Here is a 43,034-nt window from a genome sequence, read left to right as displayed (position 1 = left end):
AGCGCCGGGTGGTCGAACAACTCCTGCGGAGCAAACAAGGCGGGCTGGGTCGAAAAACTCTGTCTCATGACAAAACATACCCCACCAAACCATCTCAGGGAATCCCAAGAGTTTCGCTGTGGTCTCTCAAAAGATTTCGGCGCGCTTTCTTTCAAAGAAAGCGGGCGTAATGGCCGGGGCTACGTAGTAATCCGTAAATCGCCGCGATGCAGCGCGCCCCGCGTTGACACCGCCCCCCGCCCCGCCGCATACCAAGGTCGACGGATTTCAGGAGGAGATGCGCGATGTCCAAGGTATACGGCTCGGCGGCCGAGGCGCTTGACGGGCTCTTGCAGGATGACATGACCATCGCCGCGGGCGGCTTTGGCCTCTGCGGCATTCCCGAGTTGCTGCTCGCCGCGATCCGCGATTCGGGCGCCAAGAACCTTACCTTCGCGTCCAACAACGCAGGCGTTGACGATTTCGGCATCGGCATCCTGCTGCAGACCCGGCAGGTCAGAAAGATGATGTCGTCCTACGTGGGCGAGAACGCCGAATTCATGCGCCAGTATCTCAGCGGTGAGCTCGAGCTCGAATTCAACCCCCAGGGCACGCTCGCCGAGCGGATGCGCGCGGGCGGCGCCGGCATTCCGGGCTTCTATACCAAGACCGGCGTCGGCACCCAGATCGCCGAGGGCAAGGAACACAAGGAGTTCCCCACAGGCCCCGGCGGCCAGCCCGAGACCTACATCCTCGAGCGCGGCATCTTCGCCGATCTCTCGATCGTCAAGGCATGGAAGGCCGACACCACCGGCAACTGCATCTTCCGCAAGACCGCGCGCAACTTCAACCCGCCCGCGGCCATGTGCGGCCGCACCTGCGTGATGGAGGTCGAGGAGATCGTCGAGCCCGGTACGCTCGACCCCGACTGCATCCACCTGCCCGGCATCTACGTGCACCGCCTGATCCAGGGCGACCACGAGAAACGCATCGAACAACGCACCGTGCGCAAGAGGGAGGAAGCCTGATGCCCTGGACCCGCGACCAGATGGCGGCACGCGCCGCGCAGGAGCTCGAGGACGGCACCTATGTCAATCTCGGCATCGGCATCCCGACCCTGGTGTCGAACTACATCCCCGAGGGCGTTCAGGTGACGCTGCAATCGGAAAACGGGATGCTCGGCATGGGCCCCTTCCCGCTCGAGGGCGACGAAGACCCCGATCTCATCAACGCCGGCAAGCAGACCATCACCGAGCTGCCCCACACCGCCTATTTCGACAGCGCCACCTCCTTCGGCATGATCCGGGGCGGCAAGATCGCGATGGCGATTCTCGGCGCGATGGAGGTGGCCGAGAACGGCGATCTGGCCAACTGGATGATCCCGGGCAAGCTGATCAAGGGCATGGGCGGCGCGATGGACCTCGTCGCCGGCGTGCGCCGGGTGGTGGTGGTAATGGACCACACCAACAAGGCAGGTGAATCAAAGCTGCTCAAGAAATGCACCCTGCCGCTCACCGGCACCGGCGTGGTGAATCGCATTGTCACCAACCTCGGCGTGCTCGACGTGGTCGAGGGGGGCCTGCGCATCGTGGAATGCGCCGATGGCGTGACCGAGGACGAGATCCGCGCCGCCACCGAGGCCGCGATCGTCAACTGAAACCGTCGACCGACCGGGGCCAGGCCGCCGCGCCCGGCCCCGGTCTAGTTCAACGCCAGGTCGAAGGCACAGGCGTCGGTGACGAGCTCGGGCCGCGTCTTGCACAGCCCCCGCGCCACCTCGAAGGCCGCGAGCACGCGCGGCACGTAATCGCGCGTCTCCGCAAAGGGGGGCACACCGCCATGGTCGCGCAGCGCCCCCTCGCCCGCGTTGTAGCCCGCCAGCGCAAGGATGACGTCGCCGCCGAATTCGCCGATCAGCCAGTCGAGATAGGCCGCGCCGCCGCGGATGTTCTCGGTCGGGGCCAGCGGGTCGGCCACGCCGAACCGCGCGGCGGTGTCGGGCATGAGCTGCATCAGCCCCTGCGCCCCCTTCTCGGACACCACCTCCGCGCGCCCGCCCGATTCTACCGCGATCACCGACAGCACCAGCGCGGGCGATACCCGCGTGCCGACGGTGGCGCGCAGGATGTCGGCGCCCCGCGCGCGCAGGATGTCACGCAGGGTTTGCAGCCGCGGCACTGCCGGTGCCGCCCCATCGGGCGGATTGGCGAGACGTGTCATCGCGGCGCTCAGGCGCAAAGCCCCGTCAGCGTCGAGCGCGGCGGGCACCTCCTCCCAGAACCAGCCAAGGCGCGGCTCCGCCCGCGCACCTGCCTCGCTCCCGCCGTCGGCAAGCGGGGCCTCGCGTGGCGTGATCTGCACCAGCGGGCCGCGCGGCGCACCGGGTTTCGGGGCTTCCTCGAACTTGGGCGAGAAGTCGGGAAAGGGCGGCGGGCCATCGCCCCGCGCGCCGCCACCCGATGCCAGCGCGGCAAAAAAGCACAAAACCCTGAATATTCCGTTGATCGGCACTGCTCTGCCCCGGATCGTTTCCCTCCATCATGTCAACAATCCGCTCTCATGGCCAGAATCGTTGCGTGAAACACGGATCGTTTTGCGCGATTTTCGTCAAATTCTGCACGCAAAAGATGTATATCGAGAGACATTTTCAGTTTATTTCTTTTGTTTTCAGTATTTTGAAAACTTTCTCGGTGAAATTCATCAAAACACGAAAATCGCTGCATTGCCGCCCAAATCACGCCCGGATTCGGCGGCCATATAGGATCACACCACGACGGCAACGGGCCATAAAACTGGAGGGTCTGAAACCGGGGTGGATGTGAAAACTGAGCAACTGATCCTTTGGAGGGACCAAACCATGATGAACTTTTTCAAGAACTTCTCGAAAGACGAAGACGGCGCAGTGACGGTTGACTGGGTCGTGCTGACCGCAGCGGTCGTGGGCCTCGGCGTCGCCGCAGTCTCCACGATTGAGGGTGGCGTGAGCGGCCTTGGTGATAAAATCGCCACCGGCGTCAACAGCGACAGTAACGTCGGCGCGGGTATCACCACAACCGAGTAATATCTGGATGCCTCTTGCCCTGGTGGCGACACGGGGCGAGGACGAGACAGCAGGGCCGTGTCCGGTGCGGACACGGCCCTGCGTATACGTTGTAACGAGTATTTGAGCCGGGTCGCGCCCCCGGCACCCGGGGCCATGTGCAGCACCGGGACAGCATCACGAGGTATGCAGATGCGCAGAACGATCACCACATTCCTGCTCCAGGAAGACAGCGGCGCCGTCACCGTGGGTTGGGTTGGGTCGTGATGACTGCGATCGTTACCGCGCTCGGCGCCCTGGTGATGGTCCTGTTCGTCGAGGGCGACAATGCCGCCACCAAGGCCATCGCAGACAGGCTGTCACGCGTATCAAACGAGTGACCGTACGCACGCCGCGCAACCTCCTATGTTTTGCCACATTCAACCTGTATTTCGCGGGGATGATCCTCGGCTGAAAGTCGTGAATCGGCCGTGTGCCATACGAATTGGAAAGGAAGACGCAATGCGCTTGATCTTCGGACTGGTCCTGCTGGTCGGTATCGGCCTTGCAGGCTTTGCCACCTACATGGCGAAGAATTACATCGAGCAATACCAGCAACAGCTCGCCCAGGAGCGCAAGCAGCGCGCCCCGGAGATCGAGACCGTTGATGTCCTGGTGGCCGCGCGCGACCTGAAATACGGTGAAAAGTTGGAAAAGGACGCGGTGAAAAGCGTGAAGTACCCCAAGTCGTCGCTGCCCGAGGGTATCTTTACCGAAGCCACAGCCCTCTTTCCCGAGGAGGCGCGCGATCCGCGCGAGGTGCTGCGCAGCATGGTCGAGGGCGAGGTGATCCTCGCCGGCAAGGTGACCGACCCGGGTGAGCCCGCGGGCATCGGATCGCGGCTCGCGTCCGGGATGCGCGCCTTCGCCATCGAGGTGGACGCCAAGAGCGGCGTTTCGGGCTTCCTGCGTCCCGGCGACCGGGTCGATGTCTACTGGACCGGCTCTGTCGGCAAGGGCAACATGCGCACCGAAGGCAATTCCACCGGTAGCGTGACCAAGCTCATCGAGTCCCGGATGCCGCTTGTCGCCGTCGACCAGAGCGCCGACATGGACCGTGACGAGGCCCGCATCGCGCGCACCGTGACGGTCGAGGCAACCCCGCAGCAGGTCGCTTCGCTCGCGCAGGCACAATCCACCGGGCGGCTGTCACTGTCGCTCGTCGGCGCGCTCGACCAGACCACGTCGGAGGTGATCGAGGTCGATCAGTATCGCCTGCTCGGCATCGAGGCCGCCGAAGCCCCCAAACCGCCGCAAATGGAAGAAGAGCGCTGCACCATTCGCACGCGCCGCGGCTCCGAAGTCGTGATGACTCCCATCCCCTGCACCAACTGAGGCGGCGCACCCGCCCACCATCGGGGCCGCCTTCGGGCGGCCCCGGGTATTCCGGGCGGGCAGAAACGGCACAGCGAGGATCAAAGACGGCGCGAATCTCATTGATTCCTTGCAAAATTCGCAATTCTCGCGCAGAGTGACGCCAAACGCGGGCGCAAGACCCGGACAAGAGGCGTGATCGGAGAGGCAGGTCACATGAGCATCAGGACCATTCTACACTCGGCCCTCGCGGTCGCGCTAATCGGCGCAGGTGTGAGCGCGCTGCCTGCCCATGCCGATAGCGTGCGCGTCGTGCGCGGCGATGCGACCAGCAATATCAACGTCGCGATGAACCGCGCGGTCGTGGTGGAAAGCGACGTCTCTTTCGCCGAGTTGAGCATCGCCAACCCCGCCATCGCCGATTTCTCGACCCTGTCGGACCGCACCATTTACGTTCTCGGCAAGGCGCCGGGGCGCACCACGCTGACGCTGTTTGACGGCACCGGGCGGCTCATCACCAATATCGACGTTCACGTCAGCACCGATATCGCCGAGTTCAAGGAACGCCTCCGCCAGATCCTGCCGGGCGAAAAGATCGAGGTGCGCACCGCCAATGACGGCATCGTGCTGTCGGGCACGGTGTCGAGCCCGACGCGGCTGCAACGCGCGCTCGATCTCGCCGAGCGCTACGCGCCCGAGCGCGTGTCGAACCTCATGTCGGTCTCGGGCAAGCAGCAGGTCATGCTCAAGGTCCGCTTCGCCGAAATGCAACGCACGGTGTCCAAGGCGCTGTCGACCTCGCTTTCCGTCGATGGCCTGTCGTCACTCACCGGCGAGGGGGTGGGGGTCGCGGGCGCGCGACTCGGCACCAACCAGATCGGCGGCGGCGATACCGTCGTGCCCGGAACCATCAACAACCAGACCGCCGCCGGCACTGCCTTCATCGGCTTCGATATCGGTTCGGTCGAGCTTGGCATCCTGCTCGAGGCGCTAGAGACCAAGGGCGTCGTGCGCACCCTGGCAGAGCCCAATCTCACCGCCCTCTCGGGCCAGGAGGCAAGCTTTCTCGCCGGGGGCGAATTCCCCATCCCCGTGGCGCAGGAAGAGGGCACGATTACCGTCGACTACAAGAAATTCGGGGTCGAGCTGAAATTCATCCCGCGCGTGCTCGACGATGGCGTGATCAACCTCGAGATGGCGGCGGCGGTGTCGTCGATCGATGACAGCCAGCAGGTCAATGCCGGCACGATCACGCTGCCCGCCTTCCGTCGGCGCGACACCTCGACCACGGTCTCCATCCGCGACGGCGAGAGCTTTGCCATCGCCGGGCTTCTGCAGGACGATTTCCGCGACAACAATGCCCAGGTGCCCTGGCTCGGCGACGTGCCGGTGCTGGGCGCGCTGTTTCGCAGCGCCGATTACCTGCGTGCACAGAGCGAACTCGTCATCATCATCTCGGCACATCTCGTCTCGCCCACGCGCGGCGAGGCGCTGGCGCTGCCCACCGACCGGGTGCGCCTGCCGTCCGAGGGCGATCTGTTTCTGGGCGGGCGCGTGATGCGTGACGCACCAAAATCCGGTGCCGCGGGCGAGGTCGCCCGGCAGGATTTCACCGGGTCCTACGGCTACGTGATGGAATGACAGGGGGCAGGGCGATGAAACGGTATCTGGCGATCTCCGGTCTTTTCGTCACGGTGGCCTGCGCGTCACCTGATGGCGATGTCGTCCGCTCCTATTTCGGCGAAGCGGGATCGCTCGTCGATAATGGTGCCTTCGGCGACGCGTCGATGAACAACCACCTCGTGATGACCGGCGAGCGGAGCTATGTCTTCGACCTTGCCAACCGCTTCGCCAGCGAGGTCGACAGCACGGTGAACTTCTCCTTCGATTCGGACGTGCTCGACGCCGGCGCGCGCGACACCCTGCGCGAACAGGCGCACTGGATCCGCCAGTTCCCCGAGGTGCGCTTCCGCGTCTACGGCCATACCGACGCTGTCGGCCCGGAGGCTTATAACAAGTCGCTCGGGCTGCGCCGCGCACAGGCGGTGGTACGCTACCTCGCCAGCCAGGGGGTCGGCCGCGACCGGCTCGAGGCGGTCGCCTCCTTCGGCGAAACCCAGCCCCTGATCGTCACTCAAGGCCGCGAGAGGCGCAACCGCCGCACCGTGACCGAGGTCTCTGGCTTCGTCGGCTCGCACCCGATCGTGATGGACGGCAAGTATGCCGAAGTGGTCTATCGCGAATATGTCGAGAGTGCGACCTGGGAATCCACCGTCACGCTCGATGCCGAGACAGCAGGCGGTGGCAGCGGCGAGCAATAGCCCCACCCCATCAGATCGGCCCTGCCCGAGACCCGCCGCACCAGGCAGGTCTTTTTGTCTTCGGGCTTCCTACAATTACGATCTTTTGGCCAAAATGTCGCCCACATTAACGGCCATGTTTCCATTATCGAGCAATGCCCCGCGCCGTCTGACGCGACCGATCCGCGCCCCGCCCCCTTTGCGGTGTGCGATCCGACGTGCCGGACGGAGAGGGCCCCGACCGACAATAGTGGTGAGTTTCAACATGACCCAGACCGACACAACGCCGATCCGCGCCTGCACCATCAGCAGGGATGTGCAGAACTTCGACCTGCTCATCGAGGACATGGAGGCCACCCTCGGCGAGGCCTGGGGCGATCTGGGCTTTTCCGAGGCGCTGGCCTTCCTCAACCAGCCCGAGGCCGAGACCCTCGAATTCGTCGCGCTGGCGATGGACGAACACGACGAAGACGACCTGCCGCTGATGAACCAGATCATCCTCGTTGCCGCCCAGCGCGGAATCAAGAGCATCCTCATCGCCGAGGATGTCAGCCCCGCCGCGCTCCACCAGCTTCTGCGCAACGGGGCGGACGAATTCGTGCCCTATCCCCTGCCAGAACGCGAGTTGCAGGCCGCCATCGAGCGGCTGCGCACGCCCCCCGCCCCTTCCGCTGCAACCAGCACCAAGGCCGAGCGTCTGCCCGAGGCCAGCGCCGAAGGCGGCGTGATTCTCGCCGTGCAGGGGCTCGCCGGGGGCACCGGGGCAACCACGCTCGCGGTCAACCTCGCCTGGGAACTGGCCAATATCAACAAGGCAAAGCCGCCGCAGGTCTGCATTCTGGACTTAAGCCTGCAATTCGGCTCGGTCGCCACCTTCCTCGACCTGCCGCGCCGCGACGTGGTGTTCGAGATGTGGTCTGATACCGAGCGACTCGACGAGGACGTGTTCCGCCAGGCGCTCGTCACCTTCGAGGACAAGCTGCGCGTGCTGACCGCGCCCACAGATATCCTGCCGCTCGACATAATCGGCTCCGACGACGTGACCCGCGTGCTCGACCTCGCGCGCCGCCATTTCGACTACGTCATCGTCGACATGCCCACCACGCTGGTGCAATGGACCGAGACGGTGCTCAACCAATGCCAGATCTATTTCGCCACGCTCGAGCTCGACATGCGCTCGGCGCAGAACACCCTGCGCATCAAGCGCGCGCTCCAGGCCGAGGACCTGCCGCTCGAGAAGCTGCGCTACTGCCTCAACCGGGCGCCGAAATTCACCGATATCGGGGCGCGGTCCCGCGTCAGGCGGTTGGCCGAAAGTCTCGAGATCGGGCTCGAGCTTCAGCTTCCCGATGGTGGGCGCGCGGTGTCGCAAAGCGCCGATCACGGGCTGCCGCTCGCCTCGACCGCCGCCAAGAACCCGCTGCGCCGCGAGATCGCCAAGCTCGCCCAATCGCTGCACGAGCTCGGCCGCGACGAGGCCGAGGCCGCCTGAGGAAAGGACGCCACAGATGTTTTCGCGCTACAAGAAGTCAGGCGGCGCCGCCCCTGCGCCAAAGGCGCCCGCCGCGACGGCCACCAAGCCCGAGCCCGCCCCCAAGGTCACCAGCCTGCGCAGGCCGCCGCAGAAATCGGCGGCGGCGCCTGCGCCCGAGGACAAGGAACGCAAGCGCAAGGAGCGGCTTGGCGAGATCAAGATCGAGCTTCACCGCGCGCTGCTCGACAATCTCAACCTCTCCGCGCTAGACACCGCGACCGAGGCCGACCTGCGCGCCGAGATCACCGCCATTTCCTCGGAAATCCTCCAGGAAAAGGGAATCGTGCTCAATCGCGAGGACCGCGCGCGCCTGACGCAAGAGCTCTACGACGAGGTCAAGGGCCTCGGCCCCCTCGAGACGCTGCTCAAGGACGACACGATCAGCGACATCCTCGTGAACGGCCCGCACCAGATCTTCATCGAGCGCGAGGGTCGGCTCGTGGTGAGTGACGTCACCTTCAAGGACGAAAAGCACCTCCTGCGCATCATCGACAAGATCGTGAGCGCAGTCGGCCGCCGGGTGGACGAATCGAACCCCTACGTCGACGCCCGCCTCGCCGACGGCTCGCGATTCAACGCGATGGTGCCGCCCATCGCGGTGGATGGCAGCCTCGTGTCGATCCGCAAATTCAAGAAGGACAAGCTCGGCATCGACGATCTCGTGCGCTTCGGCGCCTTTTCCGAGGAAATGGCCGCCTATCTCCAGGCCGCCGTCGCCTGCCGGCTCAACATCGTCGTCTCGGGCGGCACCGGTTCGGGCAAGACCACCACCCTCAACGCGCTCAGCTCGTTCATCGACAATGCCGAGCGCATCCTCACCGTCGAGGACACCGCCGAATTGCAGCTTCAGCAGGCCCATGTCGGCCGCATGGAGACGCGCCCCCCCAACGTCGAGGGCAAGGGCGAGGTGACCGCGCGCGACTGTATCAAGAACGCGCTCCGGATGCGCCCCGACCGGATCATCGTCGGCGAGACGCGCGGCGAAGAGGTGATCGACATGCTTCAGGCCATGAATACCGGCCATGACGGCTCGATGACCACGATCCACGCCAACAACGCGCGCGACGCGTTCAGCCGTCTGGAAAACATGGTCGCGATGGCCGGGATCGAGATGCCGCTCAAGGCGGTGCGCAACCAGATCGCCAGCGCCGTCAACGTCATCGTGCAGGCCAACCGCCTGCAGGACGGCTCGCGCCGGATGACCTCGATCACCGAGGTGACCGGGATGGAGGGCGAGGTGATCTCGATGCAGGAGGTGTTCCGCTTCCAGCGGGTCGGAATCTCGTCCGAAAACAAGATCCTGGGCCATTTCACCGGCACCGGCGTGCGCTCGCACTTCACCGAGCGCTTCCGCCTGTGGGGCTACGACCTGCCGCCCTCCATCTACGAACCCATCGCGGCGGAGTGAGACAATGAGCATAGGTTCCGAACCGATCATCTACGGCCTCATCTTCGTCGGCGTTCTGGTGCTTGTCGAGGGGCTCTACCTCACCGTGTTCGGCCGCTCCATCAGCCTCGACAAGCGGGTGAACCGGCGGCTCGAACTGCTCGAGAAGCACGGCAACCGCGAGCAGGTGATGGAAACCCTCCGCAAGGAGATGGAGCAACACCTCAAGGCGCGGCGCGTACCGCTCTACGCGATCCTGTCGGTCAAGGCGCAAAAGGCGGCCATCGCCTTCACGCCCAAGCAGATCGTGATGATCATGGCCGCCACCGGCGTCCTTGCCTTTCTCGGGCTGACCATCGGCACCGCCACGCCGCTGCCGGTGCGGATTCTGGTCTCGGCGGCCATGGGCGTTGGCGGCGTCTACATGTGGATTTCCCTGAAGGCATCCAAGCGCATGGGCATGCTCGAGGAACAGCTCCCCGACGCGATCGAGCTGATGGTGCGCAGCCTGCGGGTGGGCCACCCGTTTTCCTCGGCCATCGGGATTGTCGCCAACGAGGTGTCCGACCCGCTCGCCACCGAATTCGGCGTGATCGCGGACGAGGCCACCTATGGCCGCGACATCGGCGAGGCGCTCAAGGACATGGCAGAGCGACTCGACATGCAGGACCTGCGCTTTCTCGCGGTGGCGGTGACCATCCAGCAGCAGGCCGGCGGTAACCTGGCCGAAATCCTCTCGGGGCTGGCCAAGGTCATCCGCGCGCGCTTTCGCCTGTTCCGCCGCGTCAAGGCGATCACCGCCGAGGCGCAATGGTCGGGCAAGTTCCTGTCGGGCTTTCCGCTATTCGCCATCTTCGGCATCCAGATGATCAAGCCCGACTATTACGACGAGGCGATGGACCACCCCTGGTTCATCCCGGCGGTGCTGATCGTCGGCGTATTCCTCGTGCTCAACGTCATCGTCATGCGCGCCCTCGTGAACATCAAGGTCTGAAAGGTCTTTCATGCCCCTGCCCCCCGCCATCATCCCGCTGCTGATCGACAGCCTCGGCCCGTTCGGTCCGGTGATCGCGCTGGGCGGCTTCGGTGTCCTTCTGATGCTGGTCACGCTGGGGTTCATGCTCCAGCAAAAGCCCGACCCGCTCGACAAGCTCAAGCAGTATCAGCCCGGCGCCCAGGCCGCCGCGGGCCCACGCAAGGACACGCTGCGCGCCAAGCGCAAAAACAAGAAGCTCGACAAATACGCCACCTTCCTCGAGCCACAGGACTCGAAGCAACTGAGCGAGATGCGTCTCAAGCTGATGCAGGCGGGTTACCGGCATCGCGACGCGGTGCGCTATTTCCACGCCGCGCAACTGGGGCTGGCGCTGGGGTTTCTGGCACTGGGGATCCTCTACTTCCTGCTGTTCAAGGCCGGCGGCGAGACCGATATCAAGACCTCCATCGCCTATATCCTCGGCCCCGGCCTGGTGGGCTACATGATGCCGAAATACTGGGTCACCAAGCGCCAGCAACAACGCCAGGAAGAAATCCAGGACGGCTTTCCCGACAGTCTCGACATGATGCTCGTCTGCGTAGAGGCCGGGCAGTCGATGGACCAGGCAATCATCCGCGTGGCCAAGGAAATCCGCTCCTCCTATCCCGCCCTGTCCGAGGAATACGAGATCGTCGCGCTCCAGATGAAGGCCGGCCGCGACAAGCCCTCGGTGCTGAGCGAGATGGGTGACCGCTGCGGCGTGCAGGACATCTCCAGCTTCGTCACCACCCTCATCCAGTCGCAGACCTTCGGCACCCCGGTGGGCGACGCACTGCGCGTCTATGCCGGCGAGATGCGTGACAAACGGGTCATGCGCGCCGAGGAAAAGGCCAACAAGCTGCCCACCCAGATGACACTGGTCACGATGACGCTTACAGTGCCGCCATTGCTGATCATTCTCGTCGGACCTTCGATGCTCGACATCATGAAGCTGTTCACGATGGGCAAGTGAAGAAAGGGGCACGATGGCGGGACGGTTGGCGGCGGCTCTGGCGTTCGCGCTGATGCTCGCGTCCTGCACCCCGGCCCTGCCCCAGGGGCCCTTCCCGCCCGGTGCCGCCCCGGGCAAACCGGTGGCGGTCGATCCGCTCCTGGTCGGGCACCGGCTGATGGACGCCGGCGAATTCGAGCTCGCGCACCGCGCCTATACCCGCGCCGGTGCCGACCGGGGCCTCACCGCCGACGTGCTGGCGGGGCTGGGCACCGCCAATCTTGCGATGGGTCGGCTCGGCACCGCCGAACGGCTCCTGCGCCGCGCCATCGAGAGCGACGCGGCGACACCGGAAATGTGGAACAATCTCGGCGTCGTGCTGGTGGAAAAGGGCGATTTCCTCGAGGCCGAGCAGATGCTGCGCCGCGCCTATGCGCTCGACAATGGCACCAGCGACGCGATTCGCGACAACCTGCGTTTGGCTCTCGCAAAATCGCGGGATTCCAGCTATGATGACAATGTCGAACAAGAATACAAAGTGGTGCGGCGCGGCGGAGGCAAATACCTCCTGCGCAAGATACCATGACGAGGCCGAGGCAGTAAAAGGACGCAAGAATGCGCCATTCCATCCGGATCATCCTGTGCGCGACGGGGGCCGTCGCGCTGTCCGCCTGTGCGCCGACCCCGGGCGAAGAGGTCGACCGCGCCCTGCGCGACATCAACGTCATCGACGAAAGCAACCTCAACGAGGTGATGCTGCAATCGTCCGACCCCGCCGAGGCGGTCGCCTATTTCCAGCGCGCCACGGCCAATGATCCCGACCGGATCGACCTGATGCGGGGCCTGGGAAAATCGCTCGTGCGCGCCGGACGTGCCACCGAGGCGGTCGCCACTTGGGAAAAGGTCACCGACCACCCCGACGCCGCCGACACCGACAGCGTGGCGCTGGCCGATGCGCTCATCCGCAACAACGAGTGGGACCGCGCAGCCAAAGTGCTCGACACGATCCCGCCGACCGTCGAGACCTATAACCGCTACCGGCTCGAGGCGATGATCGCCGACAGCGAGGAAGACTGGGACAAGGCCGACAGCTTCTACGAGACCGCCGTCGGGCTCACCACGAAACCGGGCCCGGTGCTGAACAACTGGGGCTATTCCAAGCTCAGCCGTGGCGACGCCGCCGGGGCCGAGCGCCTGTTTGCCGACGCGGTACGTCAGGATCCGGGGCTCTTCACTGCCAAGAACAACCTCGTTCTCGCGCGCGGCACACAGGGCAATTACGCCATGCCGGTCCTGCCGGCCACGCAGGAGGAACGCGCGCAGCTTCTCTACACGCTGGGCCTCGCGGCAGTGAAACAGGGCGATGTCGCCATCGGCCGCGGCCTGCTGCAAGAGGCGGTCGAGACCCACCCGCAACATTTCGACGCCGCCGTGCGCAGCCTGCGCGCGCTCGAAAGCGGCACGGGCTGAGGCCGCCTCATGGGCTTTGACACACCGGCCACGGCGGCGCTCTGGTTCCTGATCTTCGCCGCGCCGATCTGCCTGTGGGTGGCGTGGAGCGACCTGCGGTCGATGAAAATCCCCAACAAGGCGGTGATCGCGCTGGTCTGCGTCTATCTCGCGGTGGGGATCGCGGTGCTGCCGCTCCCCGACTACCTGTGGCGGCTGAGCCACCTCGCCGCGCTGCTGCTCGTGGGGATCGGGGCCAATGCCGCCGGGCTGATGGGCGCGGGAGATGCCAAGTTCATAGCCGCCGCCGGGCCTTTCGTGGCCTTGGGCGACGCATCCGCGGTCATGCTGCTCCTCGCGGGCGTGCTTCTGGCGGCCTTTGCCACCCACCGCCTCGCACGGATGAGCCCGCTGCGCCGCCTCGCCCCCGACTGGGCAAGCTGGCATTCCGGCCGCCGCTTCCCGATGGGGCTCGCACTCGGGCCGGCGCTCGCGCTCTACCTCGCGCTCGCCGCACTCCACGGGGCCTGACCGCGCCGCCGCAGGAGCGCCCGGCGCCAGCCATATTTTGCACAAACTCGGCCCTCATGATGTGCCCGTTAAACGGGTATCGAGGGCAGACCAGCACCATGAACATGCAAGCCACGACCGGGGTGCAGCCCCCGCCGCCGCCCAACCGCCTCGAGGAGATGCGGCTGCCGGTGGTGATGATGCGCGACATCCTGCTCAAGACGATGTTTCGCAAGAACCTCGACCTCGTCAGCGAAATCGCCGACGCCATCTGCCTGCCGCGCGCCGTCACGCAAGAACTTGTCGATCTCTCGCGCACTCAGCGGCTCGTGGAGGCCACCGGCACGCTGCACGCCAATTCGGGCGGCGAGATGGGATTCCAGCTCACCGACGCGGGCAAGACCCGCGCGCTCGACGCACTCAGCCAGTCGGAATATTTCGGCGCCATGCCGGTGCCGCTCGACGTCTACGCCGACCAGGTCAAGCGCCAGTCGATCCGCAACATCCAGATCACCCGTGACCAGCTTACCTCGGCGATGGGCCACCTCGTGCTGCCACCCGCCCTTCTCGACCATCTCGGCCCGGCGGTGAGCGCCGGCCGCTCGATCCTGATGTACGGGCCCCCGGGCAACGGCAAATCCTCGATTTCCAACGGCATCCGCGACGCGATGGGCGACAAGGTCTACGTGCCCCGCGCCATCGAATACGCAGGCCAGGTCATCACCGTCTACGACCCGATCGTGCATTCCGCCGCCGAGACCGAGACCGACGATCCCAACAGCTTGCGCCGCCGCCGCACCTTTGACACCCGCTACGTGCGATGCGAACGCCCCACCGTCGTCACCGGCGGCGAACTGAGCCTGTCTATGCTCGACCTGGTCTACAACCCCGTGGCGCGCACCTACCAGGCGCCGTTGCAACTCAAGTCCACCGGAGGCATCTTCATCGTCGATGACCTCGGTCGCCAGAAAGAGCCGCCGCAATCGCTCATCAACCGCTGGATCGTGCCGCTGGAGGAATCCAAGGACATCCTCGCCCTGCAATCGGGCGAGAAATTCGAGGTGCCGTTCGACACGCTGGTGATCTTCTCCACCAACTTCCACCCCAACGAGATCTTCGACAAGGCGGCGCTGCGGCGGATCTTCTTCAAGATCAAGATCGACGGGCCCAGCCAGGCCGATTTCCTCAAGATCTTCGCGATGGTCGCCAAGAAGAAGGGCATGCCGCTCGACGAGGCTGCGCTCATCCACCTCGTCAAGGAAAAGTACCCCACGATCAACAGCATCTACGCCAATTACCAGCCGGTCTTCCTGATCGACCAGATGATCGCGATCTGCGAGTTCGAGGGCATCCCCTACCAGATGACCCCCGACCTGATCGACCGCGCATGGGCCAACATGTTCGTGCGCGAGGAGGAAATCCAGCACTGACGACGGCGGTCGCCGGGCGGTTGTGGCCTTGAGTGACCGTTGGGCATGACGCGATGAGCCGCGCGAGCGCCCGACCGCGGGTGGGCGCACTGACGATTGGGCTGCGCGATTTATGGTGCAAGCTACTTCTTGGCTAACAGCTGCTTGCGCCGTTGCAAAAGCGCCCGCCCGTCCGGGCGGTCGGGCGCTCGCGCGGCGGCGTGCAAGCACGCCTTGTTCCGCGCGGGTGCAAAATACGAATGGCGGGAACAGGCCCATTCCCACCCGTGAAAATCCACGCCCTCACCCGCCGAACAGCACCCCGCGCGCCAGCGCCTGCCCCGTGCGCCACAATAGCCCCGCGATGATCGCCAACAGCACCGCCAGCAGCCCGAAGCCGATCGCCGCATGCGCGCCCGATCCCACCGCTTCGGCATGCGTAAAGCTCGCCACCGTCACCGCCGCCACCGGAAAACTCAGCGCCCACGACGATAACGAGAACGACAGCGCCGCAAGGCGCGGAACCTGCGCCGCCACGATCAGAACGAACAGGTAGGCGAGGTTCAACAGCACCCGGGCAAACGCATCGACGTCCCCCACCAGCCCCACCCAGGCGAGGTAGCCCACGGCGGGCGGCGCCACGAGGATCACCAGCGTCGGCTGCAACCGCTCGGGCAGCGGATCGTGAAAGATCAGCCGGTTCATCACCAGCGTCAGCAGCACCACCCAGAACATCAGCCCCACCGCGGCAAAGAACCAGCTCACCTCCACATAGCCCATCGGCACCCCCGCGATGGCCACGATCACGTTGCCCACGGCAGGGATGAACCACGCGGGCGTCAGGTGCCCATGCTCGAAGGACCGCGACCCGATCCAGCCCGACACCACCGCCAGCGTCAACACAAGCTGCGCCGGGACCGCCACCAGGAACAGGGCGTGCGCGATCCCCGGCACCACGTCGAGCATCACCAGCGAGAACAGCACCAGCGAGATCGAGATCGCCGGAAAGAAGGCAAGGCTCACCGGGTGCCGCCATTCCTCCGCCACGGTGCCGGGATGGCGCACCGCCTTGGCAAGATAGGCCACCGCCACGACGCCGAATACCGCCAGCGTCAGCATATGCGCCGCCCCCGAGAGAAAATGCGTGAGCCCCGCCGCAGCCTCACCCGCCCGCAATGCGAGCGTGAAGCCACACAGCCCCATCACCACCGTGAACAGCGTCACCGGAACCTGCGCCAGCACCACGCCGCTACGCACCCGCGCCGATCGTCACCTCGACGGGTGGCAGCCCGTCGATCTCGCCTTTCAGGCGATTGCCCGGCACCACCGGGCCGACGCCGGCGGGCGTGCCGGTATAGATGAGATCGCCGGGCGCCAGGTGATAGAAGCGCGACAGGTGCGCGATGATCTCGGGCACCGACCACACCATCTCCGACAGCCGCGCGTCCTGCGCCACGCGCCCGTCCACCGACAGCCGCAGCGCCTGCGCGCCAATCTCGCCAAACCGCGCTTTCGGCGTCAGCGCCCCCATGATCGCCGCGTCCTCGAAATCCTTGCCCAGGTCCCAGGGCCGCCGCTTCTCCTTGGCCGCGCCCTGCAGGTCGCGCCGCGTCAGGTCGATGCCGCAGCCATAGCCCCAGACGGCGTCCATCGCCTCTGCCTCGCTCACTTGATACGCCTCCGCTCCCATTGCCACCACGAATTCCATCTCGTGATGGCAGTCTTCGGTGCCCGCCGGATAGGCGATGGTCGCCCCCGACAGGCACAGCGCATGCGCCGACTTGGTGAAATAGAACGGCGCCTCGCGATCCACCTCGTTGCCCATCTCGGCGGCATGGGCGGCATAGTTGCGCCCAACGCAGAAGATGCGCCGCACCGGATAGCCGCGCGCGTCGCCCTCGATGGGCACAAGCGGCGGGGCGGGGATGTCGAAAAGTGGCTCAGTCATCGGGATCTCCGGTGCAAAGGATTGGAATTGCGCCCGTTATGCGCCCCACCTGCAGCAGTGTCAAAAGGGCCGCAGCCCAACGCACGCCACAGCCGGGTTCGTTTTCATATTGCCGCAGGCGACCCTTCCGTTTGACGGCAGGCCCTTTTGGTGGGCGACACCTGGGAAGATGTGCGCCGTGCTGCATGGGGCCGTTCAGGGCCTCTTGCTGCCATTCGCCTGCCTCACCCCGCGCGGAATAGAGACGCGTTTACGCGCCGCCGCGCGAGCGCCCGACCGCCCCATCGGGCGGGCGCTATTGCAACGCTGCAAGTGGCGGAAATAGAAGAGGTATCTTGCACCATAAATCGCAGAGCGTAGCCGGGTTTGCGCCCACCCGGCGGTCGGGCGCTGCGCGGCTCATCGCTAAATGCCCAACGACCGCTCCAGGCCATTCACAACACCCACACCGGCGTGCGCAACCCTCTTCTCGCGGCCGGGCCGGGGCCGCGCCCCGATCACCCCACGCGCCGCCCCTGCGACCACGCGGCGCGCACCGCCGGCACGTCGCCGCGCAGCCCAAACCACACCAGGTCGGCGCGCGCTCCCGCCTCGATCCGCCCCCGGTCCTCCAGCCCCGCGGCCCGCGCCGGGCTCGAGGTCACCGTGGCCAGCCCCCGCGCCATGTCACCCCACATCACCCCCAGCCGCACCGCACCGTAGAGCAGCGCCGAGGGCACGTAATCCGACGACAGGATATCCAGATGCCCCGCCTCCGCCAGCTCGCGCGCCGCCACGTTGCCGGAATGCGATCCGCCCCGGATCAGGTTGGGCGCGCCCATGATGACGGCAATCCCGCGCGCGTGGCAGGCCCGCGCCGCCTCTGCCGTGGTGGGAAACTCGGCCAGCCGGATGCCATAGCCTTCTGATACCGCCACCTGTTCCTCGGTGGTGTCGTCATGGCTTGCCAGCACCGCGCCATAGCGCGCCGCATGCGCCACCGCCGCCGCCTCGTGCCGGTCGCCATGTGCCTCGCGCAGCGCCCGGAGCTGTGCGATATGCGCGGCAAATCCCGCATCGTCCAACCCGTGCTTGCCCTTCACATAGGTCTCGAGCTTGGCCATGTCGCGAAACTGCCGCTGCCCCGGCGTGTGGTCCATCAGGCTCACGATCCCCACCCGGTCCTGCGCGCCAAAGGCCTCCATCTCCGCCTCCAGCGTCTCCGAACAAACCTCGGCGCGCAGGTGCAGGAAATGGCTGATTCGCAACGCGCTGTCCGCCCGCAGCGCCCACAGCTCGTCGGCCAGCCCCCGCGCATAGGCACCATACCGCCCCACCCCCGTGGGGATCGAGCCCACGCGCATCGCGTCGAACACCGTGGTGATACCCACGCTGGCCAGTTCGGCATCATGCGCAAGGATCGCCGCCTCGTGCGGCCAGTCCACGCCCGGGCGCGGCTGGATATGTCGTTCCAGGTTGTCGGTGTGCAACTCCACCAACCCCGGCGCCAGGTAATCGCCGCCGCAATCCACCGCCCCCCGCGGCACGCCCGCACCCTCGCCGATCTCGGCGATCCGCCCGTCCCGCAGGCGCAGCGACCCGCGCCGCACCTCGTCGGGCAGCACCAGCATGGCATTGGCGAGGATGGTTTCTTCTGTCATGTCACCGTCACGCTTTCCTGCAAGAGATCGGCCCAGCGATGACAAGCCCCATGCCCTTCACCCGCTACGCCGTCTATGTCACGCCCCCGCCGGGGCCCCTGTCCGATTTCGGCGCGGCGTGGCTCGGCTGGGATCCCGTGCGCGGCACCACCGTGCCCCACCCCAACATCCCCGACCTGCCCGCGCCGGTCAGCGACCTCACCGACGCGCCCCGCAAGTACGGGCTGCACGCCACGATGAAGCCGCCCTTCACCCTTGCCCCCGGCACGACCGAGGCGGCCTTGCGCGACGCCTTCGCCGCCTTCTGCGCCGCCACCGCGCCGGTCACGCTTGACGGCCTCGCCATCGCGCCCTTGGGCCGCTTCCTCGCGCTCCTGCCCGAGGGCGACGAGACGGCCATCAACACCCTCGCCGCCGCCTGCGTCCGCGCGTTCGAGCCGTTCCGCGCGCCCCTCACCGAGGCCGAGATCACCCGCCGCCGCGCAGGCGGGCTCACCCCCGAGCAAGACTCCCGCCTCGCACAATGGGGCTATCCCCACGTGATGGCGGGCTTCCGCTTTCACATCACCCTCACCGGCAAGCGCCCGAAATCCGAATTGCCCACCCTGCGCGCCACGCTCACGCAACACTTCGCGCCGCTCCTGCCGCGCCCGGTCCCGGTCGACGCGCTCTCGCTCATGGGCGAGGATCGGCAGGGCCGTTTTCACCTGATCCATCGTCACGCCCTCACCGCGTAAATCCCGGCCAGCGCCAGCCGCGCCAGCCGCTCCACCGGCGCATCGGTGTCGATCTCGATCACCGGCCCCACCCCTTCGGGCAGCGGCTGCACAGCACCCGCCAGCCGCTCCTCGATCTCCGCGCCCGCCTCGCGCCCCCGCGCCGCCAGCCGCGCGGCCAGCACCTCGCCCGAGGCCACCAGGTGCAGCACTGCAAAGGGCTGAAACCGCCCCTGCGCCTCGGCCAGCGCCCCGCGCGACAGGTTGACCAGCAGATCGCGTCCGCCCGCCAGGTCGAGCCCGATCCCCACCGGCACACCATAGCGCAGCCCGTGCGCCCGCCAGTGCAACGCGAATCCCCCCTCCTTCAGCCGCATCGCGAATTCCGCCTCGCTCACCGCCTCGTGTCCCTCGCCGCCCGGATCGGCGGGCCGCGTGATCACCCGGCGCACCCGGCGCAGCCCGGGCCGCGCGGCGACCATCGCCCGCATCAGCGTGTCCTTGCCCACGCCCGACGGCCCCACCACGGCGATAAAGCGGCCCCGGCTCATGCCGCACCGCGCGTGGGCGTAAACGCCCCCACGTCCACCTCGCGATCGCAGACCCGCGCCCGCGCCTGTGCATCGTGGAAAATCCCGAGGATCGCGGCCCCGCGCGCCTTGGCCTCCTCGATGAGCGACAGCACCACCTCGCGATTGCCGGGATCGAGGCTCGCCGTCGGCTCGTCGAGCAACAGCACCGGAAAGTCATGCACGAACCCGCGCGCGATGTTCACCCGCTGCTGCTCGCCACCCGAAAAGGTCGTCGGGCTCAAATCCCACAGCGCCTCGGGGATGTTGAGCCGCTTGAGCAGCGCCTCGGCCCGCCCCAGCGCTTCGTCGCGGGCCACGCCCAGCGCCAGCAGCGGCTCGGCCACCACCTCGCGCGCGGGCACCCGCGGCACCACCCGCAGGAACTGGCTGACATGGCCCAGCCGCTCGCGCCTGAGCTTGATGATCTCGCGCGGCTCGGCGCGGGCCACGTCCACCCCCGCTACCTCGATCCGTCCCTCGGTGGCGCGGTAATTGCCGTGGATCATCCGCATCAGCGTCGATTTGCCCGCGCCCGAGGCACCGGTCAGCGCCACGCACTCGCCACGCCCCACCCGCAGATGCGCCCCCGCCATCACCTCGATCACGGCCCCGCCCTGGTTGTGCAGGACGAACCGCTTGCCCAGACCCTCGACCTCGATCACCGACATGCTCCTTCTTCTTGGTAAAAATACCCGCTCACACCTGCAACACGCTCGACACCAGCAACTGCGTATAGCCATGCTGCGGATCGTCGAGCACCTGATCGGTCAGCCCCGCCTCCACCACCCGGCCATCCTTCATCACCATCAGCCGGTCGGCCAAGAGCCGCACCACCGCCAAATCATGCGTCACGATCACCGCCGACAGGCCCATCTCGCGCACCAGCCCCCGCAACAGGTCCAGAAGCCGCGCCTGCACGCTGACATCCAATCCCCCGGTCGGCTCGTCCATGAACACCAGCCGCGGTCCCGTCACCAGGTTGCGCGCGATCTGAAGCCGCTGCTGCATCCCGCCCGAAAACGCCGAGGGCGGATCGTCCACCCGGTCCGCCGCGATCTCCACCCGGCCCAGCCAGTCCACCGCCCGCGCCCGGATATCGCCGTAATGCCGCGCGCCCACGGCCATCAGCCGCTCGCCCACATTGCCCCCCGCGCTCACCCCCATGCGCAGCCCGTCGCGCGGGGTCTGGTGCACCAGCGCCCAGTCGGTGCGCATCAGCATCCGCCGCTCCGGCTCCGACATCGCCAGCACATCCATCGGCCCCCGGTCGCGCGTGTCATAGATCACCGCGCCCCGATCCGGGGCCATCTGCCCCGACAGGCACGCCAGCAGCGTCGATTTGCCGGACCCGCTCTCACCCACGACCCCCATGACCTCACCGGGCCACAGATCGAACGACACGTCGGCACAGCCCACGCGGTCGCCATAGGATTTCGCGATACCCTGCACCTGCAAGAGCGCATTCATGCTACCCCCTCGGGCGCACCTTGCGCCCCCACATGCCCCGCCGCGCGCCGCGCGCGGCAATAATCGGTGTCGGAACAGACGAACATCCGCCCGCCTTCGTCATCCACGATCACCTCGTCGAGATAGCTGTCCCCGGCCCCGCACAGCGCGCAATCCGCCTCTGCCTTGCTCGCCTCGAACGGGTGATCCTCGAAATCCAGGCTCACCACCTGCGTCCAGGGCGGCAGCGCATAGATACGCTGCTCGCGCCCCGCTCCGAAAAGCTGGATCGCCGGGCAATCGCCCAGCTTCGGGTTGTCGAATTTCGGAATCGGCGACGGGTCCATCACGTAGCGCCCCGCCACCTTCACCGGGTAGGCATAGGCGGTGGCGATCGCCCCGTGGCGGCTGATATCCTCGTAGAGCTTCACATGCATCAGCCCGTATTCCTCCAGCGCATGCATCTTCCGCGTCTCCACCTCCGACGGCTCCAGGAATCGCAGCGGCTCGGGGATCGGCACCTGGTAGACGAGGATCTGCTCGTCGGTGAGCGGCGTCTCGGGGATGCGGTGCCGGGTCTGGATCACGCTCGCGCGCGCTGTCTCCTCGGTGGTGGCCACCCCCGCCGTCTTCTCAAAAAACTTGCGGATCGACACCGCGTTGGTCGTATCATCCGCCCCCTGGTCGATCACCTTGAGCGTATCCTCGGGCATCAGGCACGCGGCAGAGACCTGCACACCCCCGGTGCCCCACCCGTATGGCATCGGCATCTCTCGGCTGGCGAACGGCACCTGGTAGCCGGGAATGGCCAGCGCCTTCAGGATCGCGCGCCGGATCATCCGCTTGGTCTGCTCGTCGAGATAGGCAAAGTTGTAGGCGGTCACATTTTCGCTTTCAAATTTCATGAAAACGTCCCTTTCCAACATCTTGCTGCCTGTTTCTCCGGGTAGAAATCCATCTTCGATGCACACGCATAGAAGGAATTGGACAAATGATGATGACAATGGTGACTATCGCGCTGGCCGTGCTGTTCAGCGCCCTGCTTATCGGAAAGATACTCATGGAGCTGTTTCCGAATTCGGGCTTCGGTGCCAATCACGACGACGCGGCGAACCGGCAGACCCCCGGTGAATGAGCTTGCGGGCCGGGTCATTTCGCGGCCCCCTGCGGTGCGGCCGTGACCTGAGCCCGCAACTTCCGCACCAGCTCCAGCTCGCTCTGGAAATCCACGTAGTGCGGCAGCTTGATATGCTCCAGGAACCCCGTCGCCTGGATATTGTCGCAATGCATCAGGACGAATTCCTCGTCCTGCGCGGGCGCGCCCTCGTCTTCCTCGCCCAGCTCACCCCAACGCAACGCGCGATCCACCAGCGCCATGGCGATGGCCTTGCGCTCGGTCTGGCCAAAGACAAGGCCATAGCCGCGCGTGAACTGCGGCGGCTCGGTCTTGGACCCGGTGAACTGGTTCACCGTCTCGCACTCGGTCAGCACCACCTCGCCCAATTCGATGGCAAATCCCAGCTCGGGGATCTCCATCTCCACCGCCACCGCCCCGATGCGCAGCTCGGCCACGAAGGCGTGGTTGCGCGCATAGCCGCGCTGCGTCGAATAGGCGAGGCCCAGCAGGAACCCCTCGTCGCCCCGCGCCAGCGCCTGAAGCCTGAGCGCGCGGTCCGCGGGCAATTCCATCGGCTCCCGCGTCATGTCCGGCGGCACGTCGGCGCCGTCGGCCTCGCGCTCCATCAGGCCCTCGCGGTCCAGGTAGCCCATGATATGCGGCATCGCCTCTTCCGCCGCCTCCATCCGCGCGGCCTCCGGCGCCTCGCCCTCGGCGGCCAGCGCGAAATCCAGCAAACGGTGCGTGTAATCAAACGTCGGGCCCAGCACCTGTCCACCCGGCGCATCCTTGAACACCGCCGAAATCCGCCGGTCACAGCGCATCGCGCCCGTCTCCACCGGCAATGACGCCCCGAACCGGGGCAGCGTCGTGCGATAGGCCCGAATGAGGAAAATCGCCTCGATCAGATCGCCCCGCGCCTGCTTGATCGCCAGCGCGGCAAGGTCGGGATCATACAGCGAGCCCTCGGCCATCACCCGCCCCACCGCCAGGCTCATCTGCCCCCGGATTTGCGCGACGTTCAATTCCGCCACCCGTGGGTCGCCCCGCCGCTCCTCGGCGAGCCAGCCATGCGCCGCCTCGATCGCCTTCTCGCCGCCCTTCACCGCCACGTACATCAGCCCGCCTCCACATGGCTGCTGCGCGGCAGCCCGGCCAGCCGGTCGCCGCAGCAGAGCAGGAAATCCAGCCCCAGGGGAAACCGCGCCGCGTTACCCTGAAACGCCGCCACCTCGGGCAGCGACAGCGCCGCGCCACCCTTGATCCCCGGCCCCGTCAGCCGCGCACCATACGGCTCCAGCCGGTCCATCTCGACGATCAGCGTGGCCGACCGGTCGGGAAACTCCGGCTCACCAACCGCGTAGCCATCGAGCGGCGACAGCGCCTCCCACCTCCCCAGCGCGAACATCGCCGCACCCCGCTCCGCCACCACCGGCGCACCAGTGTGAAAGCCGATCCAGTCGCGCAAGCCGCGCGTGTCATGTCCGCCCGCCAGGTGCACCGGCGTGCCGGGATCGCACAGCACCAGCACCGCCACCCCCGCCGCGACAGACATGGGCGCGGGCGGCGCGGCCCCCGCCACCGCCTCCACCGTGCCGGGCCGCGCCATCGCCCGCATCACCGCGCGAAACGCGCGCGCCGAATCCACCGGCGCATCGCCAAAACCGCCACCAAGGGCTGCCGCCTCCATCAATCCTCTCCCCGCACCAGCGTAAAGAAATCCACCTTCGTCGCCGCCGCCTTGCCCGCCCGCTCGGCCCGCCGCGCCGCCTCGGCACGCACCAGCGGGTCGAGCACGCCCTCGCGCACGCGCACCGCCTCACCCCCTTGCATCAGCGCGTCGATCAGCGCCGCCTGCTCGGCATGCGCCTTGCCGCGCCCCTGCACATGGCCATGCCCGACTCGGCCATCGCCCAGCCGCACCGCGCAGCGCGTCACCACCATTTCACCAAGGTTGAACGCCGCGCCCTCGGCCCCGGCGCGGCCCCGCACCATCACCGCGCCCACCTCGGGCGCGCGCAGCCGTTCATGTTCGGGCACCAGCCCCGTGGCGCGCCACAGCCGGTCCAGATCATCGGCAGGGGCGCGGGCCAGAAGCCCCATCCACGCCTTGCGCTCGGAATTTTCGCCCATGACAGACACCTTGCGAATTTGTCGAGATTCCTATACAACTAGACAAATCATTACCGCAAACCCGGGCCGCCAACAAGCCCGCACCCCGTGAAACTTCCGTGACATGCCCAAAGACAAACCCACCGCGCTGTGGCGCAGCATCCATGACAGCCTGAGGGACGACATCGCGCAGGGCCGCTACGGCCCCGGCGCGCGTCTGCCCACCGAGGCCGCGCTCGCCGCCCGTTTCGGCGTCAACCGCCACACCGTGCGCCGCGCCCTCGCCGCCCTGGCAGAGGCGGGCACGATCCGCACGCGGCGCGGCGCGGGCGTCTTCGTTGCCCACCGCCCGACCGAATATCCGTTGGGCCGCCGCGTGCGCTTTCACGAGGCGCTGCGCGCGGCCGGCAGGCTGCCCGCCAAGGATATCCTCGCCATCGAGACCCGCAGCGCCGACACCGCCGAGGCCGCCGCCCTCGCCCTCGCCCCCGGCGCGCAGGTGCATGTCTGCGACGGCCTCTCGCAGGCCGATGGCGTGCCGGTGGCGCTCTTTCGCTCCTGCTTTCCGGCGGTGCGCCTGCCCGGCCTGCCCGAGGCGCTCGCCCGCCTGCACTCGGTCACCGCGGCACTCGCCGAGGCGGGTATCCCCGACTATACCCGCGCCTCCACCCGCCTTACCGCGACCGCCGCCAGCCCCACGCAGGCGCTGCACCTCGCCCTCGCCCCCGGCGCGCCGCTCCTGCGCACGGTCTCGGTCAATGTCGGTCCCGACGGCTCCCCCATCGAGTACGGGCGCACGTGGTTCGCGGGCGACCGGATGACCCTCACCGTCACCGACGACTGAAAAATCCGCCCCGGCGTCATGCCCCTGTCACAGCCCCGCGTTATCAACCGGGCATTCGACGTCCCCATACCAGGCATGATTTCAGCACGCAGAGGGCGGCCCCCGCGGCCGCCCTATTCCTGCTCGTGGCGGTCCAGAAACGCCTCCGCCGTCAGAGCCCGGAAATCCCCCAGCGCCGCGCGCAGCCGCGCATGGTCCCAGTCCCACCACGCCAGCGCGATCATCCGCTCGGCCAGGTCGCGCGCGAGCCGCGCGCGCAGCGGTTTGGCCGGCACCCCGGCCACCACCGTGTAGGGCGCCACGTCGCGCGTCACCACGGCCCCCGCGGCCACCACCGCGCCGTGGCCCACGCGCACCTCGGGCTTGACCTGCGCGTTGTGCCCGATCCAGGTGTCGTGCCCGATCCGCGCCACCCGCGCCCGCCGCCGCGCGAACCAGTCGTCATCGTCGCCGACATCCTCCCAATACGACGCCGAGCGGTAGAGGAAATGATGCAGGGACGCACGGTCCAGCGGATGATCCGTGGCGCCAACCCGCACGAAACTGGCGATATTGGCGAACCGCCCGATCTCGGCATTGGCGAGATCGCAGACCCGGTCACAATAGGAATAATCCCCCATCGCCACATGGGCGAGACGGCTGCCGCGCCCGACCTCGGTCCAGGCCCCGAACTCGCAATCGGTAATCTCGCAATCGGGATGGATCACCGCCCCGTCGGGTTGCAATCTCGGCATGCGGCGCTCCTTCAGAGATGAATGCCTGCGGCGCGGGTATTTTTGCCAGGAAGAAGCGCAAGGCCCTGCTTCATCTTGCCCGAAATATCCAAATCCATCGCCTCAATGTCCACTGTCATCCGAGGCGATGAGCCGCCGCCGCAACCAGCCCGAGACGGTATCCATCACCATCACCATGATGAGAATGAGCACGATGTAATAGCTCACCTCTTCCCAGTCCTTTTGCGTGATCATCGCCTGTGTGAGTAACAGCCCGATCCCGCCGCCGGTGATCGCGCCAATGATGGTGGCGCTGCGGGTGTTCGATTCGAGGTAATAGAGAAGCTGGCTCAGCAGCACCGGCGTGATCTGCGGGATCACGCCGAAACGGTAGCGCTGCAAGGGCTTCGCGCCCGTCGATTGCACCCCCTCGATCTCGCGCTTGTCGACGTTCTCCAGCGCCTCGGAAAACAGCTTGCCAAAGGTGCCGGTATCGGTGAGCAGGATCGCCAGCGCCCCGGTCAGCGGCCCCGGACCGAAGGCGCGCGCGAGAATGATCGTCCAGATCAGCGCATCGACCCCGCGTACGAAATCGAATACCCGCCGCACGCCCATCCGCACCGCCATCAGCGGCGAGAAGTTGCGCGCCGCGGCAAAGGCCAGCGGCAGCGCCACGATCGCCGCCCCCATGGTGCCGAGGAAAGCCATCAGGACGGTCTCGAAGATCGCCCACATCACATCCTTGTGCTGCCACATCCGGTTGTTCCAGATGTCGTGGATGATGGCGGCAAGGTTGCTCTTGCCCTCGACCACCCGCTCGCCGGAGAAGGCCAGCCCCGCCAACTCGCCAAAGCTCTTACCGTAGAAGGGGCTGTCCAGCGTGAACCAGAACAGCTCCCACCCGAAATGATAGCGCATCACCTCGGTGCGCGCGCGTGTCAACGTCACGCGCCCGCCCTCGGTGGTGATGTCCACCCGTGTCTTGCTGGCGCTGATCCAGCCGGGCACCGACTCAGAGGGCAGGTCGAGCACCACGCCCTTGCTGCGCGACACCTCCGCCGCGATCACGCCATAGCCCGGCACGTCATAGCGCATCGTGTTGCCGTCGATCACCACCTCGTGGCCGTGCTTGAGGCCCACGCGCGTGCGGTCCTCGCTTTCCAGTGTCACCCAGTCGGGGCTTGTGCCTTCGGGCCATGTGCCCTTGTTCTCGCCCTCCACCGCGATGGTCACACCGCCCATCCGGTTGTCGCGTGTCACATGCGTCTTGTAGCTATAGCTGTCGGCCACAAGGATGCGCGCGTTGTCCATCCGCGCGCGCTCGGCCAGCCCGGGGATGTCGAAGGCAAAGAAGATATAGACGAAATAGGCGAGGATCACCGCCGGGATACCAAAGGCCACCCACCGCTTGCGCCGAAAGAAGCCAGACGCGTCGAACCCTGCCTCGCTTGCCACGGTCATGGTCACGCCCCCCCGATCAGCTTGTTGCGGTAGCGGCTCGACACCTGGTCGAAGAACACGATCGTGCCGAACAGCAGCAGGAAGATCGCCGCCACCTCGTCATAGCGCCCCTGCCCCCAGCTAAACGCGTTCTTCAGGTCATAGCCGATCCCGCCCGAGCCCACGAAGCCGAGGATCGCCGAGGCGCGGATGTTGATCTCGAAGCGCAGCAGCGCATAGCTCAGGTAATTCGGCGCCACCTGCGGGATCACGCCCAGCCACATGCGCTGCCCCCATGTGGCACCGACAGAATGCAGCCCCTCCACCGGTTTCAGCGAGGCATTCTCGTTCACTTCCGAGAAAAGCTTGCCCAGCGCGCCCACCGTGTGCAGCGCGATGGCGATCATCGCCGGAACCGGCCCACCGCCGAGGATGAAGATCAGCACCAGCGCGATCACGATCTCGGGCACCGCGCGCAGGATGTCCATCACCCGGCGAAACAGCCCCACCAGCCGCGGCCATTTCGCCAGGCCGCGTGTCGCCAGCAGCGAGATCACCACCGCCCCCATCGCGCCCAAGAGCGTCGCGGCCGCCGCGATATTGATCGTCTCGATCAGCGAGGGCAGGAATGTCCACATCAGCCCCGGCAGGTTGGCGATCTTCTGCCCCGCCTCGGCCAGCACCTCGCCCGGAAACTGGAAAATGTTGCCGATCCCGTCCCAGAACCCGCCCGCATTGCGCGCATCGGCCACCTGGAAGCCCGAGACCATCAGCGCGATGAACACGATCAGCATCACCGAGCCATAGGCACGCTTGCGCCGGGTCATCGCCATGTAGGCGCCCTGCACATCCGCCACCCGCGCCGCGCCCGCCTGTCCTGCCGTCAGATCGCTCATGCCCTGCCCCCGTCACATGCGACCGGGCCCGCGCGCATGGCGGACCCGGCCGGTGTCAGCCCACCGGGCTCACATCTTGGATTTGCGCGCCTCGATGATCGAGATATAGGCGTCATGCGTGATCGGCATGAAGCCCAACGCATCGCCCTGAAGCACGCCGTAGGCACAATCGGCGTCGATGGACTTGAGCGATGCCCACAGGCCCGTCACCTTCAGCTTCACATCCTCGGGCAGCGCCTGGCGCAGCACGACCGGGCCTTCCGGGATCGGCTTCGACTTCCAGATTTCGACCATCTGGTTCATATCCACGAGCCCCGCATCCGCAGCCTTGCGCAGCGCGCCCGAATTATAGCCGTCTTCCCATGCGCCCAGGCCATCGGCCCAGGTAACACCGGCGTCGATATCGCCATTGGCGACCGCCACGATGGTCTGCTCGTGCCCGCCGGTGAATTTCACCTCGCCGAAATAGTCACCCGATTCCATGCTCGCGCCGACCTCCTGCGGGATCTCGATCGACGGGATCAGATAGCCGCTGGTCGAGTTGGGATCGCCGAAACCAAAGGTCTTGCCCTTCATGTCCTCCAGCGAGGCGATGCCCGTGTCCTTGCGGGTAAATCCGATGGAATGATAGCCGTAGGAGCCGTCGGTGTTGACCTTGACCAGCACCGGCTCGACCGCACCCGGATCGGTCAGGTAGGTCTTGGCATAGGCCGATGCGCCCAGCCACGCCACGTCGATGGTGCCACCCAGCAGGCCCTGGATCACGCCGTCATAATCGGCGGGGGTAAATATCCTGGTGGGCACACCCAGCAGATCCTCGGTTTTCTCCCGCAGGCACTCGTTCGAGGTCATGCGGTCCTGCGCGTTCTCTCCGCCCAGCACGCCGATGCGGAATTCCTCGATCTTGTCCTGCGCCAGCGCGGGGCTGACGAGGGCGGTGGTGGCCACGATGGCGGCAAACAGTTTGGTCATGTCTCTCTCTCCGGTTTGGTTTACGGCCCGCCACCCCCCGGCGGGCCAGGGGGTCGTCAGACCGCGGCCTCGGCCTCGCGCAGCGCGCGCAAGGTGCCCCGGTCCAGCGTTTCGATGGCAGTCGATGTGGCCTCTTCGGAAAAGCTCGCACCGGCGCCGTAAATGTCGCGCGCCACGCCGGTTGTCAGTTGCTCCGGCGTGCCGTCGAACACCACCCGGCCCGCCAGCATCCCGATCACCCGGTCACAATAGCGCCGCGCGGTATCGAGCGTGTGCAGGTTGGCGATCACCATGCGCCCGTCCTCCTCGTGAATCCGCCGCAGCGCGTCCATCACGATCTGCGCGTTCATCGGATCGAGGCTGGCGATGGGCTCGTCGGCGAGGATGATTTTCGGATCCTGCATCAGCGCGCGGGCGATCGCCACCCGCTGCTGTTGCCCGCCGCTCAGCGCCTCGGCGCGTTTCGGCGCATGTTCGGCAATGCCGAGCCGGTCGAGAATGCCGATGGCGCGGTGAATGTCGGCCTCGGGATAGAGGTTGAACATCGTCGCCAGCGTCGAGCGGCGGTTGAGCGTGCCGTGCAGCACGTTGCTGACCACGTCCATCCGCGGCACGAGGTTGAACTGCTGAAAGATCATCGCGCAATGCGACTGCCACGCGCGCTTGTCGGCACCGCGCAGCGCGGTCACGTCCCGCCCCTCGACGACGATCTTGCCCGAAGAGGCATCGGTCAGCCGGTTCAGCATCCGCAGGAACGTGGATTTTCCCGCCCCCGAGCGGCCGATGATCCCGATCATCGCGGGCCGTTCCACCGACAGGCTCACCGCGTCCACCGCCGTGTTTGGGCCGAATTTTTTGGTCAGCGCGTCAATTGTCAGCACGTGTCACCCCCAAGGTTCCTGCGCGCTCTCTAGGCGCGCCATGCGAAAACGGTGCAACATCCGTGCAAAGCTTTCGTGACACCGGCACGCGCGGGACGTGACCATCTGGCCCCTTGCCGCGTGCCTGCCCACCGCTTAAGCAAAAGGGCATGACCGCCGCGCGCCGCCCCCGCCTCACGCCCGACGACTGGCTCACCGCCGGGCTCGACGCTCTGTCAGAGAGCGGCCCCGGTGCCCTCGGGGCCGAGCCGCTGGCGCGCCGCCTTGGCACCACCAAGGGCTCGTTCTACTGGCATTTCGCGGATGTCCCTGCCTATTCGGCGGCGTTGCTCGCTCTTTGGCAGGCGGCGGCCAAGACCGCGCTCGACACCCCCGACGACGATCCCGCCGCCGCCCGTCTGCGCGCGGCGGCACAGGCCATCGCCGCACCCGACCCAGGCGCCACGCAGGCCGCCGAACCGGCGATCCGTGCCTGGGCCGCCACCGAACCCCAGGCCGCGCAGGCCGTGGCCGCGACCGATGCCTGCCGCCTCGATCACCTCGGTGCGGCGCTCGCGGCCTGCGGCATCGCCAACCCGGACATGGCGCGCATCATCCTCGGCGCGGCCATCGGGATGCAGGCGCTCGGCGCACCGGACGCCAACCGCAATGCCATTGGCTCGCTGGTCGATCTCGTGCTGGCTCTGAGGTGATCGCGATGCGCGTCGCGCTCCTGATCATCGCCATGTCGCTCCTTGGATACTGCAAGGACGAGACGGTGTCGGGCCACGGCGGGCAGAGTACGACATGGACGCTGCGCAGCATCGACGGCACGCCCTTTGCCGCCCGCGCCACGCTCACCTTCCCCGAAGAGGGCACGCTCGCCGGCGAGGCCCCGTGCAACCGCTACTCGGGGCAACAGAGCGTGCCCTACCCGTGGTTCTCCGCCGAGCGCATCACCGCCACCAGGCGCGCCTGCCCCGATCTCGAGGCCGAGACCCGCTACCTGCGCGCGCTAGAGAACATGACGCTGGCCGAGATCGCGGGCGACACACTCATCCTTTCGAACGACTCGGGCCGCGAGATGGTGTTCCGCGCGGCGCAATAGGGGCGGGCGCGCGCTGAGCCGGGCCAAACGCCCCCACCTTGATCGCGATCAATGCCACCGCCCCCCGGACAGGTTAGGTTCTCCCCGCAAGGAGTCGCGCATCACACGCCCGGCCCCGCACCACAAACGGGAGGGAACCAGCCATGAAGACCCATATCCTCGTCGCGACCGACGGATCGGACACCGCGAACAAGGCCATCGACCTCGCAGCCGAACTCGCGGCCAAATTCGACGTGCCGCTCACCGTCGGCCACGTCCTGCAATTCGGCCGCCCCTCGCGCGAACTCGCCCGCATGGCCGAGGTCGAGCATATCGTGGAATCGGTCCAGAAGACCCAGCAGGTCGACTTCAACATCCTCAGCGGCGCGGGCGGCGGCGATCTCTTCGCCACCTCGCGACCGTCCTCGGACATGGTGCGCGTGATCACCCTCATGGGCGACGAGATCGTCAACCGCGCCGCCGACCGCGCCCGCGCTGCGGGGGCCAAGCAGGTCGACACCCTGACCGCCGATGATGACCCCGCCGACGGCATCCTCGACATGGCCGAAAAGGCCGGGGCCGACATGATCGTCATGGGGCATCGCGGACTCGGGCGCGTCCGCTCGCTGCTCGCGGGCAGCGTCGCGCAGAAGGTCAACAACCACGCCGAATGCACCGTCGTGACGGTCCGCTGAGCGGGGCACCGCACGGTGCCCCTTTGAACCTTGCGGTTCGTCGCCTGAACCTACAGGTTCACCCCGCGCCCGCCCGCGCCGTCACCAGATCGACCAGCCGCGAACGGGCATCGGGCAATGGCTTGTCGCCGAGGTGCGGCGCGAGGTGATGGCGCAGGAAATGTCCCGTCACATCAAGGCCTTGCACGATCTCTGTGTCGGGCGCGGGGCCGTCTCCCAGCAGGCAGGGCGGCAGCGGCAACAAACGGTCGGCCCAGTCCCCCGCCCCCGCCCGCGACACCGCGCGCCCGGTCTTTGGGGATATGTAACTGAGATCATTGGCTTTTTCTCCCATCACCGCACAGCGCCGCAGGTCAAGACCAAAGCCCATTTCCTCCAGAAGCGCCATCTCCCAGTTGAGATAGGCCAGCGGCCATATGTCAGGCTGATCCAGAAGATCAAGTAAAATCATGCTTTTACGGTACAATTTTCCATGCGCCTCGCGCTCGGGCAGGGTAAAGCGCAACAGCGCGCAGACCGCGTTCAGCCCGGCCAGCGCGAGCCGGTCCCCCATCACCCAAGCTCTTGATTTCAAAGGCTCAACCCGAAACGTCCCGAGGTGATCCTCAAGCCGCGCGCGCCATTCCACGTCCACTTGCGCGCCGGTTTGCAGCACCGGCGCCATCCTGCGCGACGCCCCGCCCCGCACCACGCCCGCGTGCCGCCCATGCTCCGGCGTGAATACTTCAATGATAACAGAGGTTTCCCCGTGGTGTCGGCTACCCAGCAATATGCCCTGATCGCGCCACTCCATGGTCGGATGCTACCCCCCCAGCCCGTCCGAGTCGAGCAAGTGCCGCCCCGCCCGATCCTCGACCTCGACCACCCACAGGTCCGGATCGAAACCCCGCTGCCGAACGACCACCGCATCCACGTCCGCCTCGTCCCCTTCGGCCAGGGTAACCCACGCCCTGTCGCCCGTCATAAGGTCTATAGTCCTTTGAAAAAGCTTTGCTTTTCCATCCAGCGTGTTGAGCTTGACCAGTACCGCGCCAGCCGTATCATCGCCATGCGCCACCACGAATGCAGGGATATCCGCCAGCCGCAACCGCGCGAGGTAGGCGTCGATCCAGAACCGTGCGGTCAGCCGGGCCACGGCCCTCAGTTCCCGTCCTTGAAATCCAGCCCCATCTCGGAATAGCGCTCGGACTCGTCCATCCAGCCGGATCTAACTTTTACCTGCAAGAACAAATGGATACGCCGCCCCATGAACGCCTCCAGCTCCTCGCGCGCGGCCTTGGAAACAGCCTTGATCGTCTCACCACGATGGCCCAGCACGATCCCCTTGTGCCCGTCGCGCATCACGTAGATCACCTGGTCCACCCGCGCCGACCCGTCCTCGCGCTCTTCCCAATGCTCGGTCTCGACGGTCAATTGATAGGGCAATTCCTGGTGCAGCCGCAGCGTCAGCTTCTCCCGTGTCATCTCGGCGGCGATCATCCGCATCGGCAGATCGGCGATCTGGTCCTCGGGGTAGAGCCACGGCCCCTCGGGCACCTCGCCCGCCAGCCACGCGCGCAGATCGCCCACGCCATGCCCCTTCTCAGCAGAGATCAGGAACGTCCGCTCAAAGGCGAACCGGTCATTCATATCCTTGGTGAGTGCCAGCAGGACGGGGGCCTGGACCCGATCTATCTTATTGATCGCAAGGGCAATTCTGCGGCCCTTGGCAATCTCGCTCAGCCCCTCGAGGATACGCTCGACGCCCTCGGTAATCCCGCGATGCGCCTCGATCAGAAGCACCACGATATCGGCATCCGCCGCGCCCCCCCACGCGGCGGCGACCATCGCCCGGTCGAGCCTGCGGCGCGGCTGAAAGAGACCCGGCGTATCCACGAACACGAGCTGGCTGTCACCCTCCATCGCGACACCGCGGATGCGCGCGCGGGTGGTCTGCACCTTGTGGGTGACGATGCTGACCTTGGCCCCCACCATCCGATTGAGCAGCGTGGACTTGCCCGCATTGGGCTCTCCGATCAACGCGACGAATCCGGCGCGGGTGGTGGTCATGTTCCTGTCTCCAATCGCGCCAGCAAGGCACCCGCCGCCGCCTGTTCGGCCTGCCGCTTTGATCCGGCGGTGGCCACCGCGCTCTCGCCCGTGGCAAGCCGAACCTCTATAGTGAATTTAGGCGCGTGATCGGGGCCCGAGCGGCCCGTCTCGACATAGGCGGGCGGCGGTAGCCCGCGCGCCTGCGCCCATTCCTGGAGGCTGGTCTTGGGGTCGCGCGCATCCGCCTCCACGGTCGCGATCCGCGCGCCCCAAAGGCGCAGGACCACGTCACGCGCGGCCTCGTAGCCCCCATCGACATAAACCGCCGCGATCACCGCCTCCATCGCGTCACCGAGCAGCGCCTCCTTGCGGCGCCCACCCGAGAGCATCTCGGACCGGCCCAGCTTGAGCACCTCTCCAAGGTTGACCTCGCGCGCCACAGCCGCACACGTCTCCTTGCGCACAAGCGCATTGAAACGCGGCGCTAGCTGGCCTTCGGCGGCGGCACGATCCGCCTCCAGCAGGGCCTCGGCCATCACGAGGCCCAGCACCCGGTCGCCGAGGAATTCCAGCCGCTGGTTGTCGGTGCGACCCGGCGAAGAAATCGAGGAATGGGTGAGCGCCTCGATCAGAAGCGCGGGGCGGGCGAAATCATGCCCGAGCCGCGCCGCGAAGTCCCGCATCTCGCCCGAAAGCTTCACTCCAGCCCCTCGAAAAAGCGATCCCCGCGCCATGTCCAGAAAAACAGCATCGACCGCCCCGCCGAGGAAAAGATCACGCGGTTTGCACGTCCGATGAGGTTTTCATATGGCACAAAACCCACGCCCCCCACCGCCTGGGGAAAGCGCGAATCGGTGGAATTGTCGCGGTTGTCGCCCATGAAAAAGTAATGCCCCTCCGGCACCGTGAACACGCCTGTATTGTCAGCGCGTTGCGGACCGATGTCGAGAATCGCGTGGCTGCGCCCGCCGGGCAGCGTCTCGATATAGCGCTCCTTGATACAGTCCGCACCCAGCCCAACGACGCCATTGGCACAGCGCGGGCGGATGCGCATCGGCCCCTGCGGTGAAAATTTCTCGACGAATTCCCCCGCCGGCTCGATCTCCACGGGTTCACCGTTGAGGTGCAGCAACCCGCCCTTCATCTGGATCCGGTCGCCGGGAAGCCCGATCAGCCGCTTGATGAAATCGGTGCCGTCCACCGGGTGACGGAACACGATGATGTCGCCACGCTCGGGCTCGCCGCCGAGGATGCGGGTGTTGTCACCGTCGAGCCAGCCGCAGATGTCGCGCGCGTCGATATCGAGCCCGCCCAGCCGGATCGACGGGCAGGAGGCGTAGGAATAGCCATAGGCCATCTTGTTGACGAAGAGGAAATCACCAATGAGCAGCGTATCCTTCATCGACCCGGACGGGATCCAGAAGGGCTGAAAGAACAGGGTGCGGAAGATGCCTGCAATCACCAGCGCCCAGAAAACGGTCTTGACCGTCTCCCAGATGGAGCTGCCTTTCTGGGTCTCGGATGCCATGCCTGTCTCCGCGGGGGTGCCTGTGGTCCGGCGCTTCATGCGGCGCGTGGGCCGGGGTGTCAAGGCGCGGGCACGATCGGGCGCGCCTCGATCACCACGAAAGCCTGAGCCCAGGGGTGATCGTCGGTCAGCGTGACGTGGATGATCGCCTCGTGCCCCTCGGGCGTCATCTCGGCCAGCCGGTCGGCAGCCCAACCTGTAACATGCATCACCGGCTGCCCTGTCGCCAGATTGCTGACGGCCATATCCTTCCAAGCGATCCCCATGCGCAGCCCTGTGCCGAGCGCCTTGGAACACGCCTCCTTGGCGGCCCATCTCTTGGCATAGGTGCCCGCCACATCGGCGCGGCGCTCAGCCTTGGCTTGCTCGATCTCGGTAAAGACGCGGTTACGGAACCGGTCGCCGAACCGCTCCAGCGTGCCGGCGATCCGGTCGATATTCGCGAGATCCGTGCCGATGCCGAGGATCACCCCCGCGCCTCGTCCATAAGGCGGCGCATCTCGGCGATGGCCGGTTGCAGCCCCATGAATATCGCCTCGCCAATGATGAAATGGCCGATATTCAGCTCCCTCACCTCCGGCAATGCCGCCACCGGCTGCACCGTGTCATAGGTCAGCCCGTGCCCGGCATGCACCTCCAGCCCCAGCGAATGGGCATAGCTGGCCATCTCGCGCAGCCCCTCCAACTCGCGGTCGCGGGTGGTGATATCGCCTTCGGCATGGGCGTCGCAATAGGCGCCGGTATGCAGCTCGATCACCTCTGCGCCGATCCGATGGGCGGCGTCGATCTGGCGCTTGTCCGCGGCGATGAAAATGGACACCCGGCAGCCCGCCTCGCGCAGCGGCGCTATGTAATGCGCCAGCCGGTTCTCCTCGCGTGCCACCTCCAGCCCGCCCTCGGTGGTGCGTTCCTCGCGCTTTTCGGGCACCAGACATACGGCGTGGGGCTTGTGACGCAGGGCAATCTTCTGCATCTCGGCGGTCGCCGCCATCTCGAAGTTGAGCGGCACCGTCAGCACCGCCATCAGCCCGTCGATATCGGCGTCCGAGATGTGGCGACGGTCCTCGCGCAGATGCGCGGTGATCCCGTCAGCGCCCGCCTCCTCGGCGATGCGTGCGGCGCGCAGCGGGTCGGGGTAGCCCCCCCCCCGCGCGTTGCGCACGGTGGCGACGTGGTCGATGTTCACGCCAAGGCGCAGTTCTGTCTCAGCCGTCATCGGTCGTTTCCTTCATCTCGTATCGCGCCCGGTCCATCCTGGTCTGCCTCGTGGTTCTCGTCAGCCTCGTCCGCCATCTTTTCCTTGGCCGCCCGTTTTTCACGGAGCGCCTCCCACTTGGCCTTGAGCACGCCCCGGCGTCGCTTTTGATAGGCGGCGACCACTGGCAAGCTGATGTAATATGCGGCGAGCCCGGCCACGATACCCGGCACGATACCCCCGATCATGTAGGGAAAAAACACCTCGTCATAAAAGATGCCGAGCCCGTGCCAATCAGCCTGCTCGTCCGTGAACACCGCGACAAGATTGTGCCTGAGATCCTCGCCTGCATCGAGAAACTTGCCGCCGAGCGAGCGGCTGATCTCGTCTTCATGGGGGGTGTGGCGCCCGAGGATGACATGCCCCGTCTGCAACGACACGACACCGATCGGCAGATAGGTCAGCGGGTTGCCGAAGAACGTCGCCAGAAGAGCCGCCGGAATGTTACCGCGCACCACCAACGCAATCGCGGCGGCAATGAAGAAATGCAGCCCGTAGAACGGCGTGAAGGTGGTGAAGACCCCCGCAAAGATACCCCGCGCGATGCGCTCCGGCGGGTCTGGCAGCCGGTGCAGCCGGTGCTTTACATAGGTGAAGGCGCGCGCCCAGCCGCCGCGCGGCCAGAGAAAATCTGCCACGATGCGCCACCACGGCCTACGGTCTCGGCGTCTGAAAATCACGCCTACGGCTCCTCGCGCTTGTCCCCCGAGCGGGACGGATCGCGATAGCGTTCCACGGCGGCAACGTCCGCCTCGGCGTCGAGCGCCGACAGGACGCTGTGCAGATGCTCGGCATCGCGCAACTCGACATCGATCAGCAATCGGTAAAAATCTGGTTTCCGGTCGACGAATGTCAAATCCGAGATATTGGCCTTCTGCTCGCCTATCAAGGTGCAAATCCGCCCCAGCACGCCCGCATCGTTGCCGATGGTCAGGTCGAGCGTTACGGCATAGGCCGCCGGATGCTTGCCGGTGTGCCAATGCAGGTCGAGCCAGCGCTCGGGCTGCTGATCGTAGCGCGACAGTGTCTCGCAATCTATGGCGTGGATCACCACGCCCTGCCCGCGATGGGTGATGCCGACGATACGCTCGCCTGGCAGCGGCTGGCAACAGCGGGCGCGGGCAAATCCCTGGTCGGCGCGCAGGCCGATCACCGCCCGGTCGCGCGCCACCTCGGCCTCGCCCGCGGGGGCGAGATCGGGATAAACCGCGCGTAGCACCTGCTGCGCGGTCAACTCGGCGCTGCCCAGACGTGCGCGCACCTCGTCGGCATCCTTGAGCCGCAGCGTGCGTGCCGCAGCCTCCAGCGCCTTGTCTGTGGCGCGCTTGCCCACGTGCTCGAAGGCCGAGCGCGCAAGCTCGCGGCCCAGCTTGACATAGCGGTCGCGGTCCAGCTCACGCAGTGCCCGGCGAATGGCCGCGCGCGCCTTGCCGGTGGTGGCAATGTCGAGCCACGCGGCCTGCGGCATCTGCCCGCCCGCTGTAATGATCTCGACCGATTGCCCATTCTTGATCCGCGTCCAGAGCGGCACACGCATCCCGTCCACCTTGGCCCCCACGCAGGCATGCCCGATCCGTGTGTGGATGGCATAGGCGAAATCTATCGGCGTGGCCCCGCGCGGCAGCTTGATGACATCGCCCTTGGGGGTGAAACAGAACACCTTGTCGGCATACATCTCGAGCTTGACCGCCTCGAGGAAATCCTCGTGATCCTCCTCGGCGTCGAACTGTTCGTTCATCGCCGAGATCCAGCGCGCGGGATCGACGGCAAAGGGGTTCTCGGCGCGCACCCCGTCGCGATAGGACCAGTGCGCCGCGACCCCCGTCTCGGCCACGTCATGCATCGCCTGAGTGCGGATCTGCACCTCCACCCGCTTGCCGTCCCGCCCCGACACAGTCGTGTGGATCGAACGGTATCCGTTGGATTTTGGCTGGCTGATGTAGTCCTTGAACCGCCCCGGCACCGCGCGCCAGCGGCGATGAATCACGCCCAGGACCGCGTAACAATCGGCCTCGGACCCGGTGATGATACGAAAGCCGTAAATGTCGGACAGGCGCGAAAAGCCCATCTGCTTTTCCTGCATCTTTCGCCAGATCGAATAGGGCTTCTTGGCGCGCCCGAACACCTCCGCCGCGATCCCCGCACGATCGAACTCAAGGCGCATGTCGCCGGTGATTCGCTCGACCACGTCGCCGGTCTCGCGCTGAAGCGTGATGAAGCGGCGGATGATCGAGGCGCGCGCCTCGGGGTTGAGCACGCGGAACGCGAGATCCTCGAGTTCCTCGCGCATCCACTGCATCCCCATGCGCCCCGCGAGCGGCGCGTAGATGTCCATCGTTTCGCGCGCCTTCTGCGCCTGCTTGTCAGGGCGCATCGCCTTGATCGTGCGCATGTTGTGGAGGCGGTCGGCGAGCTTCACCAGGATCACCCGCAGATCGCGCGACATGGCCATGAACAGCTTGCGGAAATTCTCCGCCTGCTTGGTTTCGGAGCTCGACAGTTGCAGGTTGGTCAGCTTGGTCACGCCATCGACCAGCTCGGCGATCTCGGTGCCGAACCGCTCTTCCACCGTGCGGTAGGACGCCTTAGTATCCTCGACCGTGTCGTGCAAAAGCGCGGTGACGATGGTCGCGTCATCCAGCCGCTGTTCCGTCAGGATCGCGGCGACCGCGACGGGATGGGTGAAATAGGGCTCGCCCGAATGCCGCGACTGACCCTCATGCATCTCGCGGCCAAACGCATAGGCGTCGCGGATGAGGGCCTCGTCCGTCTTCGGATTGTAATGGCGCACCAGCGAGATCAGGTCATCGACGGCGATCATCTGGTGGCACGCCCCGGTCCCTTGGCGGTTGCGACGAGCCTCAGCCCTCGCCCTGCGCTTCCATCAGGGCGCGCAGCAGCTTTTCCTCGGACATGTCGTCCGGCTCCGGCTGGTCGGCTTCCGCCCCCATCATAAGCGCCATCGTGTCCTCTTCGGGCTCGTCCACCTCGATCTGGGTCTGGTGGGATTCGATGAGCCGCTCGCGCAGATCCCCAGCCGATTGCGTCTCGTCCGCGATTTCGCGCAGCGCCACGACAGGATTCTTGTCGTTGTCGCGATCCACCGTGAGCGGGGCGCCGGCAGCGATCTCGCGCGCCCGGTGAGCAGCGAGCATCACCAGCTCGAATCGGTTCGGGACCTTGTCGACGCAGTCTTCTGTGGTTACGCGGGCCATGCGACCTCCGGCAGTTCTCGGGCATTTCGATCAGAAGCCCGGTATTTAAGGCGTCGGGCCGGGATTTACAAGCACCGATTCGGCAGCGCCACGACCTCGGCGCGCGCCGCCTCGGGCAGAGCCGAGAGCATCTCGCGTACTGTTTGCCCGAGGATCGGATGACGCCAGTCAGGGGCCACATCCGCCAGCGGCACCAGCACGAAAGCCCGCTCCTGCATCCGCGGATGTGGAAGGATGAGCCGGTCGGGGGCCTGCCCCTGCGCTTCCAGAGGTCCAAGCGCGCGCCAGCGCCCGTGCGTTCCGGCATCCGGCAGGACTCGCGCACCGATGGCCAGCAGATCGAGGTCGAGCGTGCGCGCGCCCCAGCGCGTGGCCCAGCGCGCGGCACGGTCGCGTCCGAATTCCGCCTCGACCGCGTGCAGTTGCGCGAGCACGGCCTCGGGCGTGCCTGCGATGCGTAGCGCGGCAGCAGCATTGACGAAATCCGGTCCCGACCCCGGCGGAAAGGCCGGCGTGCGGTAGAACGCGCTCACCGCGGCCTGCGTTCCTGCCATGATCTCCAGGCGTTTCACTGCGGCATCAAGCGTTGCTGCCGGCCCGCCCTCGCGGTCCCCATCGCGCAACGGCAAGTTTGCGCCCAGCGCGATCAAGCACAGTTGATCCGACGTCATCACAAACCTATCCTTTTGTGACGTGCCACTCACTTGAAGCCAGCAAGGTCACCGATTAACTCTTCCGCTACATCCGGCTTGCCGCACCACTCACACACTCACTCATCCACAGGCAATCCGGATCGATTTGAAAGGATATTCCACGATGTTTTACAAGGATGATCGTCTGGCCTTGTTCATCGACGGCTCGAATCTTTACGCCGCCGGCAAGGCTCTCGGGTTCGACATCGACTACAAGCTGCTGCGCAACGAATTCATGCGCCGGGGCAAGCTTCTGCGCGCATTCTACTACACCGCGCTTCTCGACAATGACGAGTATTCGCCGATTCGCCCCCTCGTTGATTGGCTGCATTACAATGGCTATTCGATGGTGACCAAGCCAGCGAAGGAATACACCGACAGCCAGGGCCGTCGCAAGGTCAAGGGCAACATGGATATCGAGCTCGCCGTCGACGCGATGGAGCTTGCGCCGCGCGTCGATCACATCGTGCTGTTCTCGGGCGACGGAGATTTCCGACCGCTGGTTGAGAGCCTGCAACGACAGGGTGTGCGTGTCTCGGTGGTATCGACCATCCGCAGCCAGCCGCCGATGATCTCTGACGACCTGCGCCGCCAGGCCGACAATTTCATCGAACTCGACGACCTCAAGGAGGTGATCGGACGGCCCCCGCGCGAACCTCGCGATCCGTCCGAGCGCGAAGCCGCCTACGCCACCGCGCAAGAGTGACGACCAGGGCAGGCGCGTGTTACTCGCGCGCCTCGCCACTCTCCTCGGGCACCGACGGCTCCCCGCGCCCCACTGACAGGCCCAGGAGCCGCCAGTCCACGCCCTGCTGCGCGAACAGCATGTCAAACAGCACCGCCTCGGGGCGCATCGGGATGCGCCCACGCAGGCGCAATGCACCGTCCTCGACGATCTCGGGCGGCACGGCCATTTGCGGCGCGTAGAGCACCACCCGCCCAAGCGGCAGGTCGCGGGTGCGCGCGAACACGCCGGCCAGTCGCGCCGCGTCATTGGCGGCGCGGAACCCGGGTGCAGAAAGATCGCGCAGCACCGTGTAATTACCGGTCCGGTTGGCGTGATCGAGCGCGATCAGCGTCGTCCAAACCAGCCGTGCCACCTCTCCCTTGGACGGTGGCGTGGTCTGGGCGGTCGCGTGCGCGGCAAGCACAGCGCTCAACAGCACCGCGCGCGCCGCCACCCGCAGCCAAGTCACCATTTGAACGTCACGCCGATCCGGCCGCCAACACGGTTCTCGCGAAAGCCGACGCCGATGCCACCGTCAAACTGCGCATTGGGCGATATCCGCACCGCGCCCGTCGCTGCGAAGGCGCTGCCGCCTGCATAGGTGCCAAAGCCTCCAGACAGGGCGAAGTTCTCCGCCCCGGCAAGCGATGGCGACTGCATGGCCAGCGCCATCGCCACCCCGTCGCGGTTCTCGCGGACGTCGCCATTGAGGCCGCGGATCGCCGCAGCGGTCGCGCCGCCGTCGGTGGCGAGGTTGCCTTGCGCGTCCGATGTCACGAGTTCCACCGCCCCGGTTTGTGCCGCACGGCTGGCCGCCGAGGTGATGCCAGGTGTCGTGTAAGTATTGGTGGCGCCGCCGATGACCACCTGGTTGGCTGCCGTGGTCTGTGCCCCCGCACCCAGCGCCATCGCGTTGGCATGGGTCGCCTGCGCGCCCTGTCCAAGCGCCGTGCTATCCTCTCCAGAGGCCGTGCTGAACTGGCCGGTCGCCGTACTGCCGTCCCCCGAAGCGAGGCTCGCCTGCCCGGTCGCGGTGCTGAACTCGCCCGTGGCCGTGCTCTGCAGGCCAGAGGCGACGCTGTCCACGCCAGAGGCCAGGCTGGCCTGCCCCGAGGCGACGCTGCCGGTTCCCATCGCGGTGCTGAAATCACCGGAGGCTTCACTGCCCGTGCCGGTTGCCGTGCTGGATAGGCCCGAGGCAGTGCTGAACTGACCCGTTGCCGTGCTGTCGTCCCCCGAAGCAAGGCTCGCCTGCCCGGTCGCGGTGCTGAAATCGCCCGAGGCGGTGCTGAACTGACCCGTCGCCGTGCTCTGCAGGCCCGAGGCGCTGCTGAACTCACCCGTCGCCGTACTCTGCAGGCCCGAGGCGATACTGGGCCCGCCAAGCGCCGTGGCGCCATCGCCCGAGGCTTCGCTTTCATGTCCAAGCGCCGTGCTGTTGTTGCCCGAGGCGGTGCTCACCCCGCCGATCGCGGTACTGAAGTACGATGTCTTCGGTGATGGCACCGTTAGTGGTTGAAAAGTACCCTCGCCCCCAAAACCGGCAGCCCCAGTAGCGCTTTCGGATGGCTGGAAACTCCCGTTGCACCTTGTGGGACGA

Annotated in this window: 51 protein-coding genes; 21 read left to right on the top strand and 30 right to left on the bottom strand. The window is 66.4% G+C overall.

The window, feature by feature from the left end; genetic code table 11:
- The first annotated feature begins 284 nt into the window (after window positions 1–284).
- On the top strand, window positions 285–1,007 hold the full coding sequence (locus tag C6W92_RS13695; protein WP_129434170.1) for a CoA transferase subunit A: 723 nt from the start codon (window positions 285–287) through the stop codon (window positions 1,005–1,007).
- Window positions 1,007–1,636, top strand: a complete 630-nt coding sequence (locus C6W92_RS13690) for a CoA transferase subunit B (protein WP_104019236.1) — start codon at window positions 1,007–1,009, stop codon at window positions 1,634–1,636. Before C6W92_RS13695 ends, C6W92_RS13690 begins: the two co-directional genes overlap by 1 nt.
- A gap of 44 nt (window positions 1,637–1,680) precedes the next feature.
- Here C6W92_RS13690 and C6W92_RS13685 read toward each other — a convergent pair whose 3' ends face one another.
- Window positions 1,681–2,490: a lytic transglycosylase domain-containing protein gene (locus C6W92_RS13685; protein WP_241691168.1), complete on the bottom strand. Its 810-nt coding sequence runs from the start codon at window positions 2,488–2,490 to the stop codon at window positions 1,681–1,683.
- A 346-nt stretch (window positions 2,491–2,836) separates the two neighbouring features.
- Between C6W92_RS13685 and C6W92_RS13680 the strand changes: the two genes are divergently transcribed.
- The 12 genes from C6W92_RS13680 (at window position 2,837) to C6W92_RS13625 (ending at window position 14,949) form a co-directional block, all read left to right on the top strand.
- Window positions 2,837–3,040 (top strand): hypothetical protein, encoded by a 204-nt coding sequence (locus C6W92_RS13680; protein WP_129434168.1) that lies wholly within the window; start codon window positions 2,837–2,839, stop codon window positions 3,038–3,040.
- 480 nt (window positions 3,041–3,520) lie between these two features.
- Window positions 3,521–4,393, top strand: a complete 873-nt coding sequence (gene cpaB, locus C6W92_RS13675) for a Flp pilus assembly protein CpaB (protein WP_129434166.1) — start codon at window positions 3,521–3,523, stop codon at window positions 4,391–4,393.
- A gap of 195 nt (window positions 4,394–4,588) precedes the next feature.
- Window positions 4,589–6,013 carry a type II and III secretion system protein family protein gene (locus C6W92_RS13670; RefSeq protein ID WP_129434164.1) on the top strand — a complete coding sequence of 475 codons (1,425 nt, stop codon included), beginning with the start codon at window positions 4,589–4,591 and terminating at the stop codon, window positions 6,011–6,013.
- Window positions 6,014–6,027: 14 nt separating this feature from the next.
- On the top strand, window positions 6,028–6,693 hold the full coding sequence (locus C6W92_RS13665) for an OmpA family protein (protein ID WP_129434162.1): 666 nt from the start codon (window positions 6,028–6,030) through the stop codon (window positions 6,691–6,693).
- A 244-nt stretch (window positions 6,694–6,937) separates the two neighbouring features.
- The gene (locus tag C6W92_RS13660; RefSeq protein ID WP_129434160.1) at window positions 6,938–8,164 is read left to right on the top strand and encodes a pilus assembly protein CpaE; all 1,227 of its coding nucleotides are present in this window, start codon (window positions 6,938–6,940) and stop codon (window positions 8,162–8,164) included.
- A 16-nt stretch (window positions 8,165–8,180) separates the two neighbouring features.
- Window positions 8,181–9,614: a CpaF family protein gene (locus tag C6W92_RS13655; protein ID WP_129434158.1), complete on the top strand. Its 1,434-nt coding sequence runs from the start codon at window positions 8,181–8,183 to the stop codon at window positions 9,612–9,614.
- A gap of 4 nt (window positions 9,615–9,618) precedes the next feature.
- Entirely contained in the window at window positions 9,619–10,587 is a 969-nt protein-coding gene (locus C6W92_RS13650; RefSeq protein WP_129434156.1) for a type II secretion system F family protein, read from the top strand.
- A 10-nt stretch (window positions 10,588–10,597) separates the two neighbouring features.
- Window positions 10,598–11,581 (top strand): type II secretion system F family protein, encoded by a 984-nt coding sequence (locus C6W92_RS13645; RefSeq protein ID WP_129434154.1) that lies wholly within the window; start codon window positions 10,598–10,600, stop codon window positions 11,579–11,581.
- 13 nt (window positions 11,582–11,594) lie between these two features.
- Window positions 11,595–12,146 (top strand): tetratricopeptide repeat protein, encoded by a 552-nt coding sequence (locus tag C6W92_RS13640; RefSeq protein ID WP_129434152.1) that lies wholly within the window; start codon window positions 11,595–11,597, stop codon window positions 12,144–12,146.
- 29 nt (window positions 12,147–12,175) lie between these two features.
- Window positions 12,176–13,030: a tetratricopeptide repeat protein gene (locus C6W92_RS13635; RefSeq protein ID WP_129434150.1), complete on the top strand. Its 855-nt coding sequence runs from the start codon at window positions 12,176–12,178 to the stop codon at window positions 13,028–13,030.
- 9 nt (window positions 13,031–13,039) lie between these two features.
- On the top strand, window positions 13,040–13,540 hold the full coding sequence (locus tag C6W92_RS13630) for a prepilin peptidase (protein WP_129434148.1): 501 nt from the start codon (window positions 13,040–13,042) through the stop codon (window positions 13,538–13,540).
- 98 nt (window positions 13,541–13,638) lie between these two features.
- Window positions 13,639–14,949 (top strand): ATPase, encoded by a 1,311-nt coding sequence (locus C6W92_RS13625; protein WP_129434146.1) that lies wholly within the window; start codon window positions 13,639–13,641, stop codon window positions 14,947–14,949.
- Between the two features lie 282 nt (window positions 14,950–15,231).
- On the opposite strand, the gene C6W92_RS13620 is transcribed toward C6W92_RS13625, so the two are convergent.
- The 3 genes from C6W92_RS13620 to C6W92_RS13610 form a co-directional block, all read right to left on the bottom strand.
- On the bottom strand, window positions 15,232–16,185 hold the full coding sequence (locus tag C6W92_RS13620; RefSeq protein ID WP_241691167.1) for an SLAC1 anion channel family protein: 954 nt from the start codon (window positions 16,183–16,185) through the stop codon (window positions 15,232–15,234).
- A complete protein-coding gene (locus C6W92_RS13615) occupies window positions 16,178–16,876 on the bottom strand; it encodes a fumarylacetoacetate hydrolase family protein (RefSeq protein WP_129434144.1) in 699 nt (232 codons plus the stop codon). Before C6W92_RS13615 ends, C6W92_RS13620 begins: the two co-directional genes overlap by 8 nt.
- Window positions 16,877–17,373: 497 nt before the next feature.
- On the bottom strand, window positions 17,374–18,516 hold the full coding sequence (locus tag C6W92_RS13610; protein WP_129434142.1) for an alpha-D-ribose 1-methylphosphonate 5-triphosphate diphosphatase: 1,143 nt from the start codon (window positions 18,514–18,516) through the stop codon (window positions 17,374–17,376).
- A gap of 50 nt (window positions 18,517–18,566) precedes the next feature.
- On the opposite strand from C6W92_RS13610, the gene C6W92_RS13605 reads away from it, so the two are divergent.
- The gene (locus C6W92_RS13605; protein ID WP_129434140.1) at window positions 18,567–19,253 is read left to right on the top strand and encodes a DUF1045 domain-containing protein; all 687 of its coding nucleotides are present in this window, start codon (window positions 18,567–18,569) and stop codon (window positions 19,251–19,253) included.
- Here the strand turns inward: C6W92_RS13605 and phnN are convergent.
- From phnN to C6W92_RS13585, 4 genes are read right to left on the bottom strand one after another with little or no spacing between them, the layout of a single operon-like run.
- Window positions 19,235–19,783, bottom strand: coding sequence for a phosphonate metabolism protein/1,5-bisphosphokinase (PRPP-forming) PhnN (phnN, locus tag C6W92_RS13600; RefSeq protein WP_129434138.1), 549 nt, complete (start codon window positions 19,781–19,783; stop codon window positions 19,235–19,237). The two genes, C6W92_RS13605 and phnN, sit on opposite strands and share 19 nt — an antisense overlap.
- Window positions 19,780–20,466 (bottom strand): phosphonate C-P lyase system protein PhnL, encoded by a 687-nt coding sequence (phnL, locus tag C6W92_RS13595; RefSeq protein ID WP_129434174.1) that lies wholly within the window; start codon window positions 20,464–20,466, stop codon window positions 19,780–19,782. The genes phnN and phnL overlap by 4 nt, the downstream gene beginning before the upstream one ends.
- A gap of 34 nt (window positions 20,467–20,500) precedes the next feature.
- Window positions 20,501–21,271: a phosphonate C-P lyase system protein PhnK gene (gene phnK / locus C6W92_RS13590; RefSeq protein ID WP_129434136.1), complete on the bottom strand. Its 771-nt coding sequence runs from the start codon at window positions 21,269–21,271 to the stop codon at window positions 20,501–20,503.
- Window positions 21,268–22,134, bottom strand: a complete 867-nt coding sequence (locus tag C6W92_RS13585; RefSeq protein ID WP_129434172.1) for an alpha-D-ribose 1-methylphosphonate 5-phosphate C-P-lyase PhnJ — start codon at window positions 22,132–22,134, stop codon at window positions 21,268–21,270. Before C6W92_RS13585 ends, phnK begins: the two co-directional genes overlap by 4 nt.
- Before the next feature lie 107 nt (window positions 22,135–22,241).
- Here C6W92_RS13585 and C6W92_RS17725 point away from each other — a divergent pair, with 107 nt between their 5' ends.
- Window positions 22,242–22,385 carry a hypothetical protein gene (locus tag C6W92_RS17725; RefSeq protein WP_164989240.1) on the top strand — a complete coding sequence of 48 codons (144 nt, stop codon included), beginning with the start codon at window positions 22,242–22,244 and terminating at the stop codon, window positions 22,383–22,385.
- Window positions 22,386–22,399: 14 nt separating this feature from the next.
- On the opposite strand, the gene C6W92_RS13580 is transcribed toward C6W92_RS17725, so the two are convergent.
- The 3 genes from C6W92_RS13580 to phnG are packed head-to-tail and all read right to left on the bottom strand — an operon-like array spanning window position 22,400 to window position 24,500.
- Window positions 22,400–23,485 carry a carbon-phosphorus lyase complex subunit PhnI gene (locus tag C6W92_RS13580; RefSeq protein WP_129434134.1) on the bottom strand — a complete coding sequence of 362 codons (1,086 nt, stop codon included), beginning with the start codon at window positions 23,483–23,485 and terminating at the stop codon, window positions 22,400–22,402.
- Window positions 23,485–24,057, bottom strand: a complete 573-nt coding sequence (gene phnH / locus C6W92_RS13575) for a phosphonate C-P lyase system protein PhnH (protein WP_129434132.1) — start codon at window positions 24,055–24,057, stop codon at window positions 23,485–23,487. The genes C6W92_RS13580 and phnH overlap by 1 nt, the downstream gene beginning before the upstream one ends.
- Window positions 24,057–24,500, bottom strand: coding sequence for a phosphonate C-P lyase system protein PhnG (phnG, locus tag C6W92_RS13570; RefSeq protein ID WP_129434130.1), 444 nt, complete (start codon window positions 24,498–24,500; stop codon window positions 24,057–24,059). Before phnG ends, phnH begins: the two co-directional genes overlap by 1 nt.
- 103 nt (window positions 24,501–24,603) lie before the next feature.
- On the opposite strand from phnG, the gene phnF reads away from it, so the two are divergent.
- Entirely contained in the window at window positions 24,604–25,323 is a 720-nt protein-coding gene (gene phnF / locus C6W92_RS13565; RefSeq protein WP_129434128.1) for a phosphonate metabolism transcriptional regulator PhnF, read from the top strand.
- 113 nt (window positions 25,324–25,436) lie between these two features.
- Here phnF and C6W92_RS13560 read toward each other — a convergent pair whose 3' ends face one another.
- From C6W92_RS13560 to phnC, 5 genes are all read right to left on the bottom strand, one after another.
- Entirely contained in the window at window positions 25,437–26,057 is a 621-nt protein-coding gene (locus C6W92_RS13560; protein ID WP_129434126.1) for a chloramphenicol acetyltransferase, read from the bottom strand.
- Window positions 26,058–26,159: 102 nt separating this feature from the next.
- Window positions 26,160–27,497 carry a phosphonate ABC transporter, permease protein PhnE gene (phnE, locus tag C6W92_RS13555; protein ID WP_129434124.1) on the bottom strand — a complete coding sequence of 446 codons (1,338 nt, stop codon included), beginning with the start codon at window positions 27,495–27,497 and terminating at the stop codon, window positions 26,160–26,162.
- 2 nt (window positions 27,498–27,499) lie between these two features.
- On the bottom strand, window positions 27,500–28,372 hold the full coding sequence (gene phnE / locus C6W92_RS13550) for a phosphonate ABC transporter, permease protein PhnE (RefSeq protein ID WP_129434122.1): 873 nt from the start codon (window positions 28,370–28,372) through the stop codon (window positions 27,500–27,502).
- Between the two features lie 69 nt (window positions 28,373–28,441).
- Complete coding sequence (gene phnD / locus C6W92_RS13545; RefSeq protein WP_129434120.1) at window positions 28,442–29,344, bottom strand: phosphonate ABC transporter substrate-binding protein; 903 nt, start codon at window positions 29,342–29,344, stop codon at window positions 28,442–28,444.
- Window positions 29,345–29,400: 56 nt separating this feature from the next.
- A complete protein-coding gene (phnC, locus tag C6W92_RS13540) occupies window positions 29,401–30,225 on the bottom strand; it encodes a phosphonate ABC transporter ATP-binding protein (RefSeq protein ID WP_129434118.1) in 825 nt (274 codons plus the stop codon).
- A 149-nt stretch (window positions 30,226–30,374) separates the two neighbouring features.
- Between phnC and C6W92_RS13535 the strand changes: the two genes are divergently transcribed.
- From C6W92_RS13535 to C6W92_RS13525, 3 genes are all read left to right on the top strand, one after another.
- Window positions 30,375–30,917 carry a TetR/AcrR family transcriptional regulator gene (locus tag C6W92_RS13535; protein ID WP_129434116.1) on the top strand — a complete coding sequence of 181 codons (543 nt, stop codon included), beginning with the start codon at window positions 30,375–30,377 and terminating at the stop codon, window positions 30,915–30,917.
- Between the two features lie 5 nt (window positions 30,918–30,922).
- The gene (locus C6W92_RS13530) at window positions 30,923–31,312 is read left to right on the top strand and encodes an META domain-containing protein (protein ID WP_129434114.1); all 390 of its coding nucleotides are present in this window, start codon (window positions 30,923–30,925) and stop codon (window positions 31,310–31,312) included.
- 143 nt (window positions 31,313–31,455) lie between these two features.
- A complete protein-coding gene (locus C6W92_RS13525) occupies window positions 31,456–31,986 on the top strand; it encodes a universal stress protein (protein ID WP_104019265.1) in 531 nt (176 codons plus the stop codon).
- A 58-nt stretch (window positions 31,987–32,044) separates the two neighbouring features.
- On the opposite strand, the gene recO is transcribed toward C6W92_RS13525, so the two are convergent.
- The 11 genes from recO to folK all read right to left on the bottom strand — a co-directional run bounded on the left by recO (window position 32,045) and on the right by folK (window position 40,686).
- Window positions 32,045–32,779, bottom strand: a complete 735-nt coding sequence (gene recO, locus C6W92_RS13520) for a DNA repair protein RecO (protein WP_129434112.1) — start codon at window positions 32,777–32,779, stop codon at window positions 32,045–32,047.
- Window positions 32,780–32,788: 9 nt separating this feature from the next.
- Window positions 32,789–33,121 carry a DUF1491 family protein gene (locus C6W92_RS13515; RefSeq protein ID WP_129434110.1) on the bottom strand — a complete coding sequence of 111 codons (333 nt, stop codon included), beginning with the start codon at window positions 33,119–33,121 and terminating at the stop codon, window positions 32,789–32,791.
- A 5-nt stretch (window positions 33,122–33,126) separates the two neighbouring features.
- The gene (gene era, locus C6W92_RS13510; protein ID WP_129434108.1) at window positions 33,127–34,035 is read right to left on the bottom strand and encodes a GTPase Era; all 909 of its coding nucleotides are present in this window, start codon (window positions 34,033–34,035) and stop codon (window positions 33,127–33,129) included.
- The gene (rnc, locus tag C6W92_RS13505) at window positions 34,032–34,718 is read right to left on the bottom strand and encodes a ribonuclease III (RefSeq protein ID WP_129434106.1); all 687 of its coding nucleotides are present in this window, start codon (window positions 34,716–34,718) and stop codon (window positions 34,032–34,034) included. The genes era and rnc overlap by 4 nt, the downstream gene beginning before the upstream one ends.
- Window positions 34,715–35,545, bottom strand: coding sequence for a signal peptidase I (lepB, locus tag C6W92_RS13500; RefSeq protein ID WP_129434104.1), 831 nt, complete (start codon window positions 35,543–35,545; stop codon window positions 34,715–34,717). Before lepB ends, rnc begins: the two co-directional genes overlap by 4 nt.
- A 59-nt stretch (window positions 35,546–35,604) precedes the next feature.
- Window positions 35,605–36,015 (bottom strand): holo-ACP synthase, encoded by a 411-nt coding sequence (gene acpS, locus C6W92_RS13495; RefSeq protein WP_129434102.1) that lies wholly within the window; start codon window positions 36,013–36,015, stop codon window positions 35,605–35,607.
- Entirely contained in the window at window positions 36,012–36,761 is a 750-nt protein-coding gene (locus C6W92_RS13490) for a pyridoxine 5'-phosphate synthase (RefSeq protein WP_129434100.1), read from the bottom strand. The genes acpS and C6W92_RS13490 overlap by 4 nt, the downstream gene beginning before the upstream one ends.
- A complete protein-coding gene (locus tag C6W92_RS13485) occupies window positions 36,758–37,480 on the bottom strand; it encodes a DUF2062 domain-containing protein (RefSeq protein ID WP_129434098.1) in 723 nt (240 codons plus the stop codon). The genes C6W92_RS13490 and C6W92_RS13485 overlap by 4 nt, the downstream gene beginning before the upstream one ends.
- Before the next feature lie 2 nt (window positions 37,481–37,482).
- On the bottom strand, window positions 37,483–39,621 hold the full coding sequence (locus C6W92_RS13480) for a bifunctional (p)ppGpp synthetase/guanosine-3',5'-bis(diphosphate) 3'-pyrophosphohydrolase (RefSeq protein WP_129434096.1): 2,139 nt from the start codon (window positions 39,619–39,621) through the stop codon (window positions 37,483–37,485).
- 40 nt (window positions 39,622–39,661) lie between these two features.
- Window positions 39,662–40,015 carry a DNA-directed RNA polymerase subunit omega gene (rpoZ, locus tag C6W92_RS13475; RefSeq protein ID WP_129434094.1) on the bottom strand — a complete coding sequence of 118 codons (354 nt, stop codon included), beginning with the start codon at window positions 40,013–40,015 and terminating at the stop codon, window positions 39,662–39,664.
- Window positions 40,016–40,080: 65 nt separating this feature from the next.
- Window positions 40,081–40,686: a 2-amino-4-hydroxy-6-hydroxymethyldihydropteridine diphosphokinase gene (folK, locus tag C6W92_RS13470; RefSeq protein WP_129434090.1), complete on the bottom strand. Its 606-nt coding sequence runs from the start codon at window positions 40,684–40,686 to the stop codon at window positions 40,081–40,083.
- Window positions 40,687–40,831: 145 nt separating this feature from the next.
- On the opposite strand from folK, the gene C6W92_RS13465 reads away from it, so the two are divergent.
- On the top strand, window positions 40,832–41,413 hold the full coding sequence (locus C6W92_RS13465) for an NYN domain-containing protein (protein WP_104018477.1): 582 nt from the start codon (window positions 40,832–40,834) through the stop codon (window positions 41,411–41,413).
- Between the two features lie 19 nt (window positions 41,414–41,432).
- Here C6W92_RS13465 and C6W92_RS13460 read toward each other — a convergent pair whose 3' ends face one another.
- From C6W92_RS13460 to C6W92_RS13450, 3 genes are all read right to left on the bottom strand, one after another.
- Window positions 41,433–41,906: a hypothetical protein gene (locus C6W92_RS13460; RefSeq protein WP_129434088.1), complete on the bottom strand. Its 474-nt coding sequence runs from the start codon at window positions 41,904–41,906 to the stop codon at window positions 41,433–41,435.
- Window positions 41,900–42,895, bottom strand: coding sequence for a YadA-like family protein (locus C6W92_RS17720; RefSeq protein ID WP_206735534.1), 996 nt, complete (start codon window positions 42,893–42,895; stop codon window positions 41,900–41,902). The genes C6W92_RS13460 and C6W92_RS17720 overlap by 7 nt, the downstream gene beginning before the upstream one ends.
- On the bottom strand, window positions 42,852–43,034 hold a 183-nt coding region (locus C6W92_RS13450), incomplete at its 5' end, for a transposase (RefSeq protein WP_206735533.1). The genes C6W92_RS13450 and C6W92_RS17720, both read right to left, overlap by 44 nt.

Source organism: Roseovarius sp. A46 (genome assembly GCF_004126395.1).
In the GTDB taxonomy this organism is placed as follows: domain Bacteria; phylum Pseudomonadota; class Alphaproteobacteria; order Rhodobacterales; family Rhodobacteraceae; genus Roseovarius; species Roseovarius nitratireducens.
This window is presented reverse-complemented; position numbering and strand designations above follow the sequence as displayed.

What these genes read in the sequence shown, in the direction of transcription:
- C6W92_RS13695 (WP_129434170.1), top strand. Translation starts at nt 285, where the DNA reads ATGTCCAAGGTATACGGCTCGGCGGCCGAGGCGCTTGACGGGCTCTTG.
- C6W92_RS13690 (WP_104019236.1), top strand. Translation starts at nt 1,007, where the DNA reads ATGCCCTGGACCCGCGACCAGATGGCGGCACGCGCCGCGCAGGAGCTC.
- C6W92_RS13680 (WP_129434168.1), top strand. Translation starts at nt 2,837, where the DNA reads ATGATGAACTTTTTCAAGAACTTCTCGAAAGACGAAGACGGCGCAGTG.
- cpaB (WP_129434166.1), top strand. Translation starts at nt 3,521, where the DNA reads ATGCGCTTGATCTTCGGACTGGTCCTGCTGGTCGGTATCGGCCTTGCA.
- C6W92_RS13670 (WP_129434164.1), top strand. Translation starts at nt 4,589, where the DNA reads ATGAGCATCAGGACCATTCTACACTCGGCCCTCGCGGTCGCGCTAATC.
- C6W92_RS13665 (WP_129434162.1), top strand. Translation starts at nt 6,028, where the DNA reads ATGAAACGGTATCTGGCGATCTCCGGTCTTTTCGTCACGGTGGCCTGC.
- C6W92_RS13660 (WP_129434160.1), top strand. Translation starts at nt 6,938, where the DNA reads ATGACCCAGACCGACACAACGCCGATCCGCGCCTGCACCATCAGCAGG.
- C6W92_RS13655 (WP_129434158.1), top strand. Translation starts at nt 8,181, where the DNA reads ATGTTTTCGCGCTACAAGAAGTCAGGCGGCGCCGCCCCTGCGCCAAAG.
- C6W92_RS13650 (WP_129434156.1), top strand. Translation starts at nt 9,619, where the DNA reads ATGAGCATAGGTTCCGAACCGATCATCTACGGCCTCATCTTCGTCGGC.
- C6W92_RS13645 (WP_129434154.1), top strand. Translation starts at nt 10,598, where the DNA reads ATGCCCCTGCCCCCCGCCATCATCCCGCTGCTGATCGACAGCCTCGGC.
- C6W92_RS13640 (WP_129434152.1), top strand. Translation starts at nt 11,595, where the DNA reads ATGGCGGGACGGTTGGCGGCGGCTCTGGCGTTCGCGCTGATGCTCGCG.
- C6W92_RS13635 (WP_129434150.1), top strand. Translation starts at nt 12,176, where the DNA reads ATGCGCCATTCCATCCGGATCATCCTGTGCGCGACGGGGGCCGTCGCG.
- C6W92_RS13630 (WP_129434148.1), top strand. Translation starts at nt 13,040, where the DNA reads ATGGGCTTTGACACACCGGCCACGGCGGCGCTCTGGTTCCTGATCTTC.
- C6W92_RS13625 (WP_129434146.1), top strand. Translation starts at nt 13,639, where the DNA reads ATGAACATGCAAGCCACGACCGGGGTGCAGCCCCCGCCGCCGCCCAAC.
- C6W92_RS13615 (WP_129434144.1), bottom strand. Translation starts at nt 16,876, where the DNA reads ATGACTGAGCCACTTTTCGACATCCCCGCCCCGCCGCTTGTGCCCATC.
- C6W92_RS13610 (WP_129434142.1), bottom strand. Translation starts at nt 18,516, where the DNA reads ATGACAGAAGAAACCATCCTCGCCAATGCCATGCTGGTGCTGCCCGAC.
- C6W92_RS13605 (WP_129434140.1), top strand. Translation starts at nt 18,567, where the DNA reads ATGCCCTTCACCCGCTACGCCGTCTATGTCACGCCCCCGCCGGGGCCC.
- phnN (WP_129434138.1), bottom strand. Translation starts at nt 19,783, where the DNA reads ATGAGCCGGGGCCGCTTTATCGCCGTGGTGGGGCCGTCGGGCGTGGGC.
- phnK (WP_129434136.1), bottom strand. Translation starts at nt 21,271, where the DNA reads ATGAATGCGCTCTTGCAGGTGCAGGGTATCGCGAAATCCTATGGCGAC.
- C6W92_RS17725 (WP_164989240.1), top strand. Translation starts at nt 22,242, where the DNA reads ATGATGATGACAATGGTGACTATCGCGCTGGCCGTGCTGTTCAGCGCC.
- C6W92_RS13580 (WP_129434134.1), bottom strand. Translation starts at nt 23,485, where the DNA reads ATGTACGTGGCGGTGAAGGGCGGCGAGAAGGCGATCGAGGCGGCGCAT.
- phnH (WP_129434132.1), bottom strand. Translation starts at nt 24,057, where the DNA reads ATGGAGGCGGCAGCCCTTGGTGGCGGTTTTGGCGATGCGCCGGTGGAT.
- phnG (WP_129434130.1), bottom strand. Translation starts at nt 24,500, where the DNA reads ATGGGCGAAAATTCCGAGCGCAAGGCGTGGATGGGGCTTCTGGCCCGC.
- phnF (WP_129434128.1), top strand. Translation starts at nt 24,604, where the DNA reads ATGCCCAAAGACAAACCCACCGCGCTGTGGCGCAGCATCCATGACAGC.
- C6W92_RS13560 (WP_129434126.1), bottom strand. Translation starts at nt 26,057, where the DNA reads ATGCCGAGATTGCAACCCGACGGGGCGGTGATCCATCCCGATTGCGAG.
- phnE (WP_129434124.1), bottom strand. Translation starts at nt 27,497, where the DNA reads ATGACCGTGGCAAGCGAGGCAGGGTTCGACGCGTCTGGCTTCTTTCGG.
- phnE (WP_129434122.1), bottom strand. Translation starts at nt 28,372, where the DNA reads ATGAGCGATCTGACGGCAGGACAGGCGGGCGCGGCGCGGGTGGCGGAT.
- phnD (WP_129434120.1), bottom strand. Translation starts at nt 29,344, where the DNA reads ATGACCAAACTGTTTGCCGCCATCGTGGCCACCACCGCCCTCGTCAGC.
- C6W92_RS13535 (WP_129434116.1), top strand. Translation starts at nt 30,375, where the DNA reads ATGACCGCCGCGCGCCGCCCCCGCCTCACGCCCGACGACTGGCTCACC.
- C6W92_RS13530 (WP_129434114.1), top strand. Translation starts at nt 30,923, where the DNA reads ATGCGCGTCGCGCTCCTGATCATCGCCATGTCGCTCCTTGGATACTGC.
- C6W92_RS13525 (WP_104019265.1), top strand. Translation starts at nt 31,456, where the DNA reads ATGAAGACCCATATCCTCGTCGCGACCGACGGATCGGACACCGCGAAC.
- recO (WP_129434112.1), bottom strand. Translation starts at nt 32,779, where the DNA reads ATGGAGTGGCGCGATCAGGGCATATTGCTGGGTAGCCGACACCACGGG.
- era (WP_129434108.1), bottom strand. Translation starts at nt 34,035, where the DNA reads ATGACCACCACCCGCGCCGGATTCGTCGCGTTGATCGGAGAGCCCAAT.
- lepB (WP_129434104.1), bottom strand. Translation starts at nt 35,545, where the DNA reads ATGGCATCCGAGACCCAGAAAGGCAGCTCCATCTGGGAGACGGTCAAG.
- C6W92_RS13490 (WP_129434100.1), bottom strand. Translation starts at nt 36,761, where the DNA reads ATGACGGCTGAGACAGAACTGCGCCTTGGCGTGAACATCGACCACGTC.
- C6W92_RS13480 (WP_129434096.1), bottom strand. Translation starts at nt 39,621, where the DNA reads ATGATCGCCGTCGATGACCTGATCTCGCTGGTGCGCCATTACAATCCG.
- rpoZ (WP_129434094.1), bottom strand. Translation starts at nt 40,015, where the DNA reads ATGGCCCGCGTAACCACAGAAGACTGCGTCGACAAGGTCCCGAACCGA.
- folK (WP_129434090.1), bottom strand. Translation starts at nt 40,686, where the DNA reads ATGACGTCGGATCAACTGTGCTTGATCGCGCTGGGCGCAAACTTGCCG.
- C6W92_RS13465 (WP_104018477.1), top strand. Translation starts at nt 40,832, where the DNA reads ATGTTTTACAAGGATGATCGTCTGGCCTTGTTCATCGACGGCTCGAAT.
- C6W92_RS13460 (WP_129434088.1), bottom strand. Translation starts at nt 41,906, where the DNA reads ATGGTGACTTGGCTGCGGGTGGCGGCGCGCGCGGTGCTGTTGAGCGCT.